Origin of the sequence: Quadrisphaera sp. INWT6 (genome assembly GCF_015390235.1) — a bacterium.
Lineage (GTDB): Bacteria > Actinomycetota > Actinomycetes > Actinomycetales > Quadrisphaeraceae > Quadrisphaera.
Map to the genome: position 1 here is coordinate 453,009 of NZ_VUOH01000004.1, position 57,403 is coordinate 510,411.

Consider the following 57,403-nt stretch of genomic DNA (forward strand, 5'->3'; position numbering starts at 1 on the left):
GAGCGCGGCCGCACCGCGCAGCCGGTCGTCCTGTACGGCCTGCGCGGCGTCGGCAAGACGGTGCTGCTGTCGAGCTTCCGCAGCGCCGCCGCGCAGCGCGGCTGGGTGGTGGCCCAGGTCGAGGCGGGCGCGGGCTCCGGCGCCGGAGGGGGTGCCGGGCTCCGGGGGGCCGTCGGCGAGGCCCTCCACGCGCCCCTGGTCGACAGGGCCCGCCCCAGCGCCGGCCGCCGGCTGCTGACCGCGCTGCGCACGGCGCTGAGCTTCAAGGCCTCCTACGACACCGCGGGCACCTGGAACTTCGGGGTCGACCTCGGCGAGGTCGGGGGCGGCGGCGCCGACACCGGCGTGCTCGAGGCCGACCTCGCCAAGCTGGTGCGCGACGTCGCCGCCGGCGCCGCCGAGGACGGCGGCGGGCTGGCGCTGCTGGTCGACGAGGCGCAGGACGCCACCCCCGCCGAGCTGGCGGCCCTGTGCGCCGTGGCGCACGCCGCCGGCCAGCAGGACTGGCCGGTGCTCGTCGCGCTGGCCGGCCTGCCGAGCCTGCCCCGCGTGCTGGCGGAGGCGAAGTCGTACGCCGAGCGGCTGTTCGTCTACGAGCGCATCGAGCAGCTGCCCCCCGACGCCGCCGTCGAGGCCCTGGTGGCCCCGGCCGTGGCCGAGGGCGTGCACTGGACCGACGGCGCCGTCGAGCTGGTGGTCGCCGCCACCGGCGGCTACCCGTACTTCCTGCAGCAGTTCGGGCAGGAGTGCTGGAACGAGGCCGAGGGCGACACCATCGCCCACGCCGACGCCCGCGTGGGCGCCGCCCGCGGCCGGGCCGCCCTCGACGACGGCTTCTTCCGCTCCCGGTGGGACCGCGCCACCGGCGCCGAGCAGGCCTACCTGCGGGCGATGGCCCCCGACGGCGACGCCGGCACCCCCTCGGGCGAGGTGGCGGCCCGGCTGGGCCGCAAGGTCGCGAGCCTGGGTCCCGCCCGGGCCAGCCTCATCGCCAAGGGCCTGGTCTACGCCCCCGAGCACGGCGTCGTGGCCTTCACCGTCCCGGGCATGGCCGACTTCATCGAGCGGCAGCCAGCGGGCTGACCGCCTCCCCGGCAGCAGCGGCCAGCGCCTCGTCGTAGCGGCGCAGGGCCAGCGCCGCGAGCCGGGGGTCCACGTCGCCGTCGTCGCACAGGGTGGGGGCCACGACATCGGCCAGCCCGTCGTCCAGCAGGGCCTGGAGGCGCTGGGAGAACACCCCCGGCGCGAGCAGGTACGGGGCCACCGCCACGCGGCGCCCGGGGTGGGCCGCGCGCAGGTCGGCACACGCCTGGGGCGCGGTCGGCGCCTGGGCCGAGGAGTACGCCGCGGTCACGGGCCCGGCGTCGGGGGGGCGCCGGGCGCGGACCGCGGCGAGGACGGCCTCGACGTCGGCGACGGCGCGGGCGGCGAGCGAGCCGGCCGCCAGGACCACCAGGGCGTCGTCGTCGCGGCCGCCAGCGGCGGCCAGGCGGTCCAGCAGCACCTCGACCAGGGCGTCGTCGGGTCCGAGCGCGGCGGCGGCCCTCGACCCGGCACCCAGAGCCCGGGCGGCGCGGACGGCCGAGGCGACGTCGGAGCGCACGTGGTACCCGGTGGAGAGCAGCAGCGGGACGACGACGTGCGCCGTGCCCGCGACCGCGAGCCGGGCGACGACGTCGTCCAGGGCTGGCTTCTGCACGTCGACGTGCGCCGCGAGCACCTGGACGTCGGGGCGCTGGGCGGCCACGGCGAGGCGCAGCTGGGCGACGGTGCGCCGCCCGGTGGCCGAGCGGGTGCCGTGCGAGACCGCCACCAGCACCGGCGGCTGGTCCGACGACGACGGGGTGGTGCTCACGCGACGTCCAGGGCGTAGCCGCGCTTGACCACGGTGCGCACCAGCGCGCCGCCGGAGGGGGCCTGGGCGGTCAGCGACGAGCGCAGCCGGGCCACGGCCACCTCCACGGCGTGCCCGTCGGTGGCGGCGGGCAGCGCGCGCAGCAGCTCGGTGCGGCTGGCGACCCGGCCGGGCTCGGCGGCCAGGTGGGCCAGCACGGCCAGCGCTCCGGGGGCCAGGTCGAGGACGCGGCCGTCGAGCACCGCGGCGCGGGCGCGGACCACCAGCTCGCCGGCGGGCGTGGTCGCCCGGGCGCGCGGGTGGACCTCCAGGTGGGCCGACAGGCACCTCATGAGGGCGCCCAGGCGCCACCGCTCCGGCACCAGCGGCTCCACGCCCAGCTCCCGCAGGGGGGCGGCGGTGACGTCGCCGACGGCGCAGCACACCACGTCGGGCCGGCCGGAGGCGCCGCCGCCCATCGCCGCCAGCACCTCGGGCAGCCGCCCGCGGCGCTCGGCGGCCTCGAGCAGCGCGACGGCCCCGGGGGCGGCGGTGAAGGTGACGGCGTCGAGGCTGCGGGTCGCGAGGGCGTCGACGAGCCCGTCGACGGCGCCCGGGTCGTCCGGGGGCTCCCACCGGTACACCGCGACGGTGCGCAGGTCCGCCCCGGCGGCGCGCAGCGCCTCGAGCTCGTCCAGGGCCCCCTGCGTGTGGGCGCCGTGGAGCTGCACCAGCACCGACCGCCCCGCGACGCCCTGGGCGAGCAGGTGCTCGACGGCCTCGGCGGTCTGCTCGCTGGCCGCCGTCCACGCCTCCGACAGCCCGGCGGCCCGGACGGCGCCGCGGGCCTTGGGACCGCGGGCCAGCACCCGGGTGTCCGCGAGCGCGGCGACGAGGGCCTCGTCGAGGCCGTGGGCCTCGGCGGCGGAGAGCCAGCCGCGCAGGCCGATGGCGGTGGTGACGACGAGGACGTCGGGCGGGTCGGCGATGGCGGCGCGAGTGGCGGCCAGGAGGTCGGCGTCCTCGGTGATGGGGACGATGCGCATGGTGGGGGCGTGGACGACGTCGGCGCCGCGGCGGGTGAAGGTGGCGATGAGCTCGTCGGAGCGGCGGTGGCTGGTGACGCCGATGGTGGCGCCGAGCAGCTGGGTGGGGTCGAGCTCGCTGGTGGTGCTCGTGGGGGTGCCCGTGGGGGTGGTGCTCACGGGGCCGGTTCCTCCGCCGGCTGCTGGGCGGGGGCGCTGGTGCGCAGGTCGACCACCCGGGTGGGGTGCGCCATGGCGGCGACCAGCCCGATGACGATGACGGCCGGGGCGCGCACCCCCCGGCGGGCAGCGACCTCGGCGGCGGTGGCCAGCGTGGCGGTGGTGGTGCGCTGCTGGGGGGTGCAGCCGCTCTCGACGAGGGCGACGGGCAGGTCGGGGTCGGCTCCCTGGGCCGCGAGGCCGGCGGCGAGCTCGGGCAGGCGCGAGACGCCCATGAGCACCACGAGGGTCCCGCCGCGGGCGGTCTGGGCGGCGAGGTCGAGCAGCTCGTCGTCGCCGAGGAGCTCGTGGCCGGTCATCACCGTGACGGAGCGGGCCGTGCCGCGGTGGGTGACGGGGATGCCGGCGGCGGCGGGCACCGCGAGCGCGCTGGTGATGCCGGGGACGACGTCGACGGGGATGCCGGCGGCGCGGCAGGCGGCGGCCTCCTCGGCGCCGCGGCCGAAGACGTAGCCGTCTCCGCCCTTGAGGCGGACGACGCGCAGGCCGCGCAGGGCGCGGTCGACGAGGACCCGCTCGATCTCGCGCTGGGGGACGGGGTGGTGGTCGGGGGCCTTGCCGACGTCGACGACCTCGACGTCGGCGTCCAGCTCGTCGAGGAGGGCGCGGGGGGCGAGCCTGTCGACGACGACGACGTCGGCCTCCGCGAGCGCGCGGCGGCCGGCGAGGGTGATGAGGGAGGCGTCGCCGGGGCCGCCGCCGACGAGGGTGACGCGGCCGAGGCCCCGCTCGGCGGTGGGGCGGCGGTGGCGGCGCAGGGGCAGCGCGCCGGAGCTGAGGCCGAGGCGGACGCCGTCGCGCAGGGCGGCCGAGCGCCTGGGGTCTCCTCCGGCGGTGACGGAGATGACCACGTCGTCCTGGCGGACCACGGCGGGGGTCCAGGCGCGGGAGCGCTCGCTCGCGTCCGCCCTGACGCACCAGGTCCGGCGCGAGGTGGCCTCGGCGGCCACGGCGTCGTCGGTGCGGGGGTCGCCGGTGGCGGTGTGCACGAGCCAGGCGCCGTCGAGGTCGGTGGCGCACCAGCGCCCCTGCTTCCAGGTGAGGTCGCCGGCGTCGGCGAGGGCGACGACCTCCTCGCACGCCTGCGGGGCGACGACGAGGACGTCGGCGCCGGCGGCGAGCAGGTCGCGGGCCCGTCGGGCGCCGACGGGCCCGCCACCGACGACGACGGCGCGGCGACCGGTGAGGTCCAGGTGCAGCGGGTACGGGTGGTCCACGTCGCGAGCGTGCCCCCGCCGTGTTGCGCCGGTGTTGCGCTCGGTGACCACCCGTGTTGCTTCCGGCTGGGCTCGACCGGGCCCGGTGCCTCAGGCGGGGGTGACGCGCACCCCGCCGTCGTCGTCGACCGAGACGCCGTGGACCCGCACCCGGGCCTGACCCGACGTCGACTCCCCCGTGCGCAGGTCCCAGGTGTTCAGGTGCAGGGGGCAGACGACCACGCAGGAGTCGATCTGCCCGTCCGCCAGCGGGCCCCCGGAGTGGGGGCAGACGGCGTCGACGGCGGAGACGCGCCCGTCGCGGTGGTGGAACACGGCGACCTGCACCTCCCCGGCGCCGCTGGGCACCACGTAGGCGCGACCCTCCCCCGGGGGGATCTCCGCGAGCGCTGCGACCCGCACCCCTGACGTCGCCGTCCTCGTGTCCACCGCGGTCACTGCTGGGCTCCAGCCATCGCTCCAGACACAAGGGCCTCCTCGTTCGGCATGACGATCTCCACGGGCAGCTGCTCGCGGGGGGTGCCGCCGGGGGCGCCCATCGGGCGCCGGGGCACCACGGGGAGCGGGAGCAGCGGCAGGGCGGGGGCGGAGAAGCGGCCGGGGGCGTCGGGGGCCTCGCGCTCCTTCCACGGGTCGCGGTAGGCGGCGCAGGCGGCGTCGACCTCCTCGTCGAGCTGGGCGCACATCCCGTCGGAGTCCTCGACGAGAACCAGGCGCACCCGCTCGATCGAGAGGCGGGGCACGAAGTCGTAGGTGCGCTCCAGCCAGTTGCCCCAGGTCCGGTAGAACTGGATGAACCGCCCGGTGAGCTGGATGACCGCCTCGGGCGAGTCGACGGTGGCGAGCAGGTCGGCCTTGCGGACCGAGGCCCCGGCGGCCCCGCCCACGTACACCTCCCACTTCCCGCCCCCGATGGCCACGACGCCGACGTCCTTCACGTAGGCCTCGGCGCAGTTGCGGGGGCAGCCGACCACGCCGAGCTTGAGCTTGGCGGGGGTCTCGATGCCCTGGAAGCGCTCCTCCAGGGCGATGCCGAGGGCGGTGGAGTCGCCCAGGCCGAACCGGCAGTAGTCGGTGCCGACGCAGGTCTTCACCGTGCGCATCGACTTGCCGTAGGCGTAGCCGGACGGCATGTCGAGGTCCTCCCACACCTTGGGGAGGTCCTCCTTCCTCACGCCCAGCATGTCGATGCGCTGCCCGCCGGTGACCTTGAGCATGCCGACGCCGTACTTGTCGGCGACGTCGGCGATGCGGCGCAACTGGTCGGGGGTGGTGACCCCGCCCTTCATCTGCGGGACCACGCTGAAGGTGCCGTCGCGCTGGATGTTGGCGTGGACGCGGTCGTTGATGAACCGGGCGTCGCGCTCGTCGACGAACTCGGTCGGCCACAGGGTGCGCAGCAGCGACGTCAGGCCCATCTTCGACTTCGCGTCCTCGGCGCCGCCGGGCGCGAGGGCCGCGAACACCGACGACACCGACGTGAGGTGCTGCTCGCGGATCGCGGCGACCAGCTCGTCCTTGCGCAGCGGCACGCCGGGCACGTACCAGTGGACCGACGGGTCCTCGGTGAGCGCACCCCCGCCGGCGGCGACGGCGTGCTCCACGATCGTGCTGACGACCTCCTTGCACGAGCCGCAGCCCTTGCCCGCGCGCGTGGCGTCCATCACGCCCTTCACGCTGGAGCAGCCCGACGCGACGGCGCCGCAGATGTCGCCCTTGGTGACGCCGTTGCAGTTGCAGACCTGGGCGTCGTCCGCGAGGTCCTCCACGGACCCCTCCGCCGTGGCGCCGAGGTCGAAGAGGAGCTCGACCCGCTGCTCGGGCAGGGGCAGCCCCCGGTCGAAGACCTGCTGGAGGGCGGCGGTCTTGCGGGTGTCGCCCAGCAGGGTCGCACCGACCAGGCGGCCGTCGCGCACGACGACGGACTGGTAGAGCCCCCGGCGGACGTCGGAGAACACGACGTGCTCGTCGTCGGGGTGCTCCGGGCCCGCCTGCCCGATGGCGGCGACGTCGACGCCGGCCACCTTGAGCTTCGTGGAGGTGCGGCTGCCGTGGTACGCGGCGTCGGGGTCGGCGCCGGTGAGCACGTCGGCCAGCACGGTCGCCTGCTCCCACAGGGGCGCGACCAGGCCGTAGGTCTCCCCGCGGTGCTGGGCGCACTCCCCCAGCGCGTACACCTGGCCGGGCCCCGCTGGCGTCTCGGGCTGGTCGACGCAGCGCATCTGGTCGTCGACGACGACGCCGCGCTCCACCACCAGCCCGGCGCGCAGGCCGACGTCGGTGTTGGGACGGATGCCGGCGGTCACGACGACCATGTCAGCGGGGAAGCTCCGCCCGTCCTTGAGCACGACGCCCGAGACCCGGCCGCTCCCCGACTGCTCCGTGCACGCCGTCAGCCCCGTGGTGCGCGCCCCCGTCACCACGGAGATCCCCGCCTCCTCGATGGACCGGCGCAGCACGGCGCCGGCGTCGGCGTCGAGCTGCTGGTTCATCAGGTGCGCCGGGGAGTGGATGACGGTGACGTCGAGGCCGTGGTTCTGCAGGCCCTTGGCGGCCTCCAGGCCCAGCAGGCCACCGCCGATCACGACCGCCTTCGCGGGCGTGGTGCCTGTGCCGTAGCGGCGGGCCTCCTCGAGCATCGCGCGGGTCTCGTCCAGGCTCCGGAAGCCCGAGACGCCCGGCAGCAGCGACCCGTCCTCGCGGCGCAGCCCGTCCATCGGCGGGAAGTGCGGCGAGGAGCCGGTCGCGATGACCAGCACGTCGTAGGGGGTGCGCCCGCCGTCGGCGTCGACCACCTCGCGCGCCGGCAGGTCGACGTCGTCGACCCGGACCCCCGCGCGCAGCTCGATGCCGTTCTCGGCGTACCAGCCCAGCTCGTTGAGGTAGATCGACTCCTCGCCGTCCTCCCCCGCGAGCACGTGCGACAGCATGATCCGGTTGTAGTTGCCGTACGGCTCGTCGCCGAAGACGGTGATCTGGAAGAGGTCACCGGCCCCGCGCTCGAGCAGCTCCTCCAGCAGGCGGGCACCGGCCATGCCGTTGCCCACCAGCACCAGACGCTTCGTGGAGCCCTGCTCCTTCTTCATGTGCACCAGACCTCCCCCTCAGATCTCGACGAGGCCGAGGTCGACGACGACGGTGCCCACCACGCCGGCGGGCGCCGCGACGTGCAGCTCGAGCACCTCACCGGCCTCGACGTCCTCCACCACCCGCAGCGGCACGTGCACGTCGCCCTTGGCGCCGATGGGGAACCAGCGCATCGGGACCCCGTCGCGGACCAAGACCGCGACCACCAGCTCGTCGCTGGCGTTGCCGCCGCGGACGTACAGCACCTGGGCGCGGCGGCCCTCGGGCACGGTGTAGGTCAGGGACTCGTCGAGCAGCTCGTGCTTGTCGAGGCCCTGCCCGGTGACGGGGAAGACCCCCTGCAGGAAGCGGAAGGTCGAGCTCATCGGGACTCTCCAGACGTGAGGGGGTCTCGGGTCGGTTCACGGGTCAGGTCGACGGCATCCGGGTCTGCGCCGTCGGGGTCGTGGCGCTCCAGGCGCACGGCGCACGCCTTGAACTCCGGCATGCGGCTCACGGGGTCCAGGCGGGTGTCGGTGAGGGCGTTGGCGACGCTCATCCCGCCCCAGTGGAACGGCACGAAGACCGTCCCGGCGGTGATGTCGCGGGTGACGCGGGCGCGGAACAGCGCGGTGCCGCGGCGGGTGGTGAGGCGCACGAGGTCGCCGTCGGCCACGCCGTGGCGGCGGGCGAGGTCGGGGTGCACCTCGGCGCGGGCGTCGGGCTCGGCCATGACCAGCTGGCGCACGCGCCGGGTCTGGGCGCCCGACTGGTACTGCGCCATCGTCCGGCCCGTGGTGAGCACGTACGGGTACTCGTGCCCGGGCCGCTCGGCGCGGGGGGTGTACCTGACGACGGCGCACTGGGCGCGGCCGTCGTGCGTCGGGAAGGACTCGGCGAACAGCCGCGGGGTGCCCGGGTGCTGCTCGCCGTCCGCCCCGTCCGGCGGTGCGGGGCAGGGCCAGAACACGCCCTGCTCGGCGTCGAGGCGCTCGTAGGTGATGCCGGAGTAGTCCGCACGGCCCCCGGCGCTGGCGGCGCGCAGCTCGGTGAACACGGCCTCGGGCTCGGTGGGGAACGCGGCGTCGGCGTCGAGGCCCTCGGGCAGCTCGAGGCGGTGGGCCAGGGCGTTGAGCAGCTCGAGGTCGTCGCGGACGCCGTCGGGCGGCGCCAGCGCGCGGCGGCGGAGGATGACGCGCCCCTCGACGTTCGTCATCGTCCCGGCCTCCTCGGCCCACTGGGCGGTCGGCAGCACGACGTCGGCCAGCGCCGCGGTCTCCGAGAGGACCAGGTCGGCGACGACGAGGTGGTCCAGCGCCGCGAGCCGGCGGCGCACGCGCTCGGCGTCCGGAGCCGAGACCACCGGGTTGGAGGCCAGCAGGAGCAGGGTGCGCACCCCGCCCTCGGTCCCGAGGGCGTCGAGCATCTCGTAGGCGGAGCGGCCGGGGCCGGGCAGCACCGACGGGTCGACGCCCCAGACGCCGGCGACGTGGGCGCGGGCGGCGGGTCGGAGATGGAGCGGTAGCCGGGCAGCTGGTCGGCCTTGAGGCCGTGCTCGCGGCCGCCCTGGCCGTTGCCCTGGCCGGTGACGGTGCCGAAGCCGGAGCCGGGGCGGCCCGGCAGCCCGAGGGCCAGGGCGAGGTTGGCCTGCGCCAGCACGGTGTCGGTCCCGTTGGCGTGCTGCTCGGCGCCGCGGCCGGAGAGCATCACGGCCCCCCCGCGCCGCGACGCGTCGGCGAGCAGGCGGACGGCGCGGCGCAGGTCTCCCTCGGGCACCCCGGTGGTGCGCTCGACGCGGTCGGGCCACCACTGGGCGGCTGCCGCGGCGGCGGCCTCGAACCCGGTGGTGCGGGTCTCGACGTACTCGTGGTCCACGAACCCGTCACGCACCGCGACGTGCAGCATGCCGAGCAGCAGGGGCAGGTCGGTGCCGGGCACGGGGGCCAGGTGGACGCCCTGCGCAGCGGCCGCGGCGGCGGTCGGCGTGCGGCGCGGGTCGACCACGACCAGCGAGGCGCCGCGGGCGCGGGCGGCGTCGAAGTGCTGCATCGCCGGAGGCATCGTGGCGGCGGGGTTGCCGCCGGTGATCATGATGGCGTCGGCGTCGGCGAGGTCGGCCAGCGGGAACGGCAGTCCCCGGTCGACGCCGAAGACGCGGTTCGTGGCGGCGGCGGCGCTGCTCATGCAGAAGCGGCCGTTGTAGTCGATGGCGCTGGTGCGCAGGGCGACGCGGGCGAACTTGCCCAGGGCGTACGCCTTCTCGTTGGTGAGGCCGCCGCCGCCGAAGACCCCGACGGCGTCGCGGCCGTGGCGGGCCTGGGTGCCGGTGACCGCGGCGACGACGCGCTCGAGGGCCTCCTCCCAGCTGGCCTCGACCAGCGGGGAGGTGCGGTCACCGGGGACGGCGCGCACCAGCGGTGACAGCAGGCGCTCGGGGTGGTCGAGCAGCTCGTGCGCCGTCCACCCCTTGGAGCACAGACCGCCGCGGTTGGTGGGGAAGTCGGGGTCGGGCTCGAGGGTGGCCGGGCGACCGCCGGCGGTCAGGAGGATGCCGCACTGCAGGCTGCAGTAGGGGCAGTGCGTGCGCGTCGTCGTCCGGACCGGCGGCTGGCGGAGGCCAGCACCGGTCCGGACGACGGGCGTGTCCAGGAGGACCAACGTCAGATCCGCTCGCTCAGGCCCAGCGCGCCCTTGCGGGCGTAGACGGCCCCGGTGACCGCGATGCAGAGGACGTAGAAGGCCACGAAGCTCCACAGCGCCGGCTGCAGGGAGCCGAACTGGGCGGTGGAGGTGGCGAACCCGCGGTTGACCAGGAAGCCGCCGTAGGCGCCGATGCCCGCCGAGATGCCGATGCAGGCCGAGGCGGTCCGCTTGGCGCGGACCATGCCGTCGACGTCGTCCGTGGAGGTCCGGCCGCGGAAGATGGCCGGGATCATGCGGTAGGTGGAGCCGTTGCCGATGCCGCTGGCGACGAACAGCACCATGAAGGCCCCGAAGAACAGCGGCAGGCTCTGGACCTGCAGCGCCATGACCGCGCCGACGGCCCCCAGGGCGAGGACGGCGAAGGCGGCGATGCTGACGCGGGCGCCGCCCACGCGGTCGGCGAGCTTGCCGCCCCACGGCCGGGCGAGGGACCCGATGAGGGCGCCGAGGAAGGCGATGCCGAGGTTCACCTCGGGGAACTGGTTCTTGAGCAGGAGCGGGAACGCGGCGGCGTAGCCGATGAACGAGCCGAAGGTGCCGATGTAGAAGAGCGAGACGAGCCACGTGTGCCGGTTGCGCGCTGCGAGCTTCCACGCCTCGCCGTCGGCCTTCGCCTGCGACAGGTTGTCCATGTACCGCCAGGCGCCCAGCGCCGCGAGCAGCACCAGCGGGATGAGGATGTAGGCGGGCCGTGCGGTGCTGGCGGCGACGCCGGCCACCACCAGGAACGGCGTGACGAACTGGATCACGGCCACGCCGATGTTGCCGCCGGCCGCGTTGAGGCCGAGCGCGGCCCCCTTCTCCTTCTCGGGGAAGAAGAAGGAGATGTTGCTCATCGAGGAGGCGAAGTTGCCGCCGCCGAAGCCGGCGGTCGCGGCGATGGTGAGCATGAGCCAGAACGGGGTGCCGGGGTTGGTGGCGACGTGGGCCAGGCCGAGGCACGGGATGACGAGCAGCAGCGCGGAGACGATCGTCCAGTTGCGGCCGCCGAACCTCGCGACGGCGAAGGAGTACGGGAAGCGCATCGTCGCGCCGACCAGCACCGGGATGGAGACGAGCCAGAGCGCCTGGCTGACGGTGATCGGGTAGCCGGCGGCGATGAGCACCGGCGTGGCGATCGACCAGAGCTGCCAGACGGTGAAGCCGAGGAACTCGGCGGCGATGGACCACCACAGGTTGCGGCGGGCGACGGCGCGGCCGCCGCCCTCCCACTGGACGTGGTCCTCGGGGTTCCACCGGTCGACCCAGCGGCCGCGCCGCGGGGCGTCGATCGTGCCGACGGCGCCGGAGGGCGCAGCGTCGGGAGTGGTGACCACCTCGAGGCGGTCGGGCGCTGCGGCGCGCGTGGCGCGGGTGTCCTGCGACATGCCACGGAACGTACGGACGCCGTGTTGCGCCCCCGTGCCGTTGTGTGACGCCGTGTGAACACTCCCCTCACGGCCCCGGGGCGGGACTGTGAGGGGAGCGCCGGGTCACGTGGAGCTGGTCGAGCGGATGGAGCTGGTCGCGCTGGTCAGCGGACGCCGACGAGGTCGACCACGAAGACGAGGGCCTCGTCCGGGCCGATGACGCCACCGGCGCCGCGCTTGCCGTAGGCCAGGTGCGAGGGGATCTCCAGGCGCCGGCGGCCGCCGACGCGCATGCCGAGCAGGCCGTCGTCCCAGCCCTTGATGACCTGGCCGACGCCGACGCGGAAGCTGAGCGGCTCGCCGCGGTCCCAGGAGGCGTCGAACTGCTCGCCGGTGGAGTGGGTGACGCCCACGTAGTGGGTGGTGACGGTGGCGCCCGGGGTGGCCTCGTCGCCGTCGCCGACGGTGATGTCGGTGATGACGAGCTCGGTGGGGGCCGGACCCTCGGGCGGGTCGACCTCAGGACGGGATGCTGCTGAGTCGTGGGTGCTCATGGGTTCACTGTGCCGCGAGGACGTCGACGACGAACACCAGGGTCGACCCGGCGGGGATCGCCTCGCCCTGGGCCTGGTCTCCGTAGCCCTTGTCCGGCGGCACGACGAGCAGCACCTGGCTGCCCACCGGGACCCCCAGCAGCCCCTCGTTCCAGCCGTCGATCACGCCGCCGCCCTGGGTGAAGGTGAACGGGGTGCCCTTCTCCCAGGAGGAGTCGAAGACCTGCCCGGTGCTCCAGGTGACGCCGGTGTACTGGACGGTCAGGCTCTGGCCGGCCTGGACGGGGTCACCGCTGCCCTTGATGAGCAGCTGCGACTCGAGCTGCGACGGCGGGGTCGCAGCGGAGTCGACCGTGATGGTGGGCGTGTGGGTGCTCGGGTCGACCTGGACCGTCGGCAGGCCCGCGGGGAAGGTCGACGGGTCGACGGCCTCGCCCGTGGCGTAGCCGGGCGCCACCGACTTCACGTCGATCAGGTAGACGAGCGTGTCCTCGGCGCCGATCTTGGCCTGGGCCAGACCGCCCTGCGGCCCGTAGCCGTCAGCCGGGGTCACCGCGGCGAGGACCCGGCTGCCCACCTTCGCGCCCGTCAGCGCCTTGACGAAGCCCGGGATGACACCGCCGCCCAGCACGAACGACACCGGGGGCTGGCCCTGCCCGAAGGAGCTGCTGCCGAAGGACTCGCCCGTCGTGCCGTTGACCCCGACGAACTCGACGGTGACGACGTCGCCCTCCTCGGCCGCGGCGCCGTCGCCCTCCGTCAGCACGCGCGTGGCGGTCTCGGTCACCGACAGCGGCGCGCCGACGTCCACGGTCGGCACGGCGGCCTGACCGGTGGCGCCCGCGGCGGGGTCGGTGACGGTGACGGCGCCGAAGTCGCCGCTGGCCGTGACGGCGCTGCTGGGGGTCTTCGTGCTGGTCGCGGCGGATGACGCCGCGTCCTGCGCGTCACCGCTGCCGCTGGAGCAGCCGGTCAGGGCGAGGGCCGCGGCGAGCAGCACGGCGGGCAGCGCAGCGGGGGTGGCGTGACGGCGGGAGAGCACCCGAGCACGTTACGCGAGCGACCTGGGTGCTCTCACATGCTCGCGATCAGGCGCTCGACGCGCTCGTCGACGGCGCGGAACGGGTCCTTGCACAGCACCGTGCGCTGCGACTGGTCGTTCAGCTTCAGGTGCACCCAGTCGACGGTGAAGTCGCGGCGCTTCTCCTGGGCGGCGCGCACGAAGTCTCCGCGCAGGCGGGCGCGCGTGGTCTGCGGCGGGACGCTGGTCGCCTCGAACACCTCGATGTCGCTGCTCACGCGCTCGACCATGCCGCGCGCGGCCAGCATGTTGTACAGCCCGCGGCGGCGGGAGACGTCGTGGTAGGCCAGGTCGAGCCGGGCCACGCGGGCGTCGGACAGCGGCAGGGAGTGCCGCGCCTGGTAGCGCTCCACCAGCTTGAGCTTGATCACCCAGTCGAGCTCGCGGTCGACCAGCGACAGGTCGCCGTCACGGACGGCGCGCAGGCCCCGCTCCCACAGGTCGAGCACGCGCTTGTCGGTGGGCTGGCGCACGCCGTCCTCCTCGACGAAGGCCTTGGCGCGCTCCAGGTACTGCTCCTGCACGTCGAGGGCGCAGGCCTCGCCGCCGCCGGCGAGCTTGAGCATCCGCCGCCCGGTGGTGTCGTGGCTGACCTCGCGGATGGCGCGGATCGGGTTCTCGAGGGTGAGGTCGCGCATCGTGGTGCCGGCCTCGAGCATCCTCAGGACGATGTCGACGGCGCCGACCTTGAGCATCGTCGTCGTCTCGGACATGTTCGAGTCGCCGACGATGACGTGCAGCCGGCGGAACCTGTCGGCGTCGGCGTGCGGCTCGTCGCGGGTGTTGATGATCGGCCGCGAGCGCGTGGTGGCGCTGGAGACGCCCTCCCAGATGTGGTCGGCGCGCTGGGAGAGGCAGTAGACGGCGCCGCGGGGGGTCTGGAGCACCTTGCCGGCGCCGACGAGCACCTGGCGCGTGACCAGGAACGGGATGAGGACGTCGGCCAGGCGGGAGAACTCCCCCTGGCGCGGCACGAGGTAGTTCTCGTGGCAGCCGTAGGAGTTGCCGGCGGAGTCGGTGTTGTTCTTGAACAGGAACACCTCGCCGCCGATGCCCTCCTCGGCGAGGCGGCGCTCGGCGTCGACGGTGAGGCCCTCGAGGATGCGCTCGCCGGCGCGGTCGTGGACGACGAGCTGGCGCACGTCGTCGCACTCGGGGGTGGCGTACTCGGGGTGGGAGCCGACGTCGAGGTAGAGCCGCGCGCCGTTGCGCAGGAAGACGTTGGAGGACCGCCCCCACGAGACGACCTTGCGGAACAGGTACCGGGCCACCTCGTCGGCCGACAGCCGTCGCTGGCCGTCGGCGGCGCACGTGACTCCGTACTCGGTCTCCAGCCCCAGGATCCGACGGTCCACGTCGTTCACAGTACGTCGCGGTGTTGGGGGGCGGCCGGTCCGGTGGCGGGAGCCGGCAGGAGCTCGTCCGTCGGCGGGCCGCTCCTGGGCCGCTCCTGGGCCGCTCAGGCGCCCTCGAGGGGTTGCGACGTCGAACGCGTGTTCGATATGATCACGGCATGACGCCACCCGCCGCACCCGACCCGGGAGCCGACCCCGTCGTGCTCGCGGCCGGTGACGGCGAGCAGGCGTCGCGGCCGAGGCTGCTGCCGCCCCGGAAGCGGCGCATCCGCGGCGCACGCACCCCACTGCCCGCGAGGGGCCCCCACCACCAGCGGCACCGGGCCACGCGCGCCGAGGTGGAGCGGCGGGGCCTGCCCGGGCCGGCCGACCTGCCCGCCGACGTCCTCAACACCGTGCTCGACGCCCGTGCGCAGCCCACGACGGGCTGGGTGTTCGACAGCGGGCGCTGGCGACTGGAGACCCCCGCTGACACCGACCCCCTCCGGCTGCGGGTCGTCGACGACAGCGCGCCCGACGGCGTCTGCGCAGGCCCCTCACCGCAGGAGCTGATGGCCGAGCTGGTCGCGGCCCGAGCGCGCTTCGCGGTGTGGGTCGAGCAGGAAGCGGACGACGACGAGCGCCGCCTCGTGGCCGCTGTGGTGGCGGAGCGAGCAGCAACCGCCGCGGCGCGCGAGCACGCCGAGCAGCTGCGGGCCTCTCAAGCGGCGGTCGGCCGGGCCCAGGGGGCCCAGGTGCGCGCCCTGGCGTCCATGGCCGGGCTCTACCGCGGGGTGACCCACCCCGGTGACGACCCCGCCGACGACCCCGCCGACGACCCCGCCGAGCGCGAGCCGGGTCAGGGTTCCGGCGGGTCCGCGGCGGCACGCCGACGTGAGGCCCTGCAGCGCGCCGGCCTCGACGACCTCGTCACCGAGGTGGCCGCGCTGCTGGGGTGGACCAGCGCCCGCGCAGGGTCGCTCGTGCACCTGGCCGAGCACCTCGTGAAGCACCTGCCGCGCACCCTGGAGCGGCTGGAGGCCGGCCGCCTCGACCTCACGCGCGCCAAGGTCGTGGCCGACCGGACCCTCGAGCTCGACGAGCAGCTGGCCTGGGAGCTCGACGAGGAGCTCTTCGGGCCCGACGGCTCCGGAGTCGGGCTGACCACCGCGCAGCTGCGCACGGAGGTCGACGCGGGCGTGGCCCGCAAGGACGCCAGCGCGGTGCGGCGGCGGTCGCGACGCAAGGTCGCGGCCCGGCGGGTGGCCATGGAGCCCCTGGGGGACGGCACGTCCCGGCTCGTCGTCACCGGTCCCACCCCCGCGCTGGCGGCAGCGAAGGAGCACCTCGACACGGTGGCCGCCGCGAACCTCGCCGAGGCGCGCCGAGCCGCGTCCGAGGGACGGGTCGCGGCCGACGGCGGCGACCCCTACGCCGAGCCCGACCCGGGCGCCCCGAGCACGGCGCTCCCGCCCGACCGCCGGGGACTGGCCGCCCACCAGTTCGACGCCGCCGTCCGGGCCCTGGGTGGTGCCGTTCCGGCGGAGCCGGGCGCGACCGTCCCGATGCCCACCCTCGAGCTGCACGTGGCGCTGCCGGTGCTCGCCGGCGCCTCCGACGAGCCGGGCTGGCTGGAGGGGTACGGCTGGATCCCGGCGCACCTGGTCCGCCAGGGCCTGAGCTGGGCGCGGTGCCGCCTCCGCCGGATCCTCACCGACCCCTTCACCGGTGACCTGATCACCGTCGACGGCCACACCTACCCGGCGTCCTGGCTCACCGACCCCGGACCACCGGACCGTGGGCGAGGTGGCCCTGGCCCTGGCCCTGGCCCTGGCCCTGGCCCTGGCCCTGGCCCTGGCCCTGGCCCTGGCCCTGGCCCTGGCCCTGGCCCTGGAGAGCCTCCCGGGCCGAACCCCTCCGGGGGCCGACCTGTCCAGCACCTGCCACCGCCGCGCACCGAGGACGACGTGCTCGGTCCCCCCAACGTCGTGAGCGGACCGCCCGGCAGGGCCACCGACGACACCCACGACACCGACGGCGCCGCGAGCGCTGCAGGCCCGGACCCGGACGACCCGTGCGGTGACACTCCCGACCCCTGCTCCACGGGCGCCTGCGCGCCGGTGGACCCCGCGGCATGCCCGCTGGCGGGGGTCGAGGGCGGTGGGCGCTACGCGCCGAGCACCGTGCAGGACCGGGTGGTCCGGCGTCGGTGGGAGCGCTGCACCCACCCGGGGTGCACGCGGAGAGCGTCGGCCTGCGACGTCGACCACATCGTCGCCCACCGCCGGGGCGGCGTCGCCGCGGGTGGGGGCACCACCTGCGCGTGCAACCTCGAGCCGAAGTGCCGCAAGCACCACCTGCTCAAGCACGGCACCGACCCCGGCGACCTCGACCCTCGAGGCGGGGCCGACACCCGGTGGACCGCGCGGTGGGAGCAGTGGCGCTGCGACCACGGCTCGTCGCACTGGCGCTCCCCCCTGGGGTTCGACCACCACACGGCGCCGCGGCCCGCGGGCCCACCGGTCGAGCGGTTCCAGCCGACGCCGTGGCCTCCGCGCGACCCCGAGGAGGAGCGCCGCCTCGGACGCCGGCACCCCGCCACGGGCCTGGCCTCCCAGAGCACCGCTCCCCGGTCCCGCTTCCCGGCCGAGCCCGACTTCTAGGCTCGGCCAGGTGGCACGCACCTCCCTGGGCCGCCTCGAGGTCCTCGTCACCGACGTCGCCCGGGACGCGGGTCTGACCTGCGCGGACACCACCCGAGACCGCGGACTGAGGATCACGTTGCGACTGGACCCCGGCGGGAGCCCCGACGTTCGTTCGGCGCGCCTGTGGGCCTCCGGCGGCGGGGTCTTCCTCCTCGACACGTCCGACGGCTACGGCACCGCCGACTTCCCGAACACCGACGCGGAGGTGCTCGAGACGGTCCAGCAGCTGGTCGCCGTGACCCGGGAGCTCCTGCTCCACCACGGCGAAGAGGGCGAGGAGGTGCGCTCCCGCGGACGCCGACGGCGCTACGTGGACGTCGTCGTCGACGGGGAGACCCACCGCCTGTGGGGTCCGGAGCTCCGCGACCCGTCCCGCCCTCGGAGGCGGTGGTCCGGCCTGCGCCGCTGAGGGCCGGTCAGCCCACCAGCGGCTTGGTCAGGACGACGAGGCGGACGCCGCGGTCGTCGGTGCGCTCGTCAGCGGTGACGGCGAACCCGGCCCGCTGGTAGAGGCGGATCGACCCTGCCGACTCCGCACCGGTGAAGAGCTCCATCCGCCGCGCTCCGGCAGCGCGCGCCGCGTCGTCGACAGCACCGAGCAGCTCGCCCCCGAGACCCCGCCCCTGGGCGTCGGGGGCGACGACGAGGCGCCCGACGTGCCCGACCAGCCCCGTCCCGCCCGCCCCGTCGTCGGCCAGGCGCAGGCGCACCGCACCGAGCAGGCGGTCGGGCCGCCAGTCCGTCCACGCCCCGGCCTCGGCGACCACCACCCGCTGGGCCGGGTCGGCGATGGCGGCGCGCACGTCGTGGACGGTCTCGCGCAGCGGCGGGAGCAGGGGGTCGCCGTAGCGCTGGGCCTCGCTGACGAAGGCGGCCAGCGACAGCACCAGCACCTCACCGGCGTCGGCCGGTGAGGCCGGGCGCAGCCGCCAGCCGCCCACAGCGCTCCGTCAGTCCTCGGGGCAGACCGGTCAGTCGACCCGGTCCGACGGCAGCCCGGAGTGCGACCCCGCGTCGGCGACGGCGTCAGCGGTCGCGGGCTCCGGCTCCGCAGCGGGGGCACCGCCGTCGAGCACCGCCTGCAGCGCCGCACCCTCCAGGCGCCGGAACGTGCGCCGCGGACGGGCGCGCTCCAGCACGGCGACCTCGAGCTGGTCGGCGCTCAGCGTGCGCGCCGGCCCACCGGCCGGGTCGGGTGACAGCGCCGCGAGCGCGAGCGAGAGCACGCCGGGGAGGTCGAGGTCGGCCCGCCAGCCCTCGCGCAGCGGCCCGGCGACGGCCTCGGTCTGCCCGCCGATGATGACGACGCCGTGCTCCTCGGCGACGGAGCCGTCGTAGGTGAGGCGGTACAGCTGGTCGGTGCCCGGCTCGAGCCCCACCTGCGCGACGACGACCTCGACCTCCAGCGGCTTGGGCTCGCTGGTGAACACCGCGCCGAGCGACTGCGCGTAGGCGTTGGCGAGGCCGCGGGCGGTGACGTCGGTGCGGTCGTAGGAGTAGCCGCGCAGGTCGGCGTACCGCACGCCGGCCACGCGCAGGTTCTCGAACTCGTTGTACTTGCCGACGGCGGCGAAGCCGATCCGGTCGTAGATCTCGCTGATCTTGTGCAGCGCCCGCGAGGGGTTCTCCGCCACGAAGGCGATGCCGCCGGCGTACTCGGCGACGACCACCGACCGGCCGCGCGAGATGCCCTTGCGGGCGTAGTCGGCCTTGTCGCGGATCAGCTGCTCGGGGCTGACGTAGAACGGCATGCTCATCGGACGCGCCCCTCCTGCTCGGCGGTGCGCTCGGCGATGAGGGCGCGGGCCACGTCGCCGAGCTCGGCGTCGGGCACGCGGGTGTAGCCGTCGGCGCCGATGACGGCGACGACGGGCCAGATCCGGCGGACGACGTCGGGGCCGCCGGTGGCGGAGTCGTCGTCGGCGGCGTCGTAGAGGGCCTCGACGGCCACGCGCACGGCGGCGCCGGCGTCCAGGCCGGGGCGCCACAGCTTCTTGAGGGCACCGCGGGCGAACAGCGAGCCCGAGCCGACGGCGTGGTGCTCGTGCTCCTCGTACCGGCCGCCGGTGACGTCGTAGCTGAAGATGCGGCCGGCGCGCGGGCCCGGACGGGCCAGGTCGTAGCCGGCGAACAGCGGGACGACCGCCAGGCCCTGCATGGCCAGGCCCAGGTTGCCGCGCACCATCGTGGCCAGGCGGTTCGCCTTGCCGTCGAGGCTGAGCAGCGCGCCCTCGATCTTCTCGTAGTGCTCGAGCTCGACCTGGAACAGGCGCACCAGCTCGACGGCGAGGCCGGCGGAGCCGGCGATGCCGACGCAGCTCCACGCGTCGGCCGGGAAGACCTTCTCGATGTCGCGGCTGGCGATCATCGCGCCGGCGGTGGCGCGGCGGTCACCGGCCATCACCACGCCGCCGTCGTACGTCAGCGCCACGATGGTCGTGGCGTGCGGCGCCAGGCCCCCCGCCGGGGAGCCGCCCGCTGACGAGCCGTCGACGCCGGGCAGCGCCCGGCGTCCCGGCAGCAGCTCGGGCGCGTGCACGCCGAGGTACTCCGAGAACGACGACGACAGGCCGGGGGCCTGCTCGGGCTGCTGCGCGCGCGGCAGGTGGGCCGTCACTGGCCGCCCTTCTGCGTGTACTGGCGGACGAACTGCTCCGCGTTGGACTCGAGCACGTCGTCGATCTCGTCGAGGAGGGCGTCGACGTCGTCGGTCTGGTCCTTCTCACCGGCCTGCGCGCCGGAGCGCGGCAGGGGCTCGACCTCGTGCTCGACCTCGTCCTTGTCGCGGCGCGACGGGCGCTGCTGCTCCTGACCTGGCACTGGAAGCCCCCTCGATCTCGCTGGTCCCCCGATCGTAGGCGGGGGCGCCGACACCGCACCCGGCACCACCCGGCGGCTGGCAGCATCGACGCCCGTGACCCCTGACCCGTCCGTCCCGGCCGAGGTGCTGAGCGCCCGCGAGGGCACCGGCACCGCCTTCCCCGCGGCCCTGGCCGCCCACGCCCGCCGTCCCGGAGCGCTGGCCGACGCGGCCGCGTGGTGGTCCTCCGCCGACCCGGTGGCCCGCCTGGTGGGGCTGGAGCTGTCGGCGGTGCTCGCCGGGCCCGCCTCGCCGCTCGCCGTCGCCGACCGCGGCCCCGCGCTCGCCCAGGTCGCCGCCCAGGCCCGCGAGGCCGCCACCAGCGACGACGCCGACCTGCGCTGGTCCGCGGCGAAGGCCCTCGGCGCCGTCGGGCCCTCCGAGGAGGCGCTGGCGGTGCTGCTGCGCCTGGCCCGCGACCCCGACCCCGACGTGCGCTGGCAGGCGCTCGGCTGCCTGCCGATGGCCCTGGGCACCGGGCCGGGGGCCCTGGAGGGGCCCGGGGCCCGCGACGTCGTCGCCGTCCTCGTGGCGTCGACCGCCGACGCCGAGGACGAGATCACCGAGCAGGCCGTCTTCGTGCTCGCCGAGCAGCTCGAGGTCGCCGGGGCCGCCGCCGCGCCCGCCGTCGCCGACGCGCTGGCCGCCCACCTGCCCGCGCCCGGGACCTCGGCCGGCGACGAGGAGGCGGGCGCCGGCGAGCGCGCGTCCCTGGCGGCGCTCGCGCTCGCCCGCCGCGACGACCCCCGCGCCGCGCCCGCGGTGCGCGCCCGCCTCGAGCAGGCCCTGGAGGCGGTGCGCAGCGAGACCGACCCCGGTGCCGCCGCCGAGCTCGACGACGCCTGGCTGGAGGCGGCCGACCTGCTCCCCGGGCTCGCGCCCCTGGTGGCGGACGTCCGCGCCGCTCGCTGAGGGCCGCTGAGGGGCCGCTGAGGGGCCACTGAGGGGCCGCTGAGGGGCCACTGAGGGGCCGCTGAGGGGCCGCTGAGGGGCCGCTGAGGGGCCGCTGAGGGGCCACTGAGGGGCCACTGAGGGGCCACTGAGGGGCCACTGAGGGGCCACTGAGGGGCCACTGAGGGGCCACTGAGGGGCCGCTGAGGGGCCGCTGAGGGCTCAGCGCTCCGGGGGGAAGGCCAGCGACACCGTCGTCCCGGCGGGTCCGGTGGCGAGGTCGACCCGCCCGCCCTGGGCGAGGGTGACCGCCCGCACCACCGACAGCCCCAGCCCGGAGCCGCGCTGGTCGCCGGAGTCGCGGGTGGTGACGAAGGGCTCGAACGCGACGTCGGCGACCGCGGGGTCCATCCCGGGGCCGTCGTCGGCGACGTCGAGCACCACCCACCCGTCGTCGCGCACCCGCGCCGCGACGCGCACCCGCGTCTGCGGCGGGGTGTGCGTGCGGGCGTTGAGCACGAGGTTGAGCAGGGCCTGCACCACGCGGTCCTCGTCGCCGGCGATGACCACGGGCGGCGCCTCGCGCTCGGCCTGCACCTCCACCAGCGGCAGGCCCAGCCCGGCGGTGCGCTCGGCGAGCGCCGTGAGCAGGTCGGGGACGAAGACCGCCTCCACCGACGCCCCGTCGGCGGTGCCGCCGCGGGTGACGGCGGTGAGGTCGTCGACGAGGCGACCCAGCCTGTCGAGCTCGCGCCGCAGGACGGCGGCGGTGGCCGCGGCGTCCTCCGGCCCGCCGCCGGTGAGCTCGAAGACCTCGAGGTGGCCCTGGGCGACGGCGAGGGGGGTGCGCAGCTCGTGGGAGACCGACGCCAGCAGGCGGCGCCGCAGCGCCTCGTCGCGGCTGATGCGCTCCAGCATCCGCTCGACCTCGTCGGCGACGGCGCCGACCTCGTCGTCGCGGCGCGCCCCCGGCACCACGACCCGCTGGTCGGGCAGCGCCGCGAGGTCGACGGCGCGGGCGGCCTCCGCCAGCCGGCGCAGGGGCGCGGTGGCGCGCCGGACCGCGACCACCAGGACGGCGCCGCCGACGAGCAGGCCCACCCCGCCGGCGAGGGCGATGAGCCCGAGGGCCTCGCGGGCCTGATCGCGACCGGGCTCGAGGGACCCGACCAGCAGCACCGTGCCGACCTGCTGACCGCCCGCGGCCAGGGGGGCGTTCAGGACGCGCAGGTCGCCGGCGGGCGAGGGCTCTGTCACCAGCTGCTCGGGGACGCCGGTGGGCAGCTGCGCCCGGTTCACGAGGTCGCGCAGGACGGCGGGGCTCTCCTGGGTGGAGAAGGTCCCGCCGCCGGGGACGTCGAGGACGGCGAGGTGGCGGGCGCTGCCGGCGTGCGTGAGCTGGTAGGTGCGGGCCGCCTGTGCGGCCTCCTGGGCGGTCAGCTGCCCGTCGGCACCCGCCTGCTGCTCGAGCAGCGGCGGCAGGGCCCGGCGGACCTCGACCAGCTCGCCGAGGAGCACCTCGTCGAGGGAGGCGCGGTCGTCGACCCGGATGAGCTCGGCGGTGAGCAGCGCCGCAGCGGCGAGCGTGGCCGCGAGCACCGCGAGCGCGATGGCGGTGACGCGGCGGTGGAGGGCCCCCGCGAGCCAGCGGTCGGGGCGGCCGGGGGCTCCCAGCACGGGGGTCAGTCCGCGACGAGCCGGTAGCCGGCTCCGCGGACGGTCTCGATCCGCTCGGCGCCGAGCTTGCGGCGCAGGTGGCGCACGCAGGTCTCCACGACGTTGCTGGCGCCGTCGAAGTCGTAGCCCCAGACCCTGTCGAGCAGCTGCACCTGGGAGAGCACCTGGCCGGGGTGGCGCAGGAGCACCTCGAGCAGGGCGAACTCGCGGGAGGACAGGGCCACCTCCCGGCCGTCCCCGCCCCCGCCGTCCCCGCCCCCGTCTGCGCCGCCGTCCTCGACGCGGACGCGGCGGGTGCGCACGTCGAGCCGCAGGCCCCCCGCGGCCAGCACGACGGCGGACGGCTGCGCGGGCTGGCGCAGGCGCGCGCGCACCCGGGCCAGCAGCTCGGTGAAGCTGAACGGCTTGACCACGTAGTCGTCGGCGCCCGCCTCGAGGTTGGCGACCCGGTCCGCGACGGCGTCCTTCGCGGTCAGCACGATGACCGGCAGCGCCGGCCTGGCGCGCCGGATGCCGGCGAGCACCTGCTCCCCCGGCAGGTCGGGCAGGCCGAGGTCGAGGACGACGAGCTCGACGTCCTCCCGCTGCGCGGCCAGCAGCCCCGCGCGGCCCCCCGACTCGGTGAGCACGCTGAAGCCCGCGGACTCCAGCCCCCTGCGCACGAAGGAGGTGATCCCCGCCTCGTCCTCGACCACCAGCACCGCCACGGCCGCCATCCTGCCGGTGGCCCCCGGCGGCGGCCTGACGCGAAGATGACGAGACCGTCAGGTGGACGTCAGGCCAGCGCCACACCCGCCGGGAACTGTGGAGGACGTCGGCGCAGCAGCGCCGGCCCGCAGCAGACGCAGACCGACCTGGAGGACCACCGTGGCCAGCAGGAAGACCCTCGCCCTCGTCACCGCCGGCGTGCTCGGCCTGGGCGGCGTCGCCGCCGCCGGAGCGGCCGTGGCCGCCGGTGACGACCCGCGCACCGCCGTGGGGAGCGTCGACGCCGGCGCCCTGCAGCCGGCCCCGGCCGCCCCGGCCGCGTCGGGCGGCACCAGCAGCGCGGCCCCGCAGGGCGTCCAGCAGGTCGCCTCCCTTCAGGTGCTCCAGGGCGTCCTGGTCCGCGACGAGGACGACGACGCGGACGACCGGGACGACGCCGACGACGCCGACGACCGGTACGACGACCTCAGCGTCAACGGCGTGGACGTCGACCTCGGCCCCTCGGAGTGGGTGCTCACCGCCCCGGCGCTCCAGGACTACGACGGCGACGGCACCGCCGAGCCGTTCGCCGCCGAGCTCGACGGGCTCGTGGGCCAGCAGGTCACCCTGCAGGTGCGCTACGACGACGACAGCGACGATGACGACGACGACCGCGCCGACGACCGGCTCGACGACGCCGACGTCTACGAGCTGCAGGGCCTGGCCCTGCGCGCGGCGTCGGGCCCGGCGCCCTGGGCGGGCGGCGCGGTGCCCACCGGCCCCCTCGCCGGCTGACGAGCGGCCCGGAGGCGCTCCCGGGACGGCTGGCAGGGTGGGAGGCGTGAGCACCCCTCCCAGCGGCTCGGGCCGCGTCGTCACCGCCCGCAGCGAGCACCCCGTCGCCGTCCCCGCCGACCGGCTGCGCGCGGCGCTGGCCGACTACACCGGCGCGCGCCGCGACGCGATGCCCGCGGCGTACAGCCAGTACCGGGTGGAGTCCGGCGGCACCGGTGGGGGCACCCGCGTGGGGTGGCGCTTCCAGGCCACGAAGAAGCGGGTCCGCGACCAGCTGGTCGAGGTCAGCGAGGCCCCCGACGGCGCCCTGGTCGAGAGCGACACCCGCTCCTCGATGGTGACGCGCTGGACGGTGGCCCCCGCCGGCGCGAGCGCCAGCACCGTCGTGGCCCACACCACCTGGAACGGCGCGGGCGGGGTCGGCGGCTTCTTCGAGCGGACCTTCGCGCCGCGGGGCCTGCAGCGGACGACGGCGGAGCTGGTGGGGAACCTCGAGCGCGCCCTGCGCTGAGCCCCTCGCCGGGGGGGCGGCCGGCCTAGCGTCCCGAGAGGGCGTCGACCAGCGCGGCCGCGTCGGGGCAGCGGTCCAGCAGGGCCTGCGTCCCGGCGCGGGTGCCGCGGGTCGGCTCCAGCATCGGCACCCGCTGCAGCGCGCCCCGGCCGGGGACGTCGAAGATCACCGAGTCCCAGCTGGCCGCGGCGACGTCGCGGCCGTAGCGGCGCAGGCACTCCCCGCGGAACCACGCCCGGGTGTCCTCCGGCGGGTCGGTGGCGGCGCTGCGCGCGGCGTCGTCGTCGACCAGCTGCTCCACCGCGCCGCGGGCCCGCAGGCGCATGTGGAGGCCCTTGGCGGGGTTCACGTCGGCGTACTGCAGGTCGATGAGGTGCAGGCGGGGCGCGTCCCAGGCGAGCTGCTCGCGGTCGCGGAAGCCCTGCAGCAGCCGCAGCTTGGCCACCCAGTCGAGCTGCCCGGCCAGGCGGAACGGGTCGGCCGCGAGGTCGGTGAGCACCTGCTCCCAGCGCGCCAGCACGTCGGCCGTCTCGGCCCGGGCGGCCTCGTCGGGGCCTCCCCGCGCGACTCGACGTGCGCGCGGGCGGCCTCCAGGTAGGCGTGCTGGACGTCGAGCGCGGTCATCTCGGACCCGTCGGCCATCCGCACCCGGTGGCGCAGCGAGGGGTCGTGGCTGACGGCGTGCAGCTCGGCGACCGGCGCCGCGACGGCCAGGTCGGGGGCGGTGCCGGCCTCCACCATGGCGAGGACGAGGGCCGTCGTCCCCAGCTTGAGGTAGGTGGCGACGTCGCACAGGTTCGCGTCGCCGACGATGACGTGCAGGCGGCGGTACCTGTCGGCCGTGGCGTGCGGCTCGTCGCGGGTGTTGATGATCGGGCGCTTCAGCGTGGTCTCGAGGCCGACCTCGGTCTCGAAGTAGTCGGCGCGCTGCGACAGCTGGAAGCCGGGCTCCTCGCCGCGCTGGCCCAGCCCCACCCGCCCGGCGCCGCAGACCACCTGCCGCGACACGAAGAACGGCACCAGGCCCCGCACGATCGCGCTGAACGGCGTCGCGCGGTCCATGAGGTAGTTCTCGTGGGTGCCGTACGAGGCGCCCTTGCCGTCGGTGTTGTTCTTGTACAGGTTCACCGGCTGCAGGCCGGGCGCGGCCGCCACCTGGGCGGCGGCGCGCGCCATCACCGCCTCGCCGGCGCGGTCCCACCGCACGGCGGCCAGCGGCCCGGTGACCTCCGGGGAGGAGTACTCGGGGTGGGCGTGGTCGACGTAGAGCCGCGCCCCGTTGGTCAGGACGACGTTCGCGGTCAGCGGGTCGTCGGAGCCGATGGCGGCGCCGTCGCCCTGGGCGCGCTGGGACTCCCGCGGCCCGTCGGTGAGCTGGCTCGCGTGGGCGGCGCTGCGCGCCACCTCGTAGCCGCGGGCGTCGCGCAGGGGCGCCTCGTCCTCGTAGTCCCACCGCGGGCGCTGGCGCCGCGCGGGCGCCCGGCCGTCGCCGGGGACGGCCGGGGTGTAGGTGGCCACCACCTGGCTCGACAGGGTCACCGGGTCGAGCTCGGGGTGCCCCGGAGCCCACACGCCGTACTCGGTCTCGATCCCCACGACCCGCCGCACGCTCATCGTCAGCCAGCCTAGGCTCGGCGGGTGCGCTCCCCCCTGCCGGCCCTCCTGCCGGTGCTGGCGGCCGACGTCGCCGCCGTCCTGGTGTTCGCGGCCGCCGGCCGGCGCTCCCACGACGAGGCGTCCGCGACCCTCGGCGGGGCGCTCGGCGGGCTCGCCCACACCGCGTGGCCGTTCCTGGTGGCGCTGGCGCTCGGGTGGGTGCTGGTGCTCGCCCGCGGGTGGCGCCCGGCCCGGGTGCGACCCGCCGGGCTGGTGGTCTGGGGCGCCACCGTGCTGGGCGGGCACGCCCTGCGCCTGGTGTCCGGGCAGGGCAGCGCCGTCAGCTTCCTCGTGGTGACCGCCGTGGTGCTCGCGGCCCTGCTGCTGAGCTGGAGGGCCGGCTGGCGCGCCCTGAGGAGCGCCGGCCGGTCACCCTACGGACCCCGCGGGCAGCACTGAGGACCTCGGTCAGAGGTACTGGCCCGTGCCACCGGTGACGGTGTCGATGCTCCGGCCGGGCTCGGAGCCCTGCTTGCCCTGGACGATCGTGCGGATGTAGGTGATCCGCTCGCCCTTCTTGCCCGAGATCCGCGCCCAGTCGTCGGGGTTGGTGGTGTTGGGCAGGTCCTCGTTCTCCTTGAACTCGTCGACGCAGGCGGCCATGAGGTGCTCGATCCGGATGCCGCGCTGGCCCGTGGTGAGCAGGTCCTTGATGGCCGACTTCTTGGCCCTGTCGACGATGTTCTGGATCATCGCGCCGGAGTTGAAGTCCTTGAAGTACAGGACCTCCTTGTCGCCGTTGGCGTAGGTCACCTCGAGGAACTGGTTCTCCTCGGTCTCGGCGTACATCCGCAGCACGGTGCGCTCGATCATCGCCGCTGCGGTGGCCGTCGGGGAGCCGCCGTGGGCGGCGAGGTCGTCGGCGTGCAGCGGCAGGTCGGGCGTCAGGTACTTGGCGAAGACGTCGTGCGCTGCCTGCGCGTCGGGGCGCTCGATCTTGATCTTCACGTCGAGGCGGCCCGGGCGCAGGATGGCCGGGTCGATCATGTCCTCGCGGTTGGAGGCGCCGATGACGATGACGTTGTCGAGGCGCTCGACGCCGTCGATCTCCGCGAGCAGCTGCGGCACGATCGTGGTCTCGGTGTCGGAGGAGACGCCCGAGCCGCGGGTGCGGAACAGGGACTCCATCTCGTCGAAGAAGACGATGACGGGCGTGCCCTCGGAGGCCTTCTCCCGCGCGCGGGCGAAGATCAGCCGGATGTGCCGCTCGGTCTCGCCGACGTACTTGTTGAGCAGCTCGGGGCCCTTGATGTTCAGGAAGTAGCTGCGCACCTCCGCCTTGCCCTGCCGCTCGGCGGCCTGCCTGCTGAGCGAGCGCGCCACCGCCTTGGCGATCAGCGTCTTGCCGCAGCCGGGCGGGCCGTACAGCAGGATCCCCTTGGGCGCCTTGAGGCCGTGCTCGCGGTAGAGCTCGGGGTGGGCGAAGGGCAGCTCGACGGCGTCGCGGATCGCCTCGATCTGGCCGGTGAGACCGCCGATGTCGGTGTACTCGATGTCGGGCACCTCCTCCAGCAGGAGGCTCTCGACCTCCGCCTTCGGCACCTTCTCGAAGACCACCGAGCTGCGCGGGTCGAGGTTGAGGGCGTCGCCGACCCGCAGCTTCGCGGCCTGCAGCGGCGCGGCCAGGCGCACCACGCGCTCCTCGTCGGCCTGCGCCGTCACCAGCGCGCGGCCGCCGTCGAGGACCTCCTTGAGCGTGACCACCTCGCCGATGCGGTCGTACCCGCCGGCGCGCACCACGTTGAGGGCCTCGTTGAGGAGCACCTCCTGCCCGTGGCCGAGCTCGGAGACCTCCACCGCCGGGCTCACGGCCACGCGCACCTTGCGCCCGGCCTGCACGACGTCGGCGGTGCCGTCGTCGAAGGCCTCCAGGAAGGTGGCGTACCCCGACGGCGGCTGGGCCAGCCTGTCGACCTCGGACTTCAGGTCGACCAGCCGGGCGCGCGCCTCGGTGAGGGTGCGCACCAGCCGGTCGTTCTGCGCCGTGGACGCCGAGAGCTGCCGCTCGAGCTCGGCGGCCCGCTCCTCCAGGGCGCGGGTGCGGGCCGGGGTCTCGGCGAGCCGGCGCCTCAGCGCCCCCACCTCCTCGCGCAGCCCCTCGGCCGCCCGGCGCTGGGCCGGGGGCTCGGGCGCGCCCGCGAGCGCGTCGTCTCCGTGGTGCTCGCTGCGGTCAACCGGTCGGTCAGACATGCACACCTCCGCTCGGCCCGCCGGAGCGGACCGGAGTCGAGTCCGTGCCCCACGGTAACTCGGCCCTCAGGCGTCGCGCGGGGCGACGTGCGGACCACCCCCGGTGCTGTCCGCACCGGCGTCCTCGGCGGCCTCCTCGGCGGCGCCGCGGGCCCCGGCGATGCGCGCGGCGTCGCGGGCCGAGCGGCGCAGCTTCTTGTCGGAGGTGCCGCGCACGCCGAGCGAGGCGTCGTCGAAGGAGTCCTCGGCCCACGGCGAGACGAGCACGCCGGCGTCGTCGCTGGCCCCGGGGGCGGGGCGGCGGCGGCGCTGCGGCGGGGTGGTGCCGGGCGCGAGGCGGCGCGCGGTGAGCAGGAAGCCGGTGTGGCCGATCATCCGGTGCTCGGGGCGCACGGAGAGCCCCTCCAGGTGCCAGCCGCGCACCATCGACTCCCACGCGCTGGGCTCGGTCCAGCAGCCCGCCTGCCGCAGGTCCTCCGCGAGGCGCGAGAGCTGCGTGGCGGTGGCGACGTAGGCGATGAGCACGCCGCCGGGGGCCAGGGCCGTGGCGCAGGCCTCCAGGCACTCCCAGGGCGCGAGCATGTCGAGGACGACGCGGTCGACGCTGCCCGGGGCCTCCCCCAGCTCCGGGTCGCCCAGGGCCTCGGCGAGGTCGCCGACGGTCACGCGCCAGGCCGGGTGCTCGCCGCCGAAGAAGCCCTCGACGTTGCTGCGGGCGATGTCGGCGAAGTCGGCGCGGCGCTCGAAGGAGTGCAGGTGCCCGCCGTCGCCGACGGCGCGCAGCAGCGACATCGACAGCGCGCCCGACCCGACGCCGGCCTCGACGACGCGGGCGCCGGGGAAGACGTCGGCCATGGCGACGATCTGGCCGGCGTCCTTGGGGTAGACCACGGCCGCGCCGCGGGGCATCGACAGGACGTGGTCGGCCAGGAGCGGGCGCAGCGCCAGGTACTCGTGGCCGGAGGTGCTGGTCACGACGCTGCCGTCGGGCTGGCCGATCAGCTGCGTGTGCTGCAGGTGCCCGCGGTGGGTGTGGAAGCTGGCGCCGGTGGCGAGGGTGATGGTGTGCAGGCGGCCGCGGGGGTCGGTGAGCTGCACCCGGTCGCCCTCGCGGAACGGGCCTCGGCGCAGGTCGGCGCCCGTCGGTCGGGGGGACTCGGCGGTCTGGCTCGTGGTCTGGCTCACGGACGGGCTCCTCGGGGGGTGGTGGGCCGGGTGCGTCCGGGCCCCATGACGACGGCGGCGACGTCGCGCGCGAGCAGCAGTCCGCTGACCGCGCCGCGCTCGTCGAGCAGCACCCACTCCTCGGCGGGCGCTGTGGACATGGCCCGCAGCAGGGGGGCCCCCTCCAGGTGCTGGGGCAGCCGGGTGCCGGGCACCAGCGCCCGCGCGGCCGACGAGGCCGGCACCCAGGGGCGGCGCTCGGGCGGCACGGCGGCGACGGCGTCCGGGTCGAGCAGGGAGGTGGGCGCGCCGTCGTGGTCGAGCAGCACCACCCAGGCCCCGCCGGGCACGGCGGCGCTGGCGGCGAGCGCCGCGGAGAGCGGCTCGTGGGCGGGGACGCCGACGGCGGGGCGGGCGAGCTCGCGGGCGCGGGCGGCGGGGGCCCGGCGGCGGATCCGCGCTCCGCGCAGGCCCTGGCCGGCCCCCGACCAGAGCACCGCCCCGATGGCCCCGGCCCACACGACCTGGAACAGGCTCGGGGGCACCCCGTGGAGCAGGGGCCAGCCGAGCGCCCCGAGGGGGACGAGCACGGCGACGACGCGGCCGGTCCAGCCTGCGGCGACGGTGCCGCGGTCGCGGTCTCCGGTGGCCTTCCAGACGACGGCCTCGAGCAGGTGGCCGCCGTCGAGCGGGAGGCCCGGCAGCACGTTGAAGACGGCGACGAAGGCGTTGGTGAGGAGCAGTGCGGTGAGCAGGAGCGACACCAGCGGCGGCGTGTCGAGCAGCTGGACGGGCACCAGGGCGAGCAGGGCCAGCGCGCCGTTGGCCAGGGGCCCGGCGACGGCGACGGCGAAGGCGCGTCCCGGGGAGGGCAGGTCGTTCTCGAACTGGGTGTGGCCGCCCCACAGCGTCAGCACGATGCGCGTGGCCGGCAGGCCGCAGCGGCGGGCGACGACGGCGTGCGCCAGCTCGTGCACGAGCACGGAGACGCCGAGCAGCACGGCGTAGCCGAACGCGACCGCGTAGTGGCCCACCGGGCCGATCTCGGGGGCGGCGCGGGCGACGGTGCTCCCGAACAGCAGGGTGATGACGGCGGCGATGACGAACCACGAGCGCGCCAGGATCACCGGCACGCCCAGCAGGCGGCCGAGGACGAGCCCCTCGGATCGGGGCGGGGAGCTCACCGGGCCCAGGGTACGGGGGGCTGCCGGGGGGCTGTCGGTGGTCGCTCCTACCGTGGGCGGGTGCCCACCGAGACCCCTGAGCAGACCGTGGAGCAGGCTCCTGCGCAGACCGCGGAGAAGCCGGCGCGGTCGCTGTCACCGTCGCGCGCGTCCGACTTCCAGCAGTGCCCCCTGCTGTACCGGTTCCGCACCGTCGACAGGCTGCCCGAGCCGCCGTCGCCCGCGGCGGCCCGCGGCACGCTGGTGCACGCGGCGCTGGAGCGCCTCTTCGACCTGCCCGCGGCGGAGCGGACCGCTCGGGCGGCCCAGGGGCTGCTCCCGGGGCAGTGGGCGCGGCTGCAGGAGGAGGAGCCGGAGCTGGCGCAGATGTTCTCCGGCGAGGAGGAGCGCGAGTGGCTCGCCTCCGCCGCGGCGCTCGTGAGCCGGTGGTTCACCCTGGAGGACCCGACGCGCCTGGAGCCCGCCGAGCGCGAGCTGCGCGTGGAGGCGCTGCTGGAGTCAGGGCTGCTGCTGCGCGGCATCATCGACAGGGTCGACGTGGCCCCCAACGGGATGGTGCGGGTGGTCGACTACAAGACCGGCCGCTCCCCCGGCGAGGGCTTCGAGGGCAAGGCCCTGTTCCAGATGCGCTTCTACGCCCTGGCCGTCTGGCGGCTGCGCGGCGTCGTGCCCGCGCTGCTGCAGCTGGTGTACCTCGGCGACGGCGTGGTGCTCCGGCTGGAGCCCACCGAGGCCGACCTGCTCGCCACCGAGCGCAAGCTCGAGGCGCTGTCGGAGGCGGTGGAGCGCGCCCGCAGGAGCGGTGACTGGCGGCCGCGGCGCAGCAAGCTGTGCGGCTGGTGCGCGCACCAGGCGCTGTGCCCCGAGTTCGGGGGCACTCCCCCGCCCCTGCCGGACCGGGTGCAGCAGGCCCCTGTGCAGCTGCCGGTGGAGCCCGCGGAGGTTGCCGCGATCGGGTGAAACGGGTCGCTGGGGCACCCGAGGTCCCTCTCCCGAGGGACTGGCGTGCCGATGACCCCTGGGTGAGCACCACCCCCGCCTCCCCGCCGTGGCGCCTGCGCCTCCACGGCGGTGCGGTCGCGGCACCCGGGGAACGCGCTCAGCGCCCGGGCCCCCTGCTGCGTCAGCTGACGAGCGGTCGCACGGCCATGCAGTGGCGGCGGGCCCCCGTGGTGTCGTACATGCCCAGCGTTCCGCTGCTGCTGGCCGTCCTCATGGGCACCGGCGGTGCCATCGTGCTCGTCTCGACCTTCCTGCCGTCCGCCAGCAGCGACCGCGTCGTGGCGCTCGTCCGCGCGCTCGACGTCGTCGCCATCACCAGCGCGTTCACCTTCACGCGACTGATGCAGGGGCGCCGGCGCTGGGCCCAGCACGCGGTCATGCTGACCGCGACGCTGCTGGTGTCGCTCGCCGTGCTGGTGTCCGGCGGCGGGGGCACCGCCCTGGTGTACGCGGTCGTCTACTACCCCGTCGTCGTCTACGGCTTCTTCGCCCTCTCGCGCCTGGGGGCGGTGCTCCACCTCCTGCTCATCACCGCGGTGGGCGCGCCCCTGCTGGCGCAGCAGGAGGGGGTGGGCGTCGCCGAGCAGGTCGTCCTGTGGGGCGTCGCGGCGATGCTCGGCCTCGCCGTCGCGTGGCTGGTGGCCATGCACGACGGCTCCGAGACCGACCAGCTGACCTCCCTGCCCGACCGCAGCGGCATCGAGCGCAGCCTCGAGCGCGCTCTGCGTCGCCCTCTGGGCTCCTCCGCCGACCAGCACCACGTGGCGTTCGCCCTGCTGAACATCGACTCCTTCACCGCCTACAACGCCGCCCACGGCGAGGGCGCCGGAGACGAGCTCCTGGCGCAGCTGGCGACGACCTGGGCCGCGGCGCTGCCCGAGGACGTCCTGCTGGGCCGCTGGGCGGGTGACGCCTTCGCCGTCGTCGCTCCAGGGCGCACCGCTCACCAGGCCACCCTGCTCGTCGAGGAGCTGCGCCGCTCGACCCCAGCCGGGGTGACCGCGTCCGCGGGCGTCGCGGGGTGGGGACGCGAGGAGACCCAGTCCATGCTGGTCGCCCGCACCGAGGGCGCCCTCTACCTGGCCAAGCAGGGCGGCCGCGACCGCGTGCACGAGCACAGCGGTCCTGGCACCGACGGCCGCGAGGTCCGCCGCGGCCTGGCCCGCGTCGAGTTCGAGGTGCACTTCCAGCCCGTGGTCGACCTCGCCACCGGCGAGGTGCACGGCGCGGAAGCCCTGGTCCGCTGGGCGCACCCGACCCGCGGCCTGGTCGGCCCCGACCAGTTCCTCCCCGACGCCGAGCGCAGCGGCGCGATCGTCGACCTCGGCGGCTGGGTGCTGCGCGAGGCCTGCCACCGGGCGGCTCGCTGGGCCCCCACGCCGAGCGGGCACCTGCCCCACGTGGCGGTGAACGCCTCCGGACGCGAGCTGGCCGACCCCCTGTACGCCGCCGCCGTCGAGGAGGCGCTCATCAGCAGCCGCCTGGCCCCGTCGCGGCTCGTCGTGGAGCTGGTGGAGAGCGACTACGACATCGCCTCGGTCGACCTGGTCGCCAACCTCCACCGCCTCCGGGCGATGGGGGTGCGCACCGCCATCGACGACTTCGGGACGGGCTCCTCCAGCCTGGAGCGCGTGCGGCGGCTCGGCGCCGACCTGCTCAAGATCGACAAGACCTTCATCACCGACATCACCTCCCGGGAGGCGGAGGCCCCGCTGGTCGCCGCCGCGCTCGCCATGGCCGACGCCATGGGCATGGCGGTGGTCGCCGAGGGCGTCGAGGAGCCCCACCAGCGCGACTGGCTGGCGGCGCGGGGGTGCGCCTTCGGGCAGGGCTGGCTCTTCGGGCGCCCCGTCCCGGCCTCGCCCACCGGAGAGGCGGCGTCCACCGGAGAGGCAGCGCCCGCCCCGCAGCCGCCACGGATGCGGTCTCGCAGTCACTCTGAGTGACATGCGCACCGAGGGGTGACACCGCGTGACCGATCGGCGTCAGGGACGTCCCTCCACCGGGCGACACGCCGGCACCTGAGGTCCCACGCACCGGGCTCGATGGCCGCGAGCATGGCGAGTCGACACCCGCCACGCGAACCTCGACGAGCGGAGCACCATGACCGACCTGCACCCCGGACGGACCTCCCCCACCGCGCAGGAGCTCCCCGTCCAGCGGACGGCCCCTCCGGCGCTCCAGGACCTCGGGCTCGCCGGCGCGGCCCCCGCCACGGGGGTCGTCGACCTGGCCCTCGAGCGCCGCGACGAGGCCACCGGCGCGCTCCTGCGGCGCGTCGTGGTCACCGACCTCGCCGACGAGTCCCCCACGCGCCGGCTCCGCCAGGCGCAGATCGCCGCGCGCGACCAGCTGCTGCGCGCCAACCCCGAGTGGCCCGGCCCGCTGGTCGAGGGCGGCGGCGTCATCCCCGTCAACGAGGTCGCGGCCTGGCTCTACGACGACAGCCCGGCCCTGCAGGAGTGGCGCGGCCGGCTCGTCCCCAGCGCGCGGGCGCTCTTCCCCCTCCAGCGGCCGCACGCCTCGCACCTGCCCACCGGGGTGCCCATCGACGACAAGGCCCGCGGGTTCTTCACCGACAGCCTCGACGCGGTCGGCATCCGCACCCGGGCCGCGGTGCTGCGCGACGTCATCGCCCGCACCAGCGCGCGCTGGACCGCCCAGGGCCGCACCGAGCGGTCGACCTGGGTCAGCCTCGCCTGCGGCGGCGCCCTGCCGGTGCTCGACGCCCTATCGGCCCTCCAGCCCCACGAGCTGGCCCTCGTGCTGGTCGACATCGACCCCGTGGCCCTCGACTTCGCCCACCGCCTCGCCCTCGAGGAGGGCCTGCCCGAGCGCGACGTCGTGGTGCTCGAGCGCGACCTGGTCCGGACCGTGGTGGTCCGCGACGACCTGGTCGACGAGCTCGGTCCGGGCTCGGCGGCCGTCGTCGACGCGCTCGGCATCTTCGAGTACTTCTCCGACGCCGCCTGCGTGCGCCTGCTGCGCAACGCGCGGCGCCTCGTGGCCGACGGCGGCGTGCTCGTCGTCGCGAACATGCTGTCGGACCGCCCCGAGCTGCACTGGAACAAGCGCGGCATCGGGTGGCCGCTGCTGCGCGAGCGCAGCACCGAGCAGCTGCTCGAGCTCGTCGCCGAGGCGGGCATCGACACAGCCCGGACGACCGTGACGATCCCCCAGGACGGCGTCTACGCCGTCGTCAGCGTCGACTGCTGACGACGGCTGACGACCGGCTGCTCAGGCGGGCTGGGCCGCCGCCGGGTCGTGGGCCGAGGCGTTCGGCCGCAGCTGACCGTCGCGGACCGCCTCGGCCCAGTGGCACGCCACCCGGTGGGGGCCGCGGCCCGGCGTCCCCACCCCCGGCATCCCCAGGTCGCGCAGCACCGGCCGCTCGTCGGCGCAGCGCGTCGGCTGCACGAACGGGCAGCGGGTGTGGAAGCGGCAGCCCGACGGGGGGTCGGCGGGGCTGGGCAGGTCGCCCGTGAGCAGGATCCGCTCCCGGGTGTCCTCGACCACCGGGTCGGGCACCGGTACCGCTGACATGAGCGACAGCGTGTACGGGTGCAGCGGCTGGGCGTAGAGGTCGTCGGAGGCGGCCTCCTCCACCACCCCGCCGAGGTACATGACCCCGACCCGGTCGCTGGTGTGCCGCACCACGGCGAGGTCGTGGGCGATGAGCAGGTACGTCAGCCCGAGCTGGGTCTGCAGGTCCTCCAGCAGGTTCAGCACCTGGGCCTGCACCGAGACGTCCAGGGCGCTCACCGGCTCGTCGGCGACGACGAGCGAGGGCTCCACCGCCAGCGCCCGCGCGATGCCGATGCGCTGGCGCTGCCCGCCGGAGAACTCGTGGGGGTAGCGCGTGGCGGCCGAGGCCGGCAGCCCCACCAGGCCCAGGAGCTCGCGCACCCGGCGCCCGCGCTCGCCCCGGCCCGTGGCCAGGCCGTGCGCCCGCAGCGGCTCGGCGACGGCGGCCTCCACGTCCATCCGCGGGTCCAGGCTCGCCATCGGGTCCTGGAAGACCATCTGCATCTGCCGCCGGGCGCGCCGCAGCGGCTCGGGCCGCAGCGACCGCAGGTCGACCCCGTCGAGGACGATGCTGCCCGCGGTCGGCTCCGTCAGCCGCAGCAGCGCCCGCCCCAGGGTCGACTTGCCGCAGCCCGACTCCCCCACCAGGCCGTAGGTCTCCCCGCGGCGCACGTCGAGGTCGACGCCGTCGACGGCGCGCACCGGCGCCGGACGGCGCAGCACCGAGCCGCGGCCCGGGTAGTGGACGGCGACGCCGCGCGCCGAGAGCAGCACGTCGTCCTGCGCAGCCGGCTCTCCGGCGGTCTGGGCGGTCATGCGCTGCGCTCCTGCTGGTCGTGCTGGTCGTGCTGGTCGTGCTGGTCGTGCTGGTCGTGCTGGTCGGGGACGGGGTGGGCGCACCGCAGCAGGTGCCGGTCCCGTGCGCCGTCGCTCACCAGGGGCAGCTCCGTGCCGCGGCACGCGTCGTCGGCGGCGGAGCAGCGGGGGGCGAAGGCGCAGCCGGCGTCCCACCCGATGACGTCGCGCGGGGTGCCCGGGATCGGCTGGAGCCGCTGCCCGCGGGGCGCGTCGAGGCGCGGCACCGAGGCCAGCAGGCCGGAGGTGTAGCGGTGGCGCGGCCGCGCGAACAGCTCGTGCCGGTCGGCGCGCTCCACCACCCGCCCCGAGTACATGACCGTGACGGTGTCGCACAGGCCGGCGACCACGCCGAGGTCGTGGGTGATGAGGAGCATCGCCGTGCCGCGCTCGCGCACGAGGTCGCCCATGAGCTCCAGCACCTGGGCCTGGATGGTGACGTCGAGCGCCGTCGTCGGCTCGTCGGCGATGAGCAGCTTCGGGCTGCACGCCAGCGCGATGGCGATCATGGCGCGCTGGCGCATGCCGCCGGAGAGCTGGTGGGGGTACTCGCGCAGCCGGCGCACCGGTGCGGGGATGCCCACGCGGGCCAGCAGCTCGCCGGCCTCGTCGCGCGCCGCCCTCCGCGAGGCGCCGGTGTGGCGGCGCAGCACCTCGGTGATCTGCGTGCCGACGGTGACGACGGGGTTGAGCGACGTCATCGGGTCCTGGAAGACCATGGCGACCTCGCGGCCCCGCACCCCCTCCAGCTCGCGCTCCGGCACCGCGAGCAGGTCGCGCCCGTCGAAGGACGCCGAGCCGCTGACGCGAGCGGTGTGCGGCAGCAGCCCCATCACCGCCAGCGACGTGACCGACTTGCCCGAGCCGGACTCCCCGACCAGGCCGGCGACCTGGCCGGCCTCGACGTCGAAGGAGACCCCGTCGACGGCCTTCGAGAGCGCCGAGCCGCGACCGGAGCCGCCGGGGAAGGAGATGCTGAGGTCCCTGACCTCCAGGAGCGCCACTACTTCCTCCCCTTGGGGTCGAGCGCCTCGCGCAGGGCCTCGCCGAAGAGCGTGAAGCCGAGCGCCGTGACGGCGATGCAGAAGCCCGGCCACAGGGCCAGGTGCGGGTCGGTCGACAGGCGCGACTGGGCGTTGACGAGCATGCGCCCCCACTCCGCCGTCGACGGGTTGGAGTCGCCCAGACCCAGGTAGCTCAGCGCCGCGACCTCGATGATCGCCGTCGCCAGCGTCAGGGTCGCCTGCACGATCACCGGGCCCAGGGAGTTGGGCAGCAGGTGGCTCATCACCACCGTGCGGCGCCGCACCCCGAGGGAGTGGACGGCGAGCACGTAGTCCGAGCCCCGCTGCGCGAGCATCGAGCCGCGCAGCAGCCGGGCGAAGATCGGCACCTGCGCCACCGCGATGGCGATCATCACCGACACCGGGCGCTGCCCGAGCACGGCGGCCACGCTGACGGCGAGCAGCAGGCTGGGGATCGACAGCAGGATGTCGACGACGCGCATCACGACCACGTCGACCCAGCCGCCCAGGCCGCCGGCGAGCACGCCGAGCACGGCGCCCCCGGCCAGGCCGAGCGCCGTCGAGACCACCCCGATGAGCAGCGACTGCCGCGCCCCGTAGACGAGCTGGGTGAGCAGGTCGGTGCCGGGGCTGTCCAGGCCGAGGGGGTGCCCCGGCGAGGGGCCTGGCACCGAGCTGGGGGTGACGCCGCTGTTCGGCAGCGGCACCCCGGGCTGCCCGGGTGCGATGAGCGGCGCGAACACCGCCACCAGCAGGAACAGGGCGACGATCGCCGCCCCGGCGATGGCCGCGGGGTTGCGCCGCAGCCGGCGCCACGCGCTGTGCCAGAGGCCGCCGGAGCCGACGGCGTCGGGGTCGGGGGTCGTGGGCGCGGCGGGTCCGAGCGCGTCGGAGACCTGGGTCACGAGAGCCTCACACGGGGGTCGATGACGCCGTAGAGGAGGTCGACCACCAGGTTCACCAACGCGTACGTCAGCGCGATGAACAGGATGAACCCCTGCAGGACGGCGTAGTCGAGCTGGCTGATGGCCTGGAACAGGTAGCTGCCGATGCCGTTGATGGCGAACACCGACTCGGTGAGCACCGCCCCCGAGAACAGCAGGCCGGTCTGCAGGCCGATGGTGGTGACCACGGGCAGCAGCGCGTTGCGCAGCACGTGGCGGCGGCTGACGAGCCCGCGGGGCAGGCCCTTGGCGCGGGCGGTGCGGACGTGGTCCTCACCCAGCACCTCCAGGACGGAGGCGCGGGTGATCCTCACGATGATCGCGAGCGGGATGGTGCCCAGCGCGATGCCCGGGAGCACCAGGTGCACCAGGGCGTCGAGCGAGGCGTCCCACTCGCGGGTCAGCAGCCCGTCGAGCACGAAGAAGCCCGTGACGTGGGTGGCGTCGATGCGCGGGTCCTGCCGGCCCGACGTCGGCAGCAGCGGCAGCCACTGCGAGAAGACGATCTTCAGCAGGTAGGCGAGGAAGAACACCGGGATGGTGACGCCCAGCAGCGAGCCGCCGACGAGCAGCGAGTCGAGCGCGCCGCCCGCGCGCCGCGCCGCGGCGTACCCCAGGGGCACGCCGAGCGCGACGGCGAAGACGAGGGCGGCCAGCGCCAGCTCGATGGTCGCGGGGAACCTGTCGAGGAAGCTCTGCAGCACCGGCTGGCCGGTGGCGCTGGAGGAGCCGAGGTCACCGCGGAGCAGCTTGCCCACGTAGGTGACGAACTGCACGGGCAGCGGCTGGTCGAAGCCGTACGCCGCGTTGACCTGGGCGATGGACGCCGGCGTCGCGCGCTGGCCGAGCAGCGCGCGGGCCGGGTCGCCGGGCAGGGCCCGCAGCCATGCGAAGAGCAGGACCACGAGCCCCGCCAGCACCGGCACCAGCAGCAGCAGGCGCCGGACGACGAAGGAGAGCACTCAGCCGGGCAGTCAGCTGGAGAGGCTGACGGTGTTCCAGACCTCGTCCTGGACGGGCGAGGGCTGGTAGCCCTGGACCTCGGGCGCGAACGCCAGCGAGGGCACCGGAGAGGAGATCGGCACGCCCGGGACGAACTGCGCGATCTGCTCGTTGATGGCCTCGTAGGCCGGCACCTGCTCGTCGCGGGTGGGCAGGCCGCGGGCCGCCGTCAGCGCGTCGAACAGCTGGGCGTTGTCGAAGCCCCACTCGTTCGACTGCTGGCCGAAGAAGACGCCGAGGAAGTTGTCGGGGTCGTTGTAGTCACCGGTCCACCCGAGCAGGTGGATGCCGTGCTCGGAGGTGCCCTGGATCTTGTCCAGGTAGTCCGGGCTCCAGCGGTTGGCCACCGGGTTCACGGTGATGCCCACGGCGGTCAGCTGCGCCTGGATCGCGGTGAAGGTGGCCACCGGGTCCGGCATGTAGGGGCGGGAGACGTCGGTCGGGTAGTTGAAGTCGATCGTCAGGTTCGACTGCCCGGCCTCGGCGAGCAGCGCCTTGGCCTTCTCCGGGTCGTAGTCGTACGTCGTGACGCTCGGGTTGTAGCCCGCGACGGTCTCGGGGATGAACTCGATCGCCGGCTCGCTGCCCTCGGGCAGCGACTGCGTGACCACGGCCTGCTTGTCGATGGCGTGGGAGATCGCCTGGCGCACGCGCACGTCGGCCAGCGCCGGGTCGGCCTGGTTGAAGCCCAGGTAGAGGATGTTGAACGCGGGGCGGTTGGCCACCTGGAAGCCCGCGTCGGTCAGGGTGCCGATGTCACCGGGGGCCACGAGGTCGTACCCGTCGATGTCGCCGGCCTGCAGCGCCTGCAGGCGCGCGTTGCCGTCGGCGATGGTGCGGACGATGACCTCGTCGACCTTCGCGGCCTCGCCCCAGTAGGTGGGGTTGGGCTTGAGGGTGACCTGCTGGCCGCGCTCCCAGGAGTCGAGCACGAACGGCCCGGTGCCCGTGGGGTGCTCGGTGGCGTAGGCGGAGAAGCGGGGGTCGTCCTCGGTGCCGCCGGTGTTGTTCGCGTCGTACTGGTCCATGGCCGTCGGGCTCTGCATCGAGAAGGCCGGCAGCGACAGGGTCTGGATGAAGCCCGCGAAGGGCTGCGTCAGCGTGACGGTGGCCTGGGTGGCGGAGTCGGCGGTGCAGCCGCCGTAGATGCCGCGCTCGCCCTCGGCGCCGTCGGCGAAGCCCTTGAAGATCGAGTTGTAGTAGTAGCTGATGTTCTGCGACTGGTTCAGGCCGGTCCAGCCGTGCCACCTGTCGAAGTTGGCGCACACGGCCGCGCCGTCGAACGCCGTGCCGTCGGAGAACTCCACGCCCTGCTTCAGCTGGAAGGTCCAGGAGAGGCCGTCGTCGCTGCCGGTCCACGACTCCGCGAGCAGGGGGGCCGGGTCGGCGGTGCCGGGCTGGGTGCCCACGAGGCCCTCGAAGATCTGCCGCGCGACGCGGAAGGTCTCGCCGTCGGAGGCGAACGCCGGGTCGAGCATGACCGGGTCGGAGGAGGCCGCGAAGACGAAGGTGCCCCCGCCTCCACCGCTGCCGCTGGAGCCCTCGCTGCTGGTGGTGTCGCGCTCGCTCTGGGCGCAGCCGGTCAGGGCCACGAGCGCTGCCAGGGTCACGGCAGCGGGGGCGAGCAGGCGGCGGGGGGCTCTCACAGGGGTCTCCTCGGAGTCTCGACCAGCCGCCCCCTTCTTTGGACGCGGCCCGTGCACGTTAAGCCGTGGACCGGACCCCGAACGCCCTGGGGGTCGACTGGGAGGTCACGATCCGGACACGGCCCCCGCGCCCGCAGCCGTCGCCCCGTCAGTGCGCGAGCGGCACCGACGCCTCCTCGTCGGGGGCCCGGCCCGCGGCGACGGCGGCCAGGAAAGCGACGCCGCGGCCCTCCAGGGAGGCGACCCGCACCAGGCCCGGGCGGGCCTCCAGCTCGACCACGCAGGGGATGCCGACGGTGGGCACCCCAGCCGCGAGCGCGCTGGTCACACCGGTGGTGGAGTCCTCCAGGGCGACGCAGCGGGCCGGGTCGACGCCGAGGCGGCGGGCGGCCTCGAGGTAGGGGTCGGGGGCGGGCTTGCCGCGGCGCACGGCGTCACCGGTGACCACCTCGTCGAAGGTCCCCTCCGGCAGCACGGCCACCAGCTCGCGGGCCAGCACCTCCCACGACATCGTGACCAGCGCGCACGGCACGCCCGCGGCCCGGACGGCGGCGAGCAGCTCGCGGGCCCCGGGGCGCCAGGGCACCTCGCGGCGGACCGACTCCACCACCCGGCCCAGGAGCGCGGCCACGACGTCGTCGATCGGCAGGTCGACCCCGCCCTCGGTGCGCAGGCGCCGCGCCGACTCGCGCAGGTCGGAGCCGACCAGGGAGCGGGCCTGCTCGTCGGACCAGGAGCCGCCGTGCTCGGCCACGAGGGCGAACTCGGCCTCGAACCAGTACGGCTCGGTGTCGACGAGGGTGCCGTCCATGTCCCACAGGACGGCGGCGGGCAGCTCGTGTGCGGCGTTCACGCTCCACCACCCTAGGCAGCGGGTCAGCCGCCGGGCTTGACCAGGCCCGTCTCGTAGGCCGTGACCACGGCCTGGACGCGGTCGCGGGCCCCCAGCTTGGCGAGCACCCGGCTCACGTGCGTCTTGACCGTGGCCTCCGCGACGAACAGGTCGGAGGCGATCTCGGTGTTCGAGCGGCCCTTCGCCATGAGGACGAGCACCTCCCGCTCGCGCTCGGTCAGGGCGTCGAGCAGGTGGCTGGACGCCGCGCCCTCGCCGTCCTCCCCCGAGGGGAGCAGCGGCGCGACGTGCTCGAGCAGCCGCCGGGTGGTCGACGGCGCGATGACCGCGTCTCCGGCGTGCACGGTGCGCACGGCGGCGAGCAGCTCCTCGGGCGGGGCGTCCTTGAGGAGGAACCCGCTGGCGCCGGCGCGGATGGCCGCCAGGGCGTACTCGTCGAGGTCGAAGGTGGTGAGGACCACCACCTTCGACGCCGGCAGCGACGCCGTGATGCGGGCGGTGGCCTCGATGCCGTCGACGCGCGGCATGCGCACGTCCATGAGCACCACGTCGGGCTGGACCGCGGTGGCCATCGAGACCGCCTGCTCGCCGTCGCCGGCCTCCCCCACGACCTGCAGGTCGGGCTGGGAGTCGATGACCATGCGGAAGCCGGCGCGCAGCAGCTGCTGGTCGTCGACGAGCAGCACCCTGATCGGACTCGTCACGCTCGGCGACCCTACTGCTCGGCCAGGGCGGCGACGGGCGGGGTGCGCACCGCCCGCCGGGCCGGGAGGACCGAGGCCAGCAGCCCCGCGGCGACGGCCACCACCAGGAGCAGCGCGAGGCGCCCCCACGGCAGCTCGGGGGTCCAGATGGCCGCGCCCCCCGCGGTGGCGACCCCGCCGAGCAGCGAGGCGGCGCCCGCCCAGCCGTACAGCGACCCGAGGACCACCCCGAGGAGCCCGCCGACCCCGGCGACCAGGGCCCCCTCCAGCGCCAGCATGCGGCGCAGCTGCCCGCGCGTCAGGCCCAGGGCCCGCAGGACGGCGTTCTCACGGGTCCTCTCGATCACCGACAGGCTCAGCGTGTTGGCCACGCCGACCAGGGCGATGACGACGGCGACGGCGAGCAGCCCCACGACGACCAGGAGCATCGTGTCGATGATCCGCTCGTAGCCGGCGCGCTCGGCGGCCGCCCCGGAGACGGAGACCGGGGAGGTGGCGACGTCCGTGCCGGTGGTGTCCGTGACGGCGGTCTGGACCTCCCCGGCGACCTCCACCGGGTCGGCGTCGCCGGACAGGTGCACCCACAGCGCCGAGCTCGCGGCGCCGGGGTCGGTCGCGGTGAGGTCCGCGGGCAGCACCAGCGCCTGGTACCCGCCGAGGTCGGTGACGGCCACGCGCAGCGCGTGCCCCTGCGGCGCCGCCCCGGCCCACCCGGTCGGCGCGCCCTGGTCGTCGTACTGGGCCTGGGCGGTCGCGGGGTAGGCGACCACCTGGTCGCCGTCGGTGACGCCGAGGGCGTCGGCGAGGTCGCGGGGCACCACGACGGTGCCGGGCGCCAGGGCGTCGACCCACGCCGGGTCGGGCAGCACCGAGGCGAGCTGCTCGCGGGTCGCGGCGGCGGCGTCGACCCAGACCTGGTCGGTCGGGTCGGGGGTGGTGCCCCGGTTGGCGGCCAGGGAGGCGGTCAGCACCGGGGTCCAGGCCGCGACGCCGGGGACCGCGGTCACGGCCTGCGCGACCTCGGGGGCCAGCGGCTGGGGACCGTCGGGACCGTCGACCGCCCTGACCTGCACGTCGACAGGGAACTGCCGGTCGAGGGCCGCCGCGAGGGTGCGGCTGGTGGTGGCAGCGCCGACCACCATCAGCGCCACCAGCGTGGTGCCGATGAGCAGCGCCCCCGTGGTGGAGGCGGTGCGACGGGGGTTGCGGACGGCGTTGAGGGCGGCGAGGCGCGCCGGGGCGCCTCCGCCCCGGGCGACCAGGCGGCCCACGAGGGCCACGGCCTGCGGCACCAGGAAGACCGCGCCGAGCAGCACGCCGCTGAAGGAGGCCATGCCGCCGAGGACGGCGGCGGCGATGCCGAGGGTGGCGAGGTCGCCGTCGGTGCCCGTCGTGGTGTCGCTCGAGGTCAGCACCCCGGTGGCCAGCACCACGCCACCGACGAGGAGCACGCCGCCGCCGACCAGGAGCACCAGCGAGGACGCCAGGCGGACCTTGGAGGTGCGGGTGCGCAGGTCGGGCGCGGCGGCCGGGCGCAGCGCGGCCAGCGGGGAGACCCGCGTGGCGGCCCGGGCCGGGGCGAGCGCGGCCACCACGGTGGCCCCGGTGCCCACGACGAGCGGCGCGATGACGGCCACCGGGGTCAGCACCACCCCCGCGGGCACCGGGACCCCCGGGGCGAAGCGCGCGAGGACGGCCGCGGCGACGGCGGACAGCCCCGCCCCCACCAGCACGCCGACCACCGAGGCGGCCACGCCCAGCGCCGCCGCCTCGGCGAGCACGCTGCGCCGCACCTGGCGCTTGGTGGCGCCCACGCAGCGCAGCAGCGCCAGCTGGTGGGTCCGCTGCGCCACCAGCACCGAGAAGGTGTTGGTGATGACGGTCGTGGCCACGAACAGGGCCACCGCGGCGAAGGCCAGCACGATGCTCGTGAGCACGCGGGCGCTGCCGAGGGCGCTGTCGACGGCGCTGTCGACCACCTGCTGGGTGGTCAGCACGTCGACCGGGGGCGCGTCACCGGTCCAGCCCTGCGAGGGGTCCCACCCACCGGTCCGGGTCTGCAGGCCCGCGGCGTCCAGGCGGACGGCGACGGCGTCGCGGACCGCCTCCGGCGAGGCTCCCGGCGCGGCACGCACCAGCACCGCGCTGAAGCCGGTGAGGGGCGCGCCGGAGGTGTCGGTGTAGTTCCCGCTGGTCCACGCGAGGGCGTCCGCCGTGGTGGCGAGCGCCGACCCGGAGGAGTCGAGGAGGGCGCCGGCGTCGTCGTCGAGCAGGCCGACCACGGTCACCGGCACGTCGACCGGCTCGGGCGCGCTCGTGGCGGTGCCGTCGGCGGAGGTCGCGGCGGTGGTCGTGGCGGTGGTGGTGGGGTAGGTGCGCACCGACAGCGTCCCGCCCAGCCCGACGTCGAGGCGGTCCGCGGTCGAGGCGCTCAGCGCGACCTCGCCGGAGGCGCTGGGCAGCTCGCCCGCGGCGAGCCGGTCGCGGTCCGCGGCCGCCAGCGCGGGCGCGGTGGCCGTGTTGCGCAGGCCGGTGTACTCGGTGCCGCGCTCCCCCACGAGCTGCACCCCGGAGTCGACGCGCCCGTCGGCGGCGGCCACGGACGGCGCGCCCGCCGCGTCGGCGACCTCGGCACCGGTGAGCGGCTCGCCGTTGGTGCGGACGACGACGTCGGCCCCCGCGTAGGGAGCCGCCACCGACGCGCTGATCGTGCGGGTGAACAGTGCGGAGGTGAGCAGCACGGCGGCCACGAAGCCGGTGCCCATGGCCACGGCGACGCCGGCGAGCAGCAGGCGGCCCGCGGTGGAGCGGGCCTGGCGGAGGGTCAGGCGCAGCATCAGCGGGCGCTCCCCGCCATCGGCAGGGAGGTGCGCAGCGCGTCGAGAGCGGCGGTGACGGCCTCGGGGGTGGGGTCGGTGACCTCGCCCGCGAGCGCGCCGTCGGCCAGGAGCACCACGCGGTCGGCGTAGGAGGCGGCGACGGCGTCGTGGGTGACCATGACCACGGTGCGGCCGAGCTCGCGGACGCTGCGGCGCAGGAAGTCGAGGACCTCGGCGCCGGAGCGGGAGTCGAGGTTGCCGGTGGGCTCGTCGGCGAGGACCAGCTCGGGCTTGGTGACCAGGGCGCGGGCGATGGCCACGCGCTGCTGCTGGCCTCCGGACAGCTCCGAGGGGCGGTGGCCGAGGCGCTCGCGCAGGCCCAGGACGTCGACGAGGACGCCGAGCCACTCGCGGTCGAGCGGGGCGCTGCCCCGGCTGCCACTGCTCCCCCTGCGGCCCCCCAGCTCGGTGGGCAGGACGATGTTCTGCTCGGCGGTGAGCACCGGCAGCAGGTTGAACTGCTGGAAGACGAACCCGAGCCGCTCGCGCCGCAGGAGGGTCAGCGCGGTGTCGTCGAGGCGGCTGAGGTCGGTGTCGCCGAGGAGCACCTGGCCCGAGGTGGCGGTGTCGAGGCCGGCCAGCAGGTGCAGGAGCGTCGACTTGCCCGAGCCGGAGGGGCCCATGATCGCGGTGAAGGCGCCGCGCCCGAAGGAGACGTCGACCCCCCGCAGGGCGTGGACCGCGGCGGGCCCCCGCCCGTAGGTCTTGGTGAGGCCGACGGCGCTCGCCGCGGGACCGGCGGGGTGCTCGGGCAGGGGGGCGGTCGAGGTCATGCGCCCAGCGTGGCGCGGAGGCCGCGCCCGCCGCGTCGGCGCGCAGGCCCATATGTGCGCGGCCCCGTCATCCCCCGGCTGACCCCCCGGCTGACCCCCCGGCTGACCCGAGGGCTGACCGCGGGTGGGCACGGGGAGGACGGCGTGGACGGCGAACCCGCCGCCGGTGCGGGGACCGGCGTGCGCGGTGCCGCCGTAGAGGGCCATCCGCTCGGCCATGCCGGCCAGGCCGCGGCCGACGCCGTCGCCCTCGGCGGCGGCGGAGGCGCCGCGGCCGTCGTCCTCGACGTGGACCTCCAGCCGGGGGGTGCCGGCCCCGCTGCCGGGGGCGCCGTCGGACCAGTGCAGGCGCACGGTGGCGCGCGCCGACGGGCCCCCGTGCTTGAGCACGTTGGTGAGGCCCTCCTGCACCACGCGGTAGACGGCCAGGGCCGCGCCGGCGGGCAGGGGCCGCGCCGTGCCGGTGGTCACCAGCGCCACCGGCAGGCCGCTGCCGCGCACCGAGGCCACCAGGGCGGGGACGTCGGCCACGGTGGGCTGCGGCTCCAGCTCGGCGCCGCCGTCCTCGCGGAGCACGCCGAGCAGGCGGCGCATGTCGGTGAGGGCGGCGCGCCCGGTGGAGGCCACCGACTCCAGGGCCCGCACGGCGGCGGCGGGGTCGGCCGCCGCGGCGTAGCGCCCGCCGTCGGCCTGCGCGATCACCACCGACAGGGAGTGCGCGACGACGTCGTGCATCTCGCGGGCGATGCGGGCGCGCTCGGCGGCGGCGGCCAGGGCCTGCAGCTGGCCGCGCTCGGTCTCCACGCCGCGGGCGCGCTCCTCCAGGGTGCGCACGTGCGCGAGGCGGGTGCGCCTCCACTGGCCCGCGGTCCAGGCCAGCAGGGCCAGGACGCCCGCGGTGCCGGCGGCGGAGACCGCCACCACCGCGGCCTCCTGGAGGCTGCCCGAGCCGCTGCCCAGCGACAGCCCCAGGCCCGCCGCGCCCGCGAGCGCCACCAGCAGGCCGGAGTAGCGGGCCCACCGGGGACCGTGCGCCGCCAGCGAGTACAGGGCCACCAGCACGGCGAGGTCGGCCGGGGAGACCGCGAGCGCCTCTCCCCCGCCCCCGCCCCACACCGCGCCGGTCACCAGGTGGAGCGCGGCGATCCCGAAGACGACGGAGGCGACCAGCACCGGGCGCACCCGGCGCACCGCGAGGACGCCCACCTGCACCAGGGAGGCGAGCGCCTGCAGCCAGGAGCCGTCGGCGGCGAAGACCCCGGCGAGCAGCAGCGCGGGGGGCCCGAAGAGCGCGGCGTCGGCGACCACGGGGTGGGTGCGCACCCACACCTCGGAGCGGTCGACCCGCCCGCGCGGCTGGGGGCGCTGGTCGGGCACGGCGCCACGCTAGGCGCCCGAGCGGGCGCCTGCGTCGTCCTGGCGGGTGAGCCGCGCACCCGCCGCGTCCACCCCGGGGCCGACCTCCCGCCTAGGCTGGCTCCCGTGACAGAGGGTCAGTCGGAGCACGACGAGCAGCCGCTCGCGCTCGCCGAGCCGGTGATGCTCGCGGCGTTCGAGGGCTGGAACGACGCCGGCGAGGCGGCGAGCGGCGCGCTCGACCACCTGCGCCGCGCCTGGGGCGCCGAGCTCGTGGCCGAGCTCGACCCCGAGGAGTACCACGACTTCCAGGTGAACCGGCCGCAGGTGAGCATCGGCGACGACGGCCGCCGCACCATCACCTGGCCCACCACGAAGGTCTGGGTGGCCACCGCCCCCGTCAGCGGCCGCACCGTGCTGCTCGTGCACGGCATCGAGCCGTCGATGCGCTGGCGCCGCTACACCGGCGAGGTGCTCGACCACGCCGCGCGCCGCGGCGTGCGCACCGTCATCACCCTGGGCGCGCTGCTGGCCGACGTGCCCCACACCCGCCCCATCCCCGTGTCCTCGACCACGGACGACGAGGACCTGCTGAGCCGCCTCTCGCTGGAGCGCTCCACCTACGAGGGGCCCACCGGCATCGTCGGGGTGGTCTCCGAGGTCGCCGTGGGCGCCGGGCTGCCGTCGCTGTCGCTGTGGGCGGCGGTGCCGCACTACGTGGGGCAGTCGCCCTCGCCGAAGGCGGTGCTGGCGCTGCTGGGGCGCGTGGAGGAGGTCCTGGGCGAGCCGGTGCCCCTGGGCGACCTGGTCGACGACGCCCGCGCCTGGGAGCACGGGGTCGACGAGCTGGCCAGCGAGGACACCGAGATCGGCGAGTACGTGCGCCAGCTCGAGGAGGCCAAGGACACCGCCGACCTGCCGGAGGCCTCCGGGGAGGCCATCGCGCGGGAGTTCGAGCGCTACCTGCGCCGGCGCCCCGACGAGGGCACCACCGGCAAGGTCTGAGCCACCCGGCTCAGAGGGCGACGCCCAGGAGGGCGTCGACGGCGTCGGCCACGAGGTCGGCGCGGGCGCCGGTGCCCTCCGACGGCACCGCCGGGGCGGGCGCCGCCAGGGCCGTGGCGGCCCACGCGTCGAGGACGGCGAGGGCGCCGGGGGCGTCGAGGTCGTCGGCGAGGCGCGAGCGCAGGTCGGCCAGCACGGCCTCCTGCGCGGCCCGTCCGGGCTCGCCGCCGCCCACGGCCACGGCCGCGCGCCAGCGGGCGAGGCGGGCCGCGGCGTCGTCGAGGCCCTGCTCCGTCCACGACCAGTCGGAGCGGTAGTGGTGCGCGAGCACCGCCAGGCGCACCGCGGCGGGCTCGACGCCGGCGGCCCGGAGCTTGGAGACGAGCACCAGGTTGCCCTTGGACTTGCTCATCTTCTCGCCGTCGAGGCCGACCATGCCGGCGTGGGCGTAGACCCGCGCGAACGGCGGGGAGTACAGCAGCCCCCCGTGGGAGGCGCTCATCTCGTGGTGGGGGAAGACCAGGTCGGAGCCGCCGCCCTGCACGTCGAAGCCGGAGCCGAGGTCGTCGACGGCGATGACGGTGCACTCCACGTGCCAGCCGGGGCGCCCGGCGCCCAGGGTGCCGCCGTCCCAGCTCGGCTCGCCCTCGCGGGCGGCGCGCCACAGCAGCGGGTCGAGCGGGTCGCGCTTGCCGGGGCGCTGCGGGTCTCCGCCGCGCTCGGCGGACAGGGCGAGCATGGTCGCGCGGCCGAGGCCGGAGACGCTGCCGAAGCGGGGGTCGGCGGACAGGTCGGCGTAGACGTCGCCGTCGGCGCTGCTCACCTGGTCGGGAGCCGGCGGGAGCGTGTAGGCGGCGCCCCGGGCGACCAGCGCGCGCACGGCGGCCGCGATCCGCGGGACCGCCTCCACCGCCCCGACCCACGACGCCGGCGGCAGCAGCCGCAGGGCCTCCATGTCGGTGGCGAACAGCTCGACCTGCGAGGCGGCCAGCTCGCGCCAGTCGACCCCGTCGCGGGTGGCGCGCTCCAGCAGCGGGTCGTCGACGTCGGTGACGTTCTGCACATACCGGACCTTCAGGCCCGCGTCGCGCCAGGCGCGCTGCAGCAGGTCGAACGCCAGGTAGGTGGCGGCGTGCCCGAGGTGGGTGGCGTCGTACGGGGTGATGCCGCAGACGTACAGGCGGGCGCTCGGACCGGGGGCCGCGACGACGAGCGCTCCGGTGGAGGTGTCGTGCAGCAGCACGGGCTCACCGCGCCCGGGCAGCACGGGGACGGCGGGGGCTGGCCAGGGACGCATCGCCCGCGACCCTACCCAGCGCCGGCGGGTCGGTCCCTCAGAAGGGGGGCCAGGGCAGCGCCCGCCCGCCCGGAGGGGGCTTCGGGAAGCGCCCCCGGGCCAGCAGCCGCTCCACGCGCAGCTCGGCGGCCAGCAGCTCGTCGTCGGTCAGCAGCTGCGACAGGCGCTCGGCCAGCTCGCCGTCCAGCGCCGCGGCGGTGGCCTCCAGCAGCGCCACGACGTCGTCGTCGAACCGCTCCCCGGCCCAGCCCCACAGCACGGTCCGCAGCTTCGGGTCCTCGTGGAAGGTCAGGCCGTGGTCGACGCCCCGGACCGCGCCGTCGAGGCCGCGCAGCACGTGGCCGCCCTTGCGGTCGGCGTTGTTGACGACGGCGTCGAAGGCGGCCATGCGGCGCAGCGAGGCGTCGTCGGCGTGGCACAGCACCACCGGCTCCCCGCCCCAGCCCTCGCCGCGCACGACCTCGCGCCAGCCGCCGGGCACCGCCGCGGGGGCGACGACGTCGATGACGCCCCCTCCGGGCGGGGTCAGGAGCTCCTCGTCACCGGCCCCCGCGGAGGGGTCGGGGCCGACCCAGGCCTGCACCGACCCGAGGCCCAGCTCGCCGTCGCGCAGGACGGTGGGCGGCACCACGTCCCACCCCGCGGCGGCCGACACGAGCGCCGCCGCCACCTCGCGGCCCGCCAGGGTGCCGTCGGGGAAGTCCCACAGGGGCGCCTCGCCCGCCACGGGCTTGTAGACGCAGGGCACCGAGGCGCCACCGAGGGAGCACCGCGCCAGCAGCGTGGTGTTGGAGGCCCCGACCACCCGGCCCGTGACCTCGAGGTCGCCCCGCGACAGGTGGTCGAGGAGGTCGGGCTGGTCGGGCTGGTCGGGGGGCTGGGAGCTGGTCAGCGGCGGTACCCGTTGGCGCGGGGGCAGACGTGCCCGGACGGGTCGAGGGGGTCTCCGCAGAACGGGCACGGCGGGCGGCCGGCGGCCACCACCGCGAGCGCGCGGACGGAGAAGGCGCGGGCCCGGGCGCCCGGCAGGCTGACCCGGAGCAGGGAGCGGGGGTCGGCGTCGTCGGCCAGGCCCTCGAGCTCGGCCTCCTCGTCGCCGTCGCCGACCTCGAAGCACTCGATGACGACGACCTCGCGGTCGCCGTCCCACGCGAGGGTCATGGTGCCGACGCGGAACTCCTCCTCGATGGGGGTGTCGAGGGGGGCGTCGTCGCGGGCGTCGGCCGGCATCACCGCGGGCACGGGGGCGGCGCCGCCGCTGCGGCGGACGACCTCGTCGAGGAGCTCCTCGACGCGCTCGGCCAGGGCGCTGACCTGGGCCTTCTCGAGGGCGACGGACGTGAGCGCCGTGCCCGCGCGGGCCTGGAGGAAGAAGGTGCGGCCTCCGGGAGGGCCCGTGGTGCCGGCCACGAACCGCTCCGGAGGGTCGTAGTCGAAGACCTGCCGGGGCATGGCGCGAACCTACCTCCTGGTCAGCGGGCCGCCCCTGCTCCTCCGCCCACGACGGCGTCGGAGCTCGCCGGCCCGGCTTCAGGGGCGCCGGGGTGGCTGGGGGGAGGCGGCAGCAGGGAGGTGACGTCGCCGCCGGTGTCGTTGGTGCGCACCGCGAAGGGCCGCAGCGCGGTGTAGCGGACCACCGAGACCGACGCCGGGTCGACGACGATGCGCTGGAAGGCGTCCAGGTGGACGCCGAGGGCGTCGGCGAGGACGGCCTTGATGACGTCGCCGTGGCTGACCGCCGCCCACACCGCGTGCTCGCCGTGCTGCGCGGCCACCTCGGCGTCGACGCGGCGGACCGCGTCGAGGGCGCGCTGCTGCATGCCCCGCATGGACTCCCCGCCGGGGAAGACCACCGAGCTCGGGTGCGCCTGCACCGCGGGCCACAGGGGCTCCTTGACGAGCTCGGCGATGGGCCGGCCGGTCCAGTCGCCGTAGTCGCACTCCGAGAGGCCCTCGTCGGTCTCCAGCGCCGGGCGGGGTGCACCCTCGGGACCGGGGACGCCGAGCAGCGCGGCGGCGGTGGCCTGGCAGCGCTCCAGCGGCGAGGCGACCACGCGCACCAGCGGCAGGGGCGCCAGCCGCCGGCCGAGCGCGGCGACCTGCGAGGCCCCGAGCTCGTCGAGGCCGACCCCGGGCGTGCGGCCGGCGAGCAGGCCGCCGGTGTTGGCGGCCGTGCGGCCGTGGCGGACCAGGAGCAGCGTCGGCACGCCCGGAACGCTAACCGACGCCGGTCAGCGCCGGTCAGCGCCGGTCAGCGCTGGTCGGCGCCCACCGGTGGCCTGTCGGGGCTCAGGGCACGTCCACGACGGGCGAGCGCCCGACCATCACCACGGCGGGGTCTCCGCCCAGCGGGTCGGTCAGCACCGTGTGCAGCCAGAACTGGTAGCGGCTGCCGCTGGTGAGCCCCGTGATGGTCGTGGTGGCCATCTGGCACCCGGCCGGGGCCGGCACGTCCTTCCACACCAGCGGGGGCTGGGCCCCGGAGACCAGGTCCTGGCGGGCGGCGGCGATCCGCCACCCCTCCAGGGAGGCGCCCTTGCGGCTCATCCAGCTCAGCTGGACCGCGCCCTGCGAGGCGACGGCCGCCACCCCGACCCCGACGACGCTGCGCGAGACCAGGTCGGCGCACATCTCGCCGTCGCCGCCCGCCGTGACCGTCTTCGCCGGCGGCGCCGGCTTCGTGACCGTCACAAACGACGTCGTGTCCTGCGTCACGGTCGCCGCCGGGACCGGCGCCGGCGGGGAGGGCTGCGGGCCGGTGCCGGCCACCAGGCTCTGGCCCGAGGCGGGCGCGGCCGTCGACAGGGGCGGTGGGGCCGCGGTCCCGTCGTCGGCGGAGCCGAACGGCGAGCAGGCGGCGCTCAGCGCGCAGCAGGCCGCCAGCAGCAGCGCGCCGGCCCGGCGGGCGGCGGCGGTCTGGCGGGCGCGCGCGGTCGGGTCGGCGTGGGCCACGCCGTGGCATCGGCAGCCGCGGGCCGCGGCTTGAGCGAAGATGCCCCGGTGATCGTGGGCACCTGGCTGTGGGACGAGCACGGGCACCACCAGGTGGACGACTGGCCCTCCGCGCTGCGGTCGTGCCGCGACGGCGGCGAGGGGTTCGTCTGGGTCGGCATGGACTCACCCGACGCCGACGAGCTGCAGCGCCTCGCCGAGCAGCTGCACCTGCACCCCCTCGCCGTCGAGGACGCCGTGCACGGCGGCCAGCGCGCCAAGGTCGACGTCTACGACGACGACTCGCTCCTGGTGGTGCTGCGCCCCCTGGAGTACGACGACGCCACCTCCAGCGTCGAGACCCGCGAGCTGACGATGTTCGTGGGCCCCCACCACGTGGTGAGCGTGCGCCGCGGCGGGCACACGCCCCTGCGCAGCGTGCGGTACTCCCTCGACGGCGCCCCCGGTCCTCTGCGGGCGACGCCCGTGGGGGCGCTGCACGGGGTGCTGGACGCGGTGGTCGACCACTTCGTGGTGGTGGCCGACGAGCTGGGCGACGACCTCGACGAGCTCGAGCGGCGCGTCTTCACGGCCGGTGACGGCCGGACGAGGGGTGCGCCCGGAGGTGTCGACGCCGCGGAGATCTACCGGCTCAAGCGCGAGGTCTCCGAGGCGCGCCGGGCCGTGGCGCCCCTGGTGGAGCCGGTCGCGGCGCTGGCGCGGGGCGAGGTGGCGGGCGTGACCAAGAAGCTGCGGCCGTTCTTCGCGGACGTGCTGGACCACCTGGTGCGCACCGAGGACCGCGTCGGCGGGTACGAGCGCTCCCTCACCGACATCCTCAACGTGCACCTGGCGCAGGTGTCGGTGCAGCAGAACTCCGACTCGCGCAAGATCTCCGCCTGGGCGGCCCTCGCCCTGGTGCCGACGCTGATCGCGGGCATCTACGGCATGAACTTCGACGTCATGCCCGAGCTGCGGTGGCACTTCGGCTACCCGTACGCCCTGGGCCTGATGGTGGTGGTCTGCCTGTCGCTGTGGCGGGCCTTCAAGCGCTCCGGCTGGTTGTAGCGAGAGCTGCGGGGAGAGCCGCAGCGCACGCGTCCAGCAGGGCGAGGCGGGCCTCGGGGCGGGGGGCCAGCGGGGCGACGGCGAGCGCGGTGACCCCCGCGTCCGCGTGCGCCGCGAGCCGCTCGGGCAGGGCGCTGGGCGGGCCCACCAGGCAGGTGGCCTGCAGGAACGCCGTCGGCACGAGCGCGGCGGCCTCCTCGCGGCGGCCGTCGAGGTAGGCGTCCTGCACCGCGCGGGCGACGGCGCCGTGGCCCAGGCGGGTGGCGGCCTCGACGTAGACGTTCTTCTCGCGGCTGCCCATGCCGCCGAGGTACAGCGCGGCGTACCCCCGCAGCGGGGCGGCGACGGCCGGGTCGTCGAGGTCGGCGCCCTCCTCGGTGAGCAGCGCCGGCACCGTCGCCACGACCTGCAGGGGGCGCTCGGCCCCGCCGGGCAGCGCGCAGCGGGCCCGCCCGCGGGCCAGGGCGGCGAGCTGCTCCTCGGCGTCCTCGGGGGCCAGGAACGCCGGGAGCCACCCGTCGGCGACCTCCCCGGCCAGCTCGGTGTTCTTCGGCCCCGTGGCCGCCAGCAGCACGGGCAGGTCGGGCCGGGGGGCCGGCAGGGCCAGGCGCAGCCCGGCGCCCCCGGAGGCGGGGTCGGGGTCGGCGGGGCCCCGGGCGAGCACGCGGCGCACCACGTCGACGTAGGCGCGCGTGCGGGCCAGGGGCGCAGCGAAGGGCACCCCGTGCCAGCCGGCGGAGACCTGCGGCCCCGACACGCCCAGCCCCAGGCTGAACCTGCCCCCCGAGAGGCCGTCGAGGGTGGCGGCGGTCATGGCGGTGGCCGCCGCGCTGCGCGCCGGGACCTGCAGCACCGCGCTGCCCAGGCCCAGGCGGGTGGTGTGCGCCGCCAGCCAGGTCAGCACCGTCACCGCGTCGGAGCCGTACGCCTCGCTGGCCCAGGCGCTGCCGTAGCCGAGCTCCTCGGCCCGCCGGGCCAGGGCCACGGCGTCGGCCGCCTGCTCCGCCACGGGACGACGGGTGCCGAAGTACCCCAGCGACAGCGCCAGCTCCATGCCGCCCGACCCTAGGCCGCTACTGTGCGCGACGTGGAGGAGCGCACCGTCGGTCGTTCGGGGCTGCGGGTCTCCGCCCTCGGCCTGGGCACCATGGGGTGGGGCACGCCCGGGGCCGTCAGCGACCACCACGAGGCGCGCGAGCTGCTCACCGCCTTCGTCGACGCCGGCGGCACCCTGGTCGACACCGCCGACGTCTACGGCGCCGGCGCGGCGGAGTCCCTGCTAGGGGAGCTGTTCGACGGGACGGTGGCCCGCGAGGACGTCGTGCTGGTGACCAAGTCGGGCCGCGGGAGCGGGCGCGGGAGCCGCCCGGACACCTCCGCGCGGGCGCTGCTCGCCGGGCTGGACGCCTCGCTGCGCCGCCTGGGCACCGACCACGTCGACCTCTGGCTCGCCCACGCCTGGGACCCCGCCACCCCGCCGCAGGAGGTCGCCGCCGCCCTGGAGGCGGCCGTGGTCAGCGGGCGGGCCCGGTACGCGGGGGTGGCCGACCACAGCGGCTGGCAGCTGGCCACGACCGCCGCGGCCTCCGCGGCGCGGGGGCTGCCCCTGGTGGCCGCGAGCTGCGAGCTGAGCCTGCTGGCCCCCGACCACGCCGACGTGCTGCCCGCCGCCGCCCACCACGGCCTCGGGGTGCTGGCCTGGGCGCCGCTGGGCCGCGGGGTGCTCACCGGGAAGTACCGCGGCAGCGTGCCGCCGGACTCGCGCGCCGCCTCGCCCGTGCTGGCGGCGTGGGTGGAGCCCTACCTGGGCGCCGGGCCGCGGCGGGTGGCCCAGGCGGTCGCCACGGCCGCCGCGGGCCTGGACGCCTCCGCGACCGAGGTCGCCCTGGCGTGGGCGCGCGACCGGCCGGGCGTCGCGAGCGCCGTGGTCGGCGTCCGCACGCCCGGCCAGCTGCGCGGGGTGCTCGAGGCGGGCGAGCTGGAGCTGCCGGCGGAGATCCGCGCGGTGCTCGACGAGCTCAGCGAGAGCTGAGGCCCTCGCCGGGCTCGTCGTCGAGGTGGTCGCCCGCCTCGTCGTCCGCCAGCTCGTCGTCGTCCTCGTCGTCCTCGTCGTCGGGGAGCTCGAACGGGGTGACCTCGTCGTGGGCGGTGTACAGCGCCTCGTCGTAGACCTCGAACGCGTCGGCCAGCTGCGCGTACGCGGCCTCGACGGCGGGGTCGTCGTCGCCGCGGCGGCGCTGGGCGGCGCCCAGGTGCGCCTCCAGCGCGGCGATGAGTCGGTCCAGGGCCGCGCGGGGATCGGTCGCCATGGCTGGAACCGTAGTGGGTGGGCATGATGGTCCGCGATGGAGCAGATCCCCTCAGCACGCCGCCCCGGCCGCTCGGGCGTGGAGTACGAGCACCGCACGATCACGATGCCCCGGGGCACCTCGCGCAGCGAGGCCCGGCGCCTCCTGGTGGAGGCCGCCGAGACCGGGCACTGGGAGCTGGCGCGGGTGCGCCTCTACCTGGGCGGACGCCGCGAGGTGCAGCTGCGGCGCAAGATCGTGCGGGTCGAGCGGACCTTCTGACCCGCCCGGCCGGCGCGCGTCAGGCGCTGCGCACGAACCGCCCCAGCACCCGCGTGCCGAAGCGCAGCGCGTCGAGCGGCACCCGCTCGTCCACGCCGTGGAAGAGGCCGGCGAAGTCGAGCCCGGCGGGCAGGCGCAGCGGCGCGAACCCGTAGCCGGGGATGTCGAGCTGGCTGAACGACTTGTTGTCGGTGCCGCCGGAGAGGCAGTAGGGCAGCACCCGGGCGCCCGGGTCCTCCGCGAGCAGCGCCTCGACCATCCTGTCGACCAGGGGCACGTCGAAGGCGGTCTCCAGGGCGACGTCGCGGTGCACGTCCTCGACGTCGACGAACTCGCCGGCGAGCTCGCGCACGGTCTGCACCAGGCGCTCCTCGTGGCCGGGCAGGAAGCGGCAGTCGAGCAGCGCCGTGGCGGTGCCGGGGATGACGTTCTGCTTGTACCCGGCCTCCAGCAGCGTCGGGTTGGCGGTGTCGCGCAGGGTGGCCCCCACCCAGCGCGCCGTCGTCCCGAGCTGGTCGAGCAGCGCTGACGGGTCCTCGGGGTCGAACTCGACGCCGGTGATGTCGGTGACGCCGTCGAGGAAGGCGCGCACCGTCGGCGTGACCTCCACCGGCCACGGGTGCGCCCCGATGCGCGCCACGGCCTCGCACAGGCGGGTGACGGCGTTGTCGGTGTTGACCTGGCTGCCGTGGCCGGCGCGGCCGTGCGCCACCAGGCGCAGCCACGCGATGCCCTTCTCGGCGGTCTGCAGCAGGTAGGTGCGCTGGTCCCCCACCTGCGTGGAGAAGCCGCCCACCTCGCTGACCGCCGCGGTGCAGCCCTCGAACAGCTCGCGGTGGTGGTCGACCAGCCAGTGCGCGCCCTGGACGCCGCCGGCCTCCTCGTCGGCCATGAACGCCAGCACCAGGTCGCGCGGAGGGCGCTCGCCGGAGCGGACCAGGTCGCGCACCACCGCCAGGAGCATGGCGTCCATGTCCTTCATGTCGACGGCGCCGCGGCCCCACAGGCACTCGACGCCGCCGTTGGCCGGATCGGGGGCGACCTCGCCGCCGAACGGGTCGACGCTCCAGTCGGCCGCGCGGGCGGGGACGACGTCGAGGTGGCCGTGCAGCAGCAGCGCACCCCGCTCGGCGGTGCCCGCCGGGTCTCCCTCGACGCGCACGACCACGCTGGCGCGGCCCGGCTGGCTCTCCAGCAGCACGGGGTCGAGGCCGACGTCGCTGAGCAGCCCGGCCACCAGCTCGG

Annotated in this window: 50 protein-coding genes and 3 pseudogenes (2 of these 53 only partly in view); 14 read left to right on the plus strand and 39 right to left on the minus strand. The window is 76.1% G+C overall.

The window, feature by feature from the left end; translation table 11 throughout:
* Positions 1–1,083, plus strand: the 3' portion of a protein-coding gene (locus F1641_RS14620; RefSeq protein ID WP_194906740.1) for an ATP-binding protein. The gene continues 108 nt to the left of window position 1, outside the view; the window shows 1,083 of its 1,191 coding nt (coding positions 109–1,191); the start codon falls outside the window, past its left edge; its stop codon occupies positions 1,081–1,083.
* On the opposite strand, the gene F1641_RS14625 is transcribed toward F1641_RS14620, so the two are convergent.
* The 11 genes and pseudogenes from F1641_RS14625 to pafA form a co-directional block, all read right to left on the minus strand.
* Entirely contained in the window at positions 1,058–1,855 is a 798-nt protein-coding gene (locus F1641_RS14625) for a sirohydrochlorin chelatase (RefSeq protein WP_206691216.1), read from the minus strand. The genes F1641_RS14620 and F1641_RS14625 overlap by 26 nt on opposite strands.
* Positions 1,852–3,039 (minus strand): uroporphyrinogen-III synthase, encoded by a 1,188-nt coding sequence (locus F1641_RS14630; protein WP_309225621.1) that lies wholly within the window; start codon positions 3,037–3,039, stop codon positions 1,852–1,854. Before F1641_RS14630 ends, F1641_RS14625 begins: the two co-directional genes overlap by 4 nt.
* On the minus strand, positions 3,036–4,316 hold the full coding sequence (gene cobA / locus F1641_RS14635; protein WP_194906742.1) for a uroporphyrinogen-III C-methyltransferase: 1,281 nt from the start codon (positions 4,314–4,316) through the stop codon (positions 3,036–3,038). The genes F1641_RS14630 and cobA overlap by 4 nt, the downstream gene beginning before the upstream one ends.
* Positions 4,317–4,406: 90 nt before the next feature.
* Entirely contained in the window at positions 4,407–4,745 is a 339-nt protein-coding gene (locus F1641_RS14640; RefSeq protein WP_194906744.1) for a Rieske 2Fe-2S domain-containing protein, read from the minus strand.
* Positions 4,746–4,750: 5 nt separating this feature from the next.
* Positions 4,751–7,402: a nitrite reductase large subunit NirB gene (nirB, locus tag F1641_RS14645; protein WP_194906957.1), complete on the minus strand. Its 2,652-nt coding sequence runs from the start codon at positions 7,400–7,402 to the stop codon at positions 4,751–4,753.
* An 18-nt stretch (positions 7,403–7,420) separates the two neighbouring features.
* The gene (locus tag F1641_RS14650; protein WP_194906746.1) at positions 7,421–7,768 is read right to left on the minus strand and encodes a molybdopterin oxidoreductase; all 348 of its coding nucleotides are present in this window, start codon (positions 7,766–7,768) and stop codon (positions 7,421–7,423) included.
* Positions 7,765–10,031: pseudogene (locus tag F1641_RS23950) on the minus strand (molybdopterin oxidoreductase family protein). The gene F1641_RS14650 and the pseudogene F1641_RS23950 overlap by 4 nt, the downstream one beginning before the upstream one ends.
* Positions 10,032–10,042: 11 nt before the next feature.
* Positions 10,043–11,452, minus strand: coding sequence for an MFS transporter (locus F1641_RS14660; RefSeq protein ID WP_194906748.1), 1,410 nt, complete (start codon positions 11,450–11,452; stop codon positions 10,043–10,045).
* Positions 11,453–11,598: 146 nt separating this feature from the next.
* Complete coding sequence (locus tag F1641_RS14665; protein ID WP_194906750.1) at positions 11,599–11,988, minus strand: FKBP-type peptidyl-prolyl cis-trans isomerase; 390 nt, start codon at positions 11,986–11,988, stop codon at positions 11,599–11,601.
* Positions 11,989–11,992: 4 nt separating this feature from the next.
* Positions 11,993–13,030 carry an FKBP-type peptidyl-prolyl cis-trans isomerase gene (locus tag F1641_RS14670; protein WP_194906752.1) on the minus strand — a complete coding sequence of 346 codons (1,038 nt, stop codon included), beginning with the start codon at positions 13,028–13,030 and terminating at the stop codon, positions 11,993–11,995.
* Between the two features lie 32 nt (positions 13,031–13,062).
* Positions 13,063–14,424, minus strand: coding sequence for a Pup--protein ligase (gene pafA, locus F1641_RS14675; RefSeq protein ID WP_194906754.1), 1,362 nt, complete (start codon positions 14,422–14,424; stop codon positions 13,063–13,065).
* Positions 14,425–14,582: 158 nt separating this feature from the next.
* Here pafA and F1641_RS22495 point away from each other — a divergent pair, with 158 nt between their 5' ends.
* Positions 14,583–17,066 (plus strand): HNH endonuclease signature motif containing protein, encoded by a 2,484-nt coding sequence (locus F1641_RS22495; RefSeq protein WP_194906756.1) that lies wholly within the window; start codon positions 14,583–14,585, stop codon positions 17,064–17,066.
* A 10-nt stretch (positions 17,067–17,076) separates the two neighbouring features.
* The gene (locus tag F1641_RS14685) at positions 17,077–17,517 is read left to right on the plus strand and encodes a hypothetical protein (protein WP_194906758.1); all 441 of its coding nucleotides are present in this window, start codon (positions 17,077–17,079) and stop codon (positions 17,515–17,517) included.
* Between the two features lie 7 nt (positions 17,518–17,524).
* Here the strand turns inward: F1641_RS14685 and F1641_RS14690 are convergent, their stop codons facing one another.
* Genes F1641_RS14690 through F1641_RS22500 form a run of 4 tightly spaced genes read right to left on the minus strand, consistent with a single transcriptional unit; the run spans position 17,525 to position 19,928 of the window.
* Complete coding sequence (locus F1641_RS14690) at positions 17,525–18,049, minus strand: GNAT family N-acetyltransferase (RefSeq protein WP_194906760.1); 525 nt, start codon at positions 18,047–18,049, stop codon at positions 17,525–17,527.
* 30 nt (positions 18,050–18,079) lie between these two features.
* Positions 18,080–18,865 carry a proteasome subunit alpha gene (gene prcA / locus F1641_RS14695; protein WP_194906762.1) on the minus strand — a complete coding sequence of 262 codons (786 nt, stop codon included), beginning with the start codon at positions 18,863–18,865 and terminating at the stop codon, positions 18,080–18,082.
* Positions 18,862–19,725, minus strand: a complete 864-nt coding sequence (prcB, locus tag F1641_RS14700; RefSeq protein ID WP_194906764.1) for a proteasome subunit beta — start codon at positions 19,723–19,725, stop codon at positions 18,862–18,864. The genes prcA and prcB overlap by 4 nt, the downstream gene beginning before the upstream one ends.
* A complete protein-coding gene (locus tag F1641_RS22500; protein ID WP_194906766.1) occupies positions 19,722–19,928 on the minus strand; it encodes a ubiquitin-like protein Pup in 207 nt (68 codons plus the stop codon). The genes prcB and F1641_RS22500 overlap by 4 nt, the downstream gene beginning before the upstream one ends.
* A 94-nt stretch (positions 19,929–20,022) precedes the next feature.
* On the opposite strand from F1641_RS22500, the gene F1641_RS21855 reads away from it, so the two are divergent.
* Entirely contained in the window at positions 20,023–20,880 is an 858-nt protein-coding gene (locus tag F1641_RS21855; RefSeq protein WP_194906768.1) for a HEAT repeat domain-containing protein, read from the plus strand.
* Positions 20,881–21,081: 201 nt separating this feature from the next.
* Here F1641_RS21855 and F1641_RS14715 read toward each other — a convergent pair whose 3' ends face one another.
* Positions 21,082–22,536, minus strand: coding sequence for a HAMP domain-containing sensor histidine kinase (locus F1641_RS14715; protein ID WP_194906771.1), 1,455 nt, complete (start codon positions 22,534–22,536; stop codon positions 21,082–21,084).
* A 5-nt stretch (positions 22,537–22,541) separates the two neighbouring features.
* Positions 22,542–23,243 carry a response regulator transcription factor gene (locus F1641_RS14720; protein WP_194906773.1) on the minus strand — a complete coding sequence of 234 codons (702 nt, stop codon included), beginning with the start codon at positions 23,241–23,243 and terminating at the stop codon, positions 22,542–22,544.
* Between the two features lie 160 nt (positions 23,244–23,403).
* Here F1641_RS14720 and F1641_RS14725 point away from each other — a divergent pair, with 160 nt between their 5' ends.
* Together F1641_RS14725 and F1641_RS14730 are read left to right on the plus strand one after the other, a co-directional pair.
* Positions 23,404–24,018 carry a hypothetical protein gene (locus tag F1641_RS14725; protein ID WP_194906775.1) on the plus strand — a complete coding sequence of 205 codons (615 nt, stop codon included), beginning with the start codon at positions 23,404–23,406 and terminating at the stop codon, positions 24,016–24,018.
* Positions 24,019–24,064: 46 nt separating this feature from the next.
* Positions 24,065–24,529, plus strand: a complete 465-nt coding sequence (locus F1641_RS14730; protein WP_194906777.1) for an SRPBCC family protein — start codon at positions 24,065–24,067, stop codon at positions 24,527–24,529.
* Between the two features lie 25 nt (positions 24,530–24,554).
* Here F1641_RS14730 and dop read toward each other — a convergent pair.
* A pseudogene (gene dop, locus F1641_RS23955) lies at positions 24,555–26,143 on the minus strand (depupylase/deamidase Dop).
* 24 nt (positions 26,144–26,167) lie between these two features.
* On the opposite strand from dop, the gene F1641_RS14740 reads away from it, so the two are divergent.
* A complete protein-coding gene (locus F1641_RS14740; protein WP_206691219.1) occupies positions 26,168–26,584 on the plus strand; it encodes a DUF3054 domain-containing protein in 417 nt (138 codons plus the stop codon).
* A 9-nt stretch (positions 26,585–26,593) separates the two neighbouring features.
* Here F1641_RS14740 and arc read toward each other — a convergent pair whose 3' ends face one another.
* From arc to F1641_RS14755, 3 genes are all read right to left on the minus strand, one after another.
* Positions 26,594–28,375 carry a proteasome ATPase gene (arc, locus tag F1641_RS14745; RefSeq protein ID WP_194906779.1) on the minus strand — a complete coding sequence of 594 codons (1,782 nt, stop codon included), beginning with the start codon at positions 28,373–28,375 and terminating at the stop codon, positions 26,594–26,596.
* 66 nt (positions 28,376–28,441) lie between these two features.
* Positions 28,442–29,560, minus strand: a complete 1,119-nt coding sequence (locus F1641_RS14750; protein WP_309225624.1) for a tRNA (adenine-N1)-methyltransferase — start codon at positions 29,558–29,560, stop codon at positions 28,442–28,444.
* Complete coding sequence (locus F1641_RS14755; RefSeq protein WP_194906781.1) at positions 29,557–30,723, minus strand: site-2 protease family protein; 1,167 nt, start codon at positions 30,721–30,723, stop codon at positions 29,557–29,559. The genes F1641_RS14750 and F1641_RS14755 overlap by 4 nt, the downstream gene beginning before the upstream one ends.
* A gap of 60 nt (positions 30,724–30,783) precedes the next feature.
* Between F1641_RS14755 and F1641_RS14760 the strand changes: the two genes are divergently transcribed.
* The 3 genes from F1641_RS14760 to F1641_RS14770 all read left to right on the plus strand — a co-directional run bounded on the left by F1641_RS14760 (position 30,784) and on the right by F1641_RS14770 (position 34,941).
* On the plus strand, positions 30,784–31,683 hold the full coding sequence (locus tag F1641_RS14760) for a PD-(D/E)XK nuclease family protein (protein WP_309225625.1): 900 nt from the start codon (positions 30,784–30,786) through the stop codon (positions 31,681–31,683).
* A 62-nt stretch (positions 31,684–31,745) separates the two neighbouring features.
* Entirely contained in the window at positions 31,746–33,671 is a 1,926-nt protein-coding gene (locus F1641_RS14765; protein WP_194906783.1) for a bifunctional diguanylate cyclase/phosphodiesterase, read from the plus strand.
* 157 nt (positions 33,672–33,828) lie between these two features.
* Positions 33,829–34,941 (plus strand): class I SAM-dependent methyltransferase family protein, encoded by a 1,113-nt coding sequence (locus F1641_RS14770; protein ID WP_194906787.1) that lies wholly within the window; start codon positions 33,829–33,831, stop codon positions 34,939–34,941.
* Between the two features lie 21 nt (positions 34,942–34,962).
* On the opposite strand, the gene F1641_RS14775 is transcribed toward F1641_RS14770, so the two are convergent.
* From F1641_RS14775 to F1641_RS23960, 10 genes and pseudogenes are all read right to left on the minus strand, one after another.
* Positions 34,963–36,066 carry an ABC transporter ATP-binding protein gene (locus F1641_RS14775; protein ID WP_194906789.1) on the minus strand — a complete coding sequence of 368 codons (1,104 nt, stop codon included), beginning with the start codon at positions 36,064–36,066 and terminating at the stop codon, positions 34,963–34,965.
* Entirely contained in the window at positions 36,063–37,109 is a 1,047-nt protein-coding gene (locus tag F1641_RS14780; RefSeq protein ID WP_194906791.1) for an ABC transporter ATP-binding protein, read from the minus strand. The genes F1641_RS14775 and F1641_RS14780 overlap by 4 nt, the downstream gene beginning before the upstream one ends.
* Positions 37,109–38,035 carry an ABC transporter permease gene (locus F1641_RS23385; RefSeq protein ID WP_194906793.1) on the minus strand — a complete coding sequence of 309 codons (927 nt, stop codon included), beginning with the start codon at positions 38,033–38,035 and terminating at the stop codon, positions 37,109–37,111. The genes F1641_RS14780 and F1641_RS23385 overlap by 1 nt, the downstream gene beginning before the upstream one ends.
* Positions 38,032–39,036: an ABC transporter permease gene (locus F1641_RS14790; RefSeq protein ID WP_194906795.1), complete on the minus strand. Its 1,005-nt coding sequence runs from the start codon at positions 39,034–39,036 to the stop codon at positions 38,032–38,034. The genes F1641_RS23385 and F1641_RS14790 overlap by 4 nt, the downstream gene beginning before the upstream one ends.
* A 12-nt stretch (positions 39,037–39,048) precedes the next feature.
* Entirely contained in the window at positions 39,049–40,722 is a 1,674-nt protein-coding gene (locus F1641_RS14795; protein ID WP_194906796.1) for an ABC transporter substrate-binding protein, read from the minus strand.
* A 148-nt stretch (positions 40,723–40,870) separates the two neighbouring features.
* The gene (locus tag F1641_RS14800) at positions 40,871–41,575 is read right to left on the minus strand and encodes an HAD family phosphatase (protein WP_309225626.1); all 705 of its coding nucleotides are present in this window, start codon (positions 41,573–41,575) and stop codon (positions 40,871–40,873) included.
* Between the two features lie 23 nt (positions 41,576–41,598).
* Entirely contained in the window at positions 41,599–42,279 is a 681-nt protein-coding gene (locus F1641_RS14805; RefSeq protein ID WP_194906798.1) for a response regulator transcription factor, read from the minus strand.
* Positions 42,280–42,290: 11 nt separating this feature from the next.
* Positions 42,291–45,116, minus strand: coding sequence for an ABC transporter permease (locus F1641_RS14810; RefSeq protein ID WP_194906800.1), 2,826 nt, complete (start codon positions 45,114–45,116; stop codon positions 42,291–42,293).
* A complete protein-coding gene (locus F1641_RS22515; RefSeq protein WP_305079863.1) occupies positions 45,116–45,931 on the minus strand; it encodes an ABC transporter ATP-binding protein in 816 nt (271 codons plus the stop codon). The genes F1641_RS14810 and F1641_RS22515 overlap by 1 nt, the downstream gene beginning before the upstream one ends.
* 138 nt (positions 45,932–46,069) lie before the next feature.
* Positions 46,070–47,308 (minus strand): annotated as a pseudogene (locus tag F1641_RS23960) (sensor histidine kinase); the annotation flags it as partial.
* A 162-nt stretch (positions 47,309–47,470) separates the two neighbouring features.
* Here F1641_RS23960 and F1641_RS14820 point away from each other — a divergent pair.
* The gene (locus tag F1641_RS14820; RefSeq protein ID WP_194906968.1) at positions 47,471–48,292 is read left to right on the plus strand and encodes a PAC2 family protein; all 822 of its coding nucleotides are present in this window, start codon (positions 47,471–47,473) and stop codon (positions 48,290–48,292) included.
* Positions 48,293–48,302: 10 nt separating this feature from the next.
* Here the strand turns inward: F1641_RS14820 and mshC are convergent, their stop codons facing one another.
* The 5 genes from mshC to F1641_RS14845 all read right to left on the minus strand — a co-directional run bounded on the left by mshC (position 48,303) and on the right by F1641_RS14845 (position 52,541).
* Positions 48,303–49,589 (minus strand): cysteine--1-D-myo-inosityl 2-amino-2-deoxy-alpha-D-glucopyranoside ligase, encoded by a 1,287-nt coding sequence (gene mshC, locus F1641_RS14825; protein WP_194906802.1) that lies wholly within the window; start codon positions 49,587–49,589, stop codon positions 48,303–48,305.
* A 37-nt stretch (positions 49,590–49,626) separates the two neighbouring features.
* Entirely contained in the window at positions 49,627–50,481 is an 855-nt protein-coding gene (locus F1641_RS14830; protein WP_194906970.1) for an SCO1664 family protein, read from the minus strand.
* A complete protein-coding gene (locus F1641_RS14835) occupies positions 50,478–51,041 on the minus strand; it encodes a DUF3090 domain-containing protein (protein WP_194906804.1) in 564 nt (187 codons plus the stop codon). The genes F1641_RS14830 and F1641_RS14835 overlap by 4 nt, the downstream gene beginning before the upstream one ends.
* Positions 51,042–51,061: 20 nt before the next feature.
* Positions 51,062–51,796, minus strand: a complete 735-nt coding sequence (locus tag F1641_RS14840; RefSeq protein ID WP_194906806.1) for a histidine phosphatase family protein — start codon at positions 51,794–51,796, stop codon at positions 51,062–51,064.
* An 82-nt stretch (positions 51,797–51,878) separates the two neighbouring features.
* Positions 51,879–52,541: a hypothetical protein gene (locus F1641_RS14845; protein WP_194906808.1), complete on the minus strand. Its 663-nt coding sequence runs from the start codon at positions 52,539–52,541 to the stop codon at positions 51,879–51,881.
* Between the two features lie 48 nt (positions 52,542–52,589).
* Between F1641_RS14845 and F1641_RS14850 the strand changes: the two genes are divergently transcribed.
* Positions 52,590–53,588, plus strand: a complete 999-nt coding sequence (locus F1641_RS14850) for a magnesium and cobalt transport protein CorA (protein WP_309225628.1) — start codon at positions 52,590–52,592, stop codon at positions 53,586–53,588.
* Here F1641_RS14850 and F1641_RS14855 read toward each other — a convergent pair.
* A complete protein-coding gene (locus F1641_RS14855) occupies positions 53,566–54,642 on the minus strand; it encodes an LLM class flavin-dependent oxidoreductase (protein ID WP_194906812.1) in 1,077 nt (358 codons plus the stop codon). The genes F1641_RS14850 and F1641_RS14855 overlap by 23 nt on opposite strands.
* Before the next feature lie 33 nt (positions 54,643–54,675).
* Here F1641_RS14855 and F1641_RS14860 point away from each other — a divergent pair, with 33 nt between their 5' ends.
* Positions 54,676–55,620, plus strand: coding sequence for an aldo/keto reductase (locus tag F1641_RS14860; RefSeq protein ID WP_194906815.1), 945 nt, complete (start codon positions 54,676–54,678; stop codon positions 55,618–55,620).
* Here the strand turns inward: F1641_RS14860 and F1641_RS14865 are convergent.
* Positions 55,607–55,897 (minus strand): primosomal protein, encoded by a 291-nt coding sequence (locus F1641_RS14865; protein WP_194906818.1) that lies wholly within the window; start codon positions 55,895–55,897, stop codon positions 55,607–55,609. The genes F1641_RS14860 and F1641_RS14865 overlap by 14 nt on opposite strands.
* A 36-nt stretch (positions 55,898–55,933) precedes the next feature.
* On the opposite strand from F1641_RS14865, the gene F1641_RS14870 reads away from it, so the two are divergent.
* Positions 55,934–56,158: a DUF5703 family protein gene (locus F1641_RS14870; RefSeq protein ID WP_194906820.1), complete on the plus strand. Its 225-nt coding sequence runs from the start codon at positions 55,934–55,936 to the stop codon at positions 56,156–56,158.
* Positions 56,159–56,177: 19 nt separating this feature from the next.
* On the opposite strand, the gene F1641_RS14875 is transcribed toward F1641_RS14870, so the two are convergent.
* On the minus strand, positions 56,178–57,403 hold the 3' portion of the coding sequence (locus tag F1641_RS14875) for a M20/M25/M40 family metallo-hydrolase (protein WP_194906822.1). The gene runs 130 nt beyond the window's last position; the window shows 1,226 of its 1,356 coding nt (coding positions 131–1,356); its start codon lies beyond the right edge, outside the window; its stop codon occupies positions 56,178–56,180.

Coding starts and splice junctions, on each gene's coding strand:
- nirB (WP_194906957.1), bottom strand. CDS start 7,402: ATGAAGAAGGAGCAGGGCTCCACGAAGCGTCTGGTGCTGGTGGGCAAC.
- F1641_RS14650 (WP_194906746.1), bottom strand. CDS start 7,768: ATGAGCTCGACCTTCCGCTTCCTGCAGGGGGTCTTCCCCGTCACCGGG.
- F1641_RS14660 (WP_194906748.1), bottom strand. CDS start 11,452: ATGTCGCAGGACACCCGCGCCACGCGCGCCGCAGCGCCCGACCGCCTC.
- F1641_RS14665 (WP_194906750.1), bottom strand. CDS start 11,988: ATGAGCACCCACGACTCAGCAGCATCCCGTCCTGAGGTCGACCCGCCC.
- F1641_RS22495 (WP_194906756.1), top strand. CDS start 14,583: ATGACGCCACCCGCCGCACCCGACCCGGGAGCCGACCCCGTCGTGCTC.
- prcA (WP_194906762.1), bottom strand. CDS start 18,865: ATGAGCATGCCGTTCTACGTCAGCCCCGAGCAGCTGATCCGCGACAAG.
- arc (WP_194906779.1), bottom strand. CDS start 28,375: ATGTCTGACCGACCGGTTGACCGCAGCGAGCACCACGGAGACGACGCG.
- F1641_RS14770 (WP_194906787.1), top strand. CDS start 33,829: ATGACCGACCTGCACCCCGGACGGACCTCCCCCACCGCGCAGGAGCTC.
- F1641_RS14775 (WP_194906789.1), bottom strand. CDS start 36,066: ATGACCGCCCAGACCGCCGGAGAGCCGGCTGCGCAGGACGACGTGCTG.
- F1641_RS14810 (WP_194906800.1), bottom strand. CDS start 45,116: ATGCTGCGCCTGACCCTCCGCCAGGCCCGCTCCACCGCGGGCCGCCTG.
- F1641_RS22515 (WP_305079863.1), bottom strand. CDS start 45,931: ATGACCTCGACCGCCCCCCTGCCCGAGCACCCCGCCGGTCCCGCGGCG.
- F1641_RS14820 (WP_194906968.1), top strand. CDS start 47,471: ATGCTCGCGGCGTTCGAGGGCTGGAACGACGCCGGCGAGGCGGCGAGC.
- mshC (WP_194906802.1), bottom strand. CDS start 49,589: ATGCGTCCCTGGCCAGCCCCCGCCGTCCCCGTGCTGCCCGGGCGCGGT.
- F1641_RS14835 (WP_194906804.1), bottom strand. CDS start 51,041: ATGCCCCGGCAGGTCTTCGACTACGACCCTCCGGAGCGGTTCGTGGCC.
- F1641_RS14855 (WP_194906812.1), bottom strand. CDS start 54,642: ATGGAGCTGGCGCTGTCGCTGGGGTACTTCGGCACCCGTCGTCCCGTG.
- F1641_RS14865 (WP_194906818.1), bottom strand. CDS start 55,897: ATGGCGACCGATCCCCGCGCGGCCCTGGACCGACTCATCGCCGCGCTG.
- F1641_RS14870 (WP_194906820.1), top strand. CDS start 55,934: ATGGAGCAGATCCCCTCAGCACGCCGCCCCGGCCGCTCGGGCGTGGAG.